This window comes from Pedobacter anseongensis (assembly GCF_037482965.1).
Classification (GTDB): Bacteria; Bacteroidota; Bacteroidia; order Sphingobacteriales; family Sphingobacteriaceae; genus Pedobacter; species Pedobacter anseongensis.
Window position 1 is genome coordinate 1326443 of record NZ_JBBHKB010000001.1, and the last position, 56993, is coordinate 1383435.

Annotated in this window: 60 protein-coding genes (2 of these 60 running past the window's edge); 30 read left to right on the top strand and 30 right to left on the bottom strand. The window is 37.2% G+C overall.

What is annotated here, in order from left to right:
• The 6 genes from WG904_RS05845 to htpG form a co-directional block, all read right to left on the bottom strand.
• A protein-coding gene (locus WG904_RS05845) for a porin family protein (protein WP_339578357.1) crosses the window boundary here: on the bottom strand, positions 1-814 show its 5' portion. Its footprint begins 443 nt before the window's first position; only the first 814 of its 1257 coding nucleotides appear in the window; the start codon lies at positions 812-814; the stop codon falls past the left edge of the window.
• Positions 801-1370: an RNA polymerase sigma factor gene (locus WG904_RS05850; RefSeq protein ID WP_339578358.1), complete on the bottom strand. Its 570-nt coding sequence runs from the start codon at positions 1368-1370 to the stop codon at positions 801-803. Before WG904_RS05850 ends, WG904_RS05845 begins: the two co-directional genes overlap by 14 nt.
• 103 nt (positions 1371-1473) lie before the next feature.
• Positions 1474-2160, bottom strand: a complete 687-nt coding sequence (locus tag WG904_RS05855) for a DUF4397 domain-containing protein (protein WP_339578359.1) — start codon at positions 2158-2160, stop codon at positions 1474-1476.
• A gap of 152 nt (positions 2161-2312) precedes the next feature.
• Positions 2313-5162: an outer membrane beta-barrel protein gene (locus WG904_RS05860; RefSeq protein WP_339578360.1), complete on the bottom strand. Its 2850-nt coding sequence runs from the start codon at positions 5160-5162 to the stop codon at positions 2313-2315.
• Positions 5163-5277: 115 nt separating this feature from the next.
• A complete protein-coding gene (locus tag WG904_RS05865; RefSeq protein ID WP_339578361.1) occupies positions 5278-6498 on the bottom strand; it encodes a metallophosphoesterase in 1221 nt (406 codons plus the stop codon).
• Positions 6499-6544: 46 nt separating this feature from the next.
• Positions 6545-8431, bottom strand: coding sequence for a molecular chaperone HtpG (htpG, locus tag WG904_RS05870; RefSeq protein WP_339578362.1), 1887 nt, complete (start codon positions 8429-8431; stop codon positions 6545-6547).
• Between the two features lie 361 nt (positions 8432-8792).
• Between htpG and WG904_RS05875 the strand changes: the two genes are divergently transcribed.
• Complete coding sequence (locus tag WG904_RS05875) at positions 8793-10022, top strand: M16 family metallopeptidase (protein ID WP_339578363.1); 1230 nt, start codon at positions 8793-8795, stop codon at positions 10020-10022.
• Between the two features lie 147 nt (positions 10023-10169).
• Positions 10170-10727 (top strand): peptide deformylase, encoded by a 558-nt coding sequence (def, locus tag WG904_RS05880; RefSeq protein ID WP_339578364.1) that lies wholly within the window; start codon positions 10170-10172, stop codon positions 10725-10727.
• A gap of 12 nt (positions 10728-10739) precedes the next feature.
• Here def and WG904_RS05885 read toward each other — a convergent pair whose 3' ends face one another.
• From WG904_RS05885 to WG904_RS05895, 3 genes are read right to left on the bottom strand one after another with little or no spacing between them, the layout of a single operon-like run.
• On the bottom strand, positions 10740-11381 hold the full coding sequence (locus WG904_RS05885) for a peptidase associated/transthyretin-like domain-containing protein (RefSeq protein ID WP_339578365.1): 642 nt from the start codon (positions 11379-11381) through the stop codon (positions 10740-10742).
• Between the two features lie 55 nt (positions 11382-11436).
• Positions 11437-11682 carry a NifU family protein gene (locus tag WG904_RS05890; RefSeq protein WP_339578366.1) on the bottom strand — a complete coding sequence of 82 codons (246 nt, stop codon included), beginning with the start codon at positions 11680-11682 and terminating at the stop codon, positions 11437-11439.
• 33 nt (positions 11683-11715) lie between these two features.
• On the bottom strand, positions 11716-12792 hold the full coding sequence (locus WG904_RS05895; protein WP_339578367.1) for an Mrp/NBP35 family ATP-binding protein: 1077 nt from the start codon (positions 12790-12792) through the stop codon (positions 11716-11718).
• Positions 12793-12913: 121 nt separating this feature from the next.
• On the opposite strand from WG904_RS05895, the gene WG904_RS05900 reads away from it, so the two are divergent.
• The 3 genes from WG904_RS05900 to WG904_RS05910 all read left to right on the top strand — a co-directional run bounded on the left by WG904_RS05900 (position 12914) and on the right by WG904_RS05910 (position 16353).
• Positions 12914-15070 carry a transglycosylase domain-containing protein gene (locus tag WG904_RS05900; protein ID WP_339578368.1) on the top strand — a complete coding sequence of 719 codons (2157 nt, stop codon included), beginning with the start codon at positions 12914-12916 and terminating at the stop codon, positions 15068-15070.
• Between the two features lie 26 nt (positions 15071-15096).
• Positions 15097-15633 (top strand): hypoxanthine phosphoribosyltransferase, encoded by a 537-nt coding sequence (gene hpt / locus WG904_RS05905; RefSeq protein ID WP_339578369.1) that lies wholly within the window; start codon positions 15097-15099, stop codon positions 15631-15633.
• Between the two features lie 63 nt (positions 15634-15696).
• Positions 15697-16353, top strand: a complete 657-nt coding sequence (locus WG904_RS05910) for a phosphatidylserine decarboxylase family protein (RefSeq protein WP_339578370.1) — start codon at positions 15697-15699, stop codon at positions 16351-16353.
• Here the strand turns inward: WG904_RS05910 and WG904_RS05915 are convergent, their stop codons facing one another.
• The 10 genes from WG904_RS05915 to WG904_RS05960 form a co-directional block, all read right to left on the bottom strand.
• Positions 16354-17475 carry a mechanosensitive ion channel family protein gene (locus WG904_RS05915; RefSeq protein ID WP_339578371.1) on the bottom strand — a complete coding sequence of 374 codons (1122 nt, stop codon included), beginning with the start codon at positions 17473-17475 and terminating at the stop codon, positions 16354-16356.
• A gap of 5 nt (positions 17476-17480) precedes the next feature.
• Positions 17481-18707: a Glu/Leu/Phe/Val dehydrogenase dimerization domain-containing protein gene (locus WG904_RS05920; RefSeq protein ID WP_339578372.1), complete on the bottom strand. Its 1227-nt coding sequence runs from the start codon at positions 18705-18707 to the stop codon at positions 17481-17483.
• A 259-nt stretch (positions 18708-18966) separates the two neighbouring features.
• Positions 18967-19314: a 50S ribosomal protein L19 gene (gene rplS, locus WG904_RS05925; RefSeq protein ID WP_055133060.1), complete on the bottom strand. Its 348-nt coding sequence runs from the start codon at positions 19312-19314 to the stop codon at positions 18967-18969.
• A 238-nt stretch (positions 19315-19552) separates the two neighbouring features.
• On the bottom strand, positions 19553-20227 hold the full coding sequence (trmD, locus tag WG904_RS05930; RefSeq protein WP_339578373.1) for a tRNA (guanosine(37)-N1)-methyltransferase TrmD: 675 nt from the start codon (positions 20225-20227) through the stop codon (positions 19553-19555).
• A gap of 95 nt (positions 20228-20322) precedes the next feature.
• Positions 20323-20529, bottom strand: coding sequence for a helix-turn-helix transcriptional regulator (locus tag WG904_RS05935; RefSeq protein ID WP_339578374.1), 207 nt, complete (start codon positions 20527-20529; stop codon positions 20323-20325).
• Positions 20526-21395: a hypothetical protein gene (locus WG904_RS05940; protein WP_339578375.1), complete on the bottom strand. Its 870-nt coding sequence runs from the start codon at positions 21393-21395 to the stop codon at positions 20526-20528. The genes WG904_RS05935 and WG904_RS05940 overlap by 4 nt, the downstream gene beginning before the upstream one ends.
• Positions 21385-21828: a hypothetical protein gene (locus WG904_RS05945; RefSeq protein ID WP_339578376.1), complete on the bottom strand. Its 444-nt coding sequence runs from the start codon at positions 21826-21828 to the stop codon at positions 21385-21387. The genes WG904_RS05940 and WG904_RS05945 overlap by 11 nt, the downstream gene beginning before the upstream one ends.
• Positions 21829-21970: 142 nt before the next feature.
• Entirely contained in the window at positions 21971-22600 is a 630-nt protein-coding gene (locus tag WG904_RS05950; RefSeq protein WP_339578377.1) for a hypothetical protein, read from the bottom strand.
• Between the two features lie 105 nt (positions 22601-22705).
• Positions 22706-23230: a ribosome maturation factor RimM gene (rimM, locus tag WG904_RS05955; protein ID WP_339578378.1), complete on the bottom strand. Its 525-nt coding sequence runs from the start codon at positions 23228-23230 to the stop codon at positions 22706-22708.
• A 145-nt stretch (positions 23231-23375) separates the two neighbouring features.
• Positions 23376-24020, bottom strand: a complete 645-nt coding sequence (locus WG904_RS05960; protein WP_339578379.1) for a 30S ribosomal protein S16 — start codon at positions 24018-24020, stop codon at positions 23376-23378.
• A 148-nt stretch (positions 24021-24168) separates the two neighbouring features.
• Here WG904_RS05960 and WG904_RS05965 point away from each other — a divergent pair, with 148 nt between their 5' ends.
• Together WG904_RS05965 and WG904_RS05970 are read left to right on the top strand one after the other, a co-directional pair.
• On the top strand, positions 24169-24702 hold the full coding sequence (locus tag WG904_RS05965) for a 5' nucleotidase, NT5C type (RefSeq protein ID WP_339578380.1): 534 nt from the start codon (positions 24169-24171) through the stop codon (positions 24700-24702).
• A 42-nt stretch (positions 24703-24744) separates the two neighbouring features.
• The gene (locus tag WG904_RS05970; RefSeq protein WP_339578381.1) at positions 24745-25068 is read left to right on the top strand and encodes a heavy metal-binding domain-containing protein; all 324 of its coding nucleotides are present in this window, start codon (positions 24745-24747) and stop codon (positions 25066-25068) included.
• A gap of 89 nt (positions 25069-25157) precedes the next feature.
• Here the strand turns inward: WG904_RS05970 and pfkA are convergent, their stop codons facing one another.
• The 4 genes from pfkA to WG904_RS05990 form a co-directional block, all read right to left on the bottom strand.
• Positions 25158-26141, bottom strand: a complete 984-nt coding sequence (gene pfkA / locus WG904_RS05975; protein WP_339578382.1) for a 6-phosphofructokinase — start codon at positions 26139-26141, stop codon at positions 25158-25160.
• Positions 26138-27835, bottom strand: a complete 1698-nt coding sequence (locus WG904_RS05980; protein WP_339578383.1) for a protein-disulfide reductase DsbD family protein — start codon at positions 27833-27835, stop codon at positions 26138-26140. The genes pfkA and WG904_RS05980 overlap by 4 nt, the downstream gene beginning before the upstream one ends.
• 94 nt (positions 27836-27929) lie before the next feature.
• Positions 27930-28379 carry a protein-disulfide reductase DsbD domain-containing protein gene (locus tag WG904_RS05985; RefSeq protein WP_339578384.1) on the bottom strand — a complete coding sequence of 150 codons (450 nt, stop codon included), beginning with the start codon at positions 28377-28379 and terminating at the stop codon, positions 27930-27932.
• 54 nt (positions 28380-28433) lie between these two features.
• On the bottom strand, positions 28434-29204 hold the full coding sequence (locus tag WG904_RS05990; RefSeq protein WP_339578385.1) for a biotin--[acetyl-CoA-carboxylase] ligase: 771 nt from the start codon (positions 29202-29204) through the stop codon (positions 28434-28436).
• 44 nt (positions 29205-29248) lie between these two features.
• Here WG904_RS05990 and rsfS point away from each other — a divergent pair, with 44 nt between their 5' ends.
• From rsfS to WG904_RS06010, 4 genes are all read left to right on the top strand, one after another.
• Positions 29249-29623, top strand: coding sequence for a ribosome silencing factor (gene rsfS, locus WG904_RS05995; protein ID WP_339578386.1), 375 nt, complete (start codon positions 29249-29251; stop codon positions 29621-29623).
• 25 nt (positions 29624-29648) lie between these two features.
• Positions 29649-31745, top strand: coding sequence for an ATP-dependent zinc metalloprotease FtsH (ftsH, locus tag WG904_RS06000; protein WP_339578387.1), 2097 nt, complete (start codon positions 29649-29651; stop codon positions 31743-31745).
• Positions 31746-31756: 11 nt separating this feature from the next.
• Complete coding sequence (locus WG904_RS06005; RefSeq protein ID WP_339578388.1) at positions 31757-32401, top strand: LutC/YkgG family protein; 645 nt, start codon at positions 31757-31759, stop codon at positions 32399-32401.
• Positions 32402-32475: 74 nt separating this feature from the next.
• Positions 32476-33549, top strand: a complete 1074-nt coding sequence (locus tag WG904_RS06010) for a 3-oxoacyl-ACP synthase III family protein (RefSeq protein ID WP_339578389.1) — start codon at positions 32476-32478, stop codon at positions 33547-33549.
• Here the strand turns inward: WG904_RS06010 and WG904_RS06015 are convergent.
• Positions 33546-35027, bottom strand: coding sequence for a YfgM family protein (locus WG904_RS06015; protein WP_339578390.1), 1482 nt, complete (start codon positions 35025-35027; stop codon positions 33546-33548). The two genes, WG904_RS06010 and WG904_RS06015, sit on opposite strands and share 4 nt — an antisense overlap.
• Positions 35028-35171: 144 nt before the next feature.
• Between WG904_RS06015 and WG904_RS06020 the strand changes: the two genes are divergently transcribed.
• From WG904_RS06020 to WG904_RS06030, 3 genes are all read left to right on the top strand, one after another.
• The gene (locus WG904_RS06020; protein ID WP_339578391.1) at positions 35172-36227 is read left to right on the top strand and encodes a nucleoid-associated protein; all 1056 of its coding nucleotides are present in this window, start codon (positions 35172-35174) and stop codon (positions 36225-36227) included.
• Between the two features lie 63 nt (positions 36228-36290).
• Positions 36291-37820, top strand: a complete 1530-nt coding sequence (locus WG904_RS06025; protein ID WP_339578392.1) for an MFS transporter — start codon at positions 36291-36293, stop codon at positions 37818-37820.
• 70 nt (positions 37821-37890) lie between these two features.
• Positions 37891-38142: a DUF6814 family protein gene (locus tag WG904_RS06030; protein ID WP_339578393.1), complete on the top strand. Its 252-nt coding sequence runs from the start codon at positions 37891-37893 to the stop codon at positions 38140-38142.
• Here the strand turns inward: WG904_RS06030 and WG904_RS06035 are convergent.
• The gene (locus WG904_RS06035; RefSeq protein ID WP_339578394.1) at positions 38139-39326 is read right to left on the bottom strand and encodes a class I SAM-dependent rRNA methyltransferase; all 1188 of its coding nucleotides are present in this window, start codon (positions 39324-39326) and stop codon (positions 38139-38141) included. The genes WG904_RS06030 and WG904_RS06035 overlap by 4 nt on opposite strands.
• Positions 39327-39397: 71 nt before the next feature.
• Here WG904_RS06035 and WG904_RS06040 point away from each other — a divergent pair, with 71 nt between their 5' ends.
• From WG904_RS06040 to WG904_RS06055, 4 genes are all read left to right on the top strand, one after another.
• The gene (locus tag WG904_RS06040) at positions 39398-39733 is read left to right on the top strand and encodes a tRNA-binding protein (protein WP_339578395.1); all 336 of its coding nucleotides are present in this window, start codon (positions 39398-39400) and stop codon (positions 39731-39733) included.
• A 1-nt stretch (position 39734) separates the two neighbouring features.
• The gene (locus WG904_RS06045) at positions 39735-40220 is read left to right on the top strand and encodes a nucleoside deaminase (RefSeq protein ID WP_339578396.1); all 486 of its coding nucleotides are present in this window, start codon (positions 39735-39737) and stop codon (positions 40218-40220) included.
• 69 nt (positions 40221-40289) lie between these two features.
• Positions 40290-40898, top strand: coding sequence for a superoxide dismutase (locus WG904_RS06050; RefSeq protein WP_339578397.1), 609 nt, complete (start codon positions 40290-40292; stop codon positions 40896-40898).
• Between the two features lie 92 nt (positions 40899-40990).
• Positions 40991-41428: a hypothetical protein gene (locus WG904_RS06055; protein ID WP_339578398.1), complete on the top strand. Its 438-nt coding sequence runs from the start codon at positions 40991-40993 to the stop codon at positions 41426-41428.
• Here WG904_RS06055 and WG904_RS06060 read toward each other — a convergent pair.
• Positions 41425-42357, bottom strand: coding sequence for a hydrogen peroxide-inducible genes activator (locus tag WG904_RS06060; RefSeq protein ID WP_339578399.1), 933 nt, complete (start codon positions 42355-42357; stop codon positions 41425-41427). The two genes, WG904_RS06055 and WG904_RS06060, sit on opposite strands and share 4 nt — an antisense overlap.
• 246 nt (positions 42358-42603) lie before the next feature.
• On the opposite strand from WG904_RS06060, the gene WG904_RS06065 reads away from it, so the two are divergent.
• The 5 genes from WG904_RS06065 (at position 42604) to WG904_RS06085 (ending at position 46108) form a co-directional block, all read left to right on the top strand.
• Entirely contained in the window at positions 42604-43596 is a 993-nt protein-coding gene (locus WG904_RS06065) for a hypothetical protein (RefSeq protein WP_339578400.1), read from the top strand.
• A 12-nt stretch (positions 43597-43608) separates the two neighbouring features.
• Entirely contained in the window at positions 43609-44034 is a 426-nt protein-coding gene (locus tag WG904_RS06070; protein ID WP_339578401.1) for a hypothetical protein, read from the top strand.
• A 49-nt stretch (positions 44035-44083) separates the two neighbouring features.
• The gene (locus WG904_RS06075) at positions 44084-44923 is read left to right on the top strand and encodes a DUF6263 family protein (protein ID WP_339578402.1); all 840 of its coding nucleotides are present in this window, start codon (positions 44084-44086) and stop codon (positions 44921-44923) included.
• 124 nt (positions 44924-45047) lie between these two features.
• On the top strand, positions 45048-45611 hold the full coding sequence (locus WG904_RS06080; protein ID WP_339578403.1) for a thiamine pyrophosphokinase: 564 nt from the start codon (positions 45048-45050) through the stop codon (positions 45609-45611).
• A complete protein-coding gene (locus tag WG904_RS06085) occupies positions 45608-46108 on the top strand; it encodes a GNAT family N-acetyltransferase (protein WP_339578404.1) in 501 nt (166 codons plus the stop codon). The genes WG904_RS06080 and WG904_RS06085 overlap by 4 nt, the downstream gene beginning before the upstream one ends.
• On the opposite strand, the gene WG904_RS06090 is transcribed toward WG904_RS06085, so the two are convergent.
• Positions 46091-47407 carry a M20/M25/M40 family metallo-hydrolase gene (locus tag WG904_RS06090; RefSeq protein WP_339578405.1) on the bottom strand — a complete coding sequence of 439 codons (1317 nt, stop codon included), beginning with the start codon at positions 47405-47407 and terminating at the stop codon, positions 46091-46093. The two genes, WG904_RS06085 and WG904_RS06090, sit on opposite strands and share 18 nt — an antisense overlap.
• A 150-nt stretch (positions 47408-47557) precedes the next feature.
• Complete coding sequence (locus tag WG904_RS06095; RefSeq protein WP_339578406.1) at positions 47558-49393, bottom strand: M61 family metallopeptidase; 1836 nt, start codon at positions 49391-49393, stop codon at positions 47558-47560.
• 122 nt (positions 49394-49515) lie between these two features.
• Here WG904_RS06095 and trmB point away from each other — a divergent pair, with 122 nt between their 5' ends.
• The 5 genes from trmB to WG904_RS06120 all read left to right on the top strand — a co-directional run bounded on the left by trmB (position 49516) and on the right by WG904_RS06120 (position 51953).
• Positions 49516-50166 (top strand): tRNA (guanosine(46)-N7)-methyltransferase TrmB, encoded by a 651-nt coding sequence (gene trmB / locus WG904_RS06100; protein ID WP_339578407.1) that lies wholly within the window; start codon positions 49516-49518, stop codon positions 50164-50166.
• On the top strand, positions 50166-50492 hold the full coding sequence (locus WG904_RS06105) for an MGMT family protein (RefSeq protein WP_339578408.1): 327 nt from the start codon (positions 50166-50168) through the stop codon (positions 50490-50492). Before trmB ends, WG904_RS06105 begins: the two co-directional genes overlap by 1 nt.
• 48 nt (positions 50493-50540) lie before the next feature.
• Positions 50541-50885: a carboxymuconolactone decarboxylase family protein gene (locus tag WG904_RS06110; RefSeq protein WP_339578409.1), complete on the top strand. Its 345-nt coding sequence runs from the start codon at positions 50541-50543 to the stop codon at positions 50883-50885.
• A 67-nt stretch (positions 50886-50952) separates the two neighbouring features.
• On the top strand, positions 50953-51324 hold the full coding sequence (locus WG904_RS06115) for a four helix bundle protein (RefSeq protein ID WP_339578410.1): 372 nt from the start codon (positions 50953-50955) through the stop codon (positions 51322-51324).
• A 44-nt stretch (positions 51325-51368) separates the two neighbouring features.
• Positions 51369-51953 (top strand): DNA-3-methyladenine glycosylase I, encoded by a 585-nt coding sequence (locus tag WG904_RS06120; protein WP_339578411.1) that lies wholly within the window; start codon positions 51369-51371, stop codon positions 51951-51953.
• Between the two features lie 255 nt (positions 51954-52208).
• Here the strand turns inward: WG904_RS06120 and WG904_RS06125 are convergent, their stop codons facing one another.
• Positions 52209-52874, bottom strand: a complete 666-nt coding sequence (locus tag WG904_RS06125) for a hypothetical protein (protein ID WP_339578412.1) — start codon at positions 52872-52874, stop codon at positions 52209-52211.
• Positions 52875-53074: 200 nt separating this feature from the next.
• Here WG904_RS06125 and polA point away from each other — a divergent pair, with 200 nt between their 5' ends.
• The gene (gene polA / locus WG904_RS06130) at positions 53075-55876 is read left to right on the top strand and encodes a DNA polymerase I (protein ID WP_339578413.1); all 2802 of its coding nucleotides are present in this window, start codon (positions 53075-53077) and stop codon (positions 55874-55876) included.
• Between the two features lie 11 nt (positions 55877-55887).
• Positions 55888-56421: a toxin-antitoxin system YwqK family antitoxin gene (locus WG904_RS06135; protein ID WP_339578414.1), complete on the top strand. Its 534-nt coding sequence runs from the start codon at positions 55888-55890 to the stop codon at positions 56419-56421.
• A gap of 16 nt (positions 56422-56437) precedes the next feature.
• On the opposite strand, the gene WG904_RS06140 is transcribed toward WG904_RS06135, so the two are convergent.
• Positions 56438-56993 carry the 3' portion of a metal-dependent hydrolase gene (locus tag WG904_RS06140; RefSeq protein ID WP_339578415.1) on the bottom strand. The gene runs 122 nt beyond the window's last position, so only the last 556 of its 678 coding nucleotides appear in the window; the start codon falls outside the window, past its right edge; the stop codon is at positions 56438-56440.

Genomic DNA, 56993 nt, shown 5'->3' on the forward strand with positions numbered 1-56993 from the left:
CCTCATTGATCATCTCTAAACTTTTGGTGTTTCCTAAAAGGATGGAAGAAGAACCGATTCTTGTAGGCAGGTTTTTGCTTGCATTCATCTTACTATAAGCAATTCCTGAACTTAGCGATAAACGATTAGATAAATTGTAAGTCATGCTCACACCATAACCGATGTTTAATTCTTGGGTATTTCCAATAGAAGGAGCCAACATTAATCCCCAATCCCATTTTTGCTTTTTATTTATAGCTAATTTATCAATTTTACCCTCACCCTTTTTCGTCTCATTCGCTAAATATTCAATAATGTCTGTCTTAACTTTTTCATCAACTTTGGCAATAACCTGCTCCGTATCGGGTTGTGGACTTACCACTGTAGGCAGTGCTGTTGTAGTGGAAGAAGGCGTGTTATTGATAGCAACTTGTGCAGTTGGCTCAGTTGTTTGTTGCGCAAAAATAACCTTGTTTTGCGGATCTTCCCTCGCCAATTGCGCGTTCGCTAGTGATTTCGGTTCAACTGCAAGAGCATCTTCATTCGAAGGTTGTTTTTCTAACGATGAATTATCGTTTTCGACCTTTTGTTTGGTTAGTTGCTCGTTCTGCGGGCGATTTGTGCTAAACCAAATAAGGCTAAAACAAATCGCTAAAATAGCCGCAGCGCCACTCAGGCGAGTTAGCCAAAAGATAGGACGTTTTTTAGTTTCTACTCTTTGATTAAATTTTTCCCACGCGCCTTTTTGGTAAACCTCTTCATGAGTTTTTAGGCTCTGCTTGATGTGAGCAATGAGCTCCTCATCTTTTTTGTGCTTATGTTCAGTAGGTTGCATAATTATTTATTAATGTTTTTGAGTAAAGCATTCTCAGTTTGTTTTTTGCTCGTGTTAGGTATACCCTGCTAGAACTTTCTGGGATGTTTAACGTCTTTGCAATTTCATCGTGAGAGAAACCTTCAATCTCGTATAAATTAAATATCAATTTTTGTATTTCTGGTAGCGCATCAAGTAGTTTAAGAATGTCTTTCACATTTAATGCTGCTATTATATTTATTTCTGTTAATGGTTCTTGTTCTTCTACTATTTCATCAAGTGATATCAAATTGCGTTTAGTACGTAAAAAATCTATCGCCGTACGCGATGCTATTTTCGAAATCCAGGCTTTAAACGCCTTTTGATGTTCTTCCTTGTTCTTTGGAAAATTAAACTGGTTAACGGCATTAAATATTTTTATAAACGCATCATTTACAAGTTCTTCCGCATCATCCCTATCATTTACATAACGTAAAACAACAGCCATTAAATAGCCATAAAATGATTTATAGATCATTTCCTTGCTCTTGTTGTCGTTACGTAGGCAGCCTACAACAGTATCCTCAAAATTGAGCATTCTTTAGGTAGGCCTTTTGGTTCTTTTCAATCATATAAAATGATTTCGGTTTCGGTTAAAAAAATAAAAGCCAAAAAGCTTGTGTTTTGGCTTTTGGCAGCCACTATTTGTGTGTATAAATAGCAACGCCTAATTTTGTCTCATCAGTAGCAGCTTTAAGTCCTTTTACATAAATAGTGTAAATTTTCTGATCTTCAATCTTGATGTCAGGAAGGCTTAAAACGATGTTTCCTGTTTTATGCTCTCTTATGTTAAATGTAACTTTATCGCCAGTTTCTACCAATATGGCATTCGAATAATCTTTAAAAGCGATGTTTGTAATTAAGGCCGGGTCGTTCTCTACCGATAAGGTGAGGGGGTCTGAATCAGGACTTAAGTTAGCAAAACGTACCGAGGCCTTACCTTTAACAGGTTTTGTTAAATTATCGGGCAAGAGCATAAATTTAATGTCGGCAAATTTATCGATGATAAAAAGCGTGTATCCAAACTGAGGCTCCAATATAAAAAGTTCTGATTTTAAAGGAACATTCGAGTCTTTCTGGGTAATGGTCATCCTTCTGCTACCCGAATAAGCATTTAAATAATCTATTTTGCTTCCAAAGGTGAAATTTGTTCCACTCGGTGTTACTTTGGTGTTATCAACGTAGATGTCGAGATTCGCTGTACTTGGTGAAGCATTTACAATGCTTAAGCCTGAAACATCAAATACAGGATCAACCTCTCTCTTTTTGCAAGAGAACAAGACTACGGTACATATGAAAGCGACAATAATATTTATTGATCGGTTCATGGTTAATTTTCGGGTATAATTAAAAAACAAATGGCTAATGTTTAGTCAACACATTTACTTAATACGAGTTAATGTGTCTAAACGCTACAGTTTTTAGAAATAAATATAATAAAAATACTAATTATTTTTTCAACATACTAATCGTAACGTACTCAATAAGAGGTATCGGCATCTACACGGAAAGCTTTTCCACCAAATTGAGAGAGATTATAAGTTAGCGCAACCGTAACTACACGGGTAACCTGATTGCTGCGACTATCGATAATCGAATTCCCAGAAATCATGCGCGACAAATTATTTCCTTGGTTTAGTAAGTCGTTCGCATTAACGCTTAAATTTAAGGCCTGGTTTTTCAGAAAAACCTTAGTTAAACTGGTGTTTACAATAAAAGGATTAACATTGGCTAACGAATACCCACTATTAATTCGCTTTGTGGCATTAACAACAAAGTAATAGCTTTTTTTTACGGTTAATCTCGAAGAGAAATTCATGTCTAAACTTTTTACATTTCCAATGCTATTCGTATTAAATTCTGCATTGCTTTTAGTAAAGCTGTAATTTATATTCGAGCTTAATATCAACTTCTTAAGTCGAAGCGAGTTGGTAACATTACCACGAAAAGTATGGGTATTAAAAAGGGTAGCGCCATTAATCTGGCCAAGATTTAGATAATAAATTTCGTTTATGGAGCCCGTATTTAGTAAATTTGTGTTGGAACTAAAAGTGTAATTTGCACTGGCAGACATGGAAAACAATTTCAAGTTCATGCTTCCCCGAAATTGTTGCGATAAGTTAAAACCCTTATTAAATCGTTTGATAGTATTCACAAATAGCGCTCTATTCGAAACTCCAAATGAACCTCCGTACGAAATCGAATATTTGTTTTTTTTGAACGGAAGATTTAAGGTATAATTCCCACTCCCATTATAATTGCCATTCGTGTTCTCATATCTGGTTTCTTGCTTTAAACTATTTAAAGTGTCGGGCACTAAAATTACGTTACTTACAATTTCATTTTGAGTGGTCGAAAAATTTAGTACAGACATCATCGACACTCCCGATTTTGAATTTACATAGTTAAAGTTTGAAGAGATTCTATGATTAAAGAAAGGCTTTAGATTTGGGTTTCCAATGATCACATTTTGTAAATTTTGGCTATTGCGAATGGGTTGCATCTGATTAATCGACGGCGCATTGTTATTGCCGGTGTAGCTTAATGAAATTGTTTTTCCTTTCGATATGGTTTTACTAAGATTAAGGTTCGGAGCGTAGTTGAGGTTATTATTTTTTATTTTTTGGTTGAGGTTGATGTAGTGATTTTGCATTAAACTTGGTCGTGCATTTATACCAAAGTTGTAGCGTATTTTCTTATTGCTGTAGTTATAATTTACACCTAAAGATTGATTAATGAATAAGGAGGTATATTTTGTGCTAAGCGAATCGATGTATTTAGGCAGATGAGTTGTATTGTTAAGCACAAATGTAGCCACATCACTATTGGTATTGCCTACAGAAATGATATAACTAATGTTTAAATTTTGCTTTGCTAAAGAATCTTTTGGCTTTTTTAACCCAATACCAAAAGTAAATGCTAGACCCACATTTTGATTATTGTTTTCCGAAACTAAGTTCCTATTTAACAATGAATCCTTTTTTAAGATCTGCGTGTCTTTATCGTAATAAAGCGTATTTGTACTTATGGTTTGATTTGAAGTATTTCCACTTGTTGAAACGCCCAAATTAGCAGAAAAACTATTGTTTTTATTCTTCAAAATCTTTGAAAAGCTTACATCTCCATTTATTTTAGGGGAATTGCTCTTCGATTGATTGCTATTTTTTAGATCTTGCCTAATTACGCCCGACTGATTGGTAAAGAAAGAATTATCGCTATTACTTCCATTATATGCGGCCCCAAACGTACCACTCACAAATACTTTCTTGTTGTTATAGTTAAAATCAGTATTTAAATTATGACCCTTATTTTTGTTCTGACCATCGCTTTGCGATTTTGTATAAAAGGTGCCAATTGGATTTAAGGTTTCTATCGCTTGTTCACTTTTAAACGCCACATTGTTGCCCATAAAATTGTAGTTAATTCCCAAATTCCCATTCTTGCCTATTTTATCGCGATGGCTGGTCGAAATTTGAATGTTTTCGCTTGTGCCTGCTCCATTATTTGAGGTTGTGTATCCTAAATTTCCGCTGCTCTGCTTATTATCATTCCACAAATTGCCATTTAACCTACTTCCTATCTGATCATTCGTGCCGCCATTGATCTTTGCATTGCCAAATTTCCCTTTGTTCATCCCAGGTTTGGTAACGATATTTAACATTTTAGTAGGCTCACCTATTTTTAGTCCTGTAAAATTTGCTTCATCACCGTAATCATCAATAACTTGAACTTTTGATACGATGCCTGCTGGAAGTTTGCCAATGAAATCTTTAATGTCGTTGGTAAAAAAATCTTTTCCGTTAATGCGCAATTTTACCATGTCCTTGCCCATGGTTTTCACATTATATTCATCATCTATCTCCATGCCAGGGAATTGCTTAATTAAATCGGCTACATTATCACCTTCTAACACTTGAAAGGCTGCTGCATTATACTCTATTGTATCTTGCATAATGCGGATGGGATTAGGTTTTCCCTTAATTTCTACCGTTTTTAGCATGTTTGCCGCATATTTTAGCTCAATGTCGGCTATTTCTAAGTGTTTATCTTTGCCGAATGTATAGGTGTGACTATAACTTTGATAAGCCATAGCGCTAATACTTAATGAAAAAGTTTCTGATTTAATTTTCGAAAAACTGAAATAACCTTCAGTATTGGTTGTAGTGCGTAGGGTATCGGACCCTGCAATTAAGATAATAGTAGCACTACTAATTCCGGTTTTAGTAGAGTCGATAACCAAACCGCTTACTCGCTTGTTGCTTTGTGCAAAACCCATTAATCCCTGGCATAGCAATATAGTAAGCAGAAAAATAGGATATCGCTTTTTCAAAGGTTTAGTGTGTTTGGTTTTACAAACTTAACTTTTAGTTCGTTCTCGTTGATGTTTTTGACATAATTTAACTAAAAATAAATTCTCTAAATCACCATCGGATAACGAAAATTTTTTATCCCTTTTTTAATTCGATTACGGTAATTTCTGGCCATATGCCTATCCTGCCCGAGAAACCGATAAAACCAAAGCCTCGATTCACATTTAAGAAGCGTTTATTTTCTTCCTTAATGCCGGCCCAGTGTGCATATCTATATTTAACCGGACTCCATTTTATTCCCAATGCCTCTATGCCGAACTGCATGCCGTGGGTATGGCCTGCTAAGGTTAAATTAATTTTTGAAGGATGGTTTTTTACCTGTGCTTCCCAGTGTGATGGATCGTGAGAAAGCAAAACCTTGAAATCATCTGTATTGGTGCCTTTTAATGCTTTTTCTAAATCTCCTCTTTCGCCAAAGCCCAATCCCCAATTCTCAATTCCAGCAAGAACAATTTTTTGACCATCTTTCTCCAAGAGAACATGTTCATCTAATAATAACCGAAAGCCCAATTCTGCATGGTATTTTTTTAAGTGCTGAAGATTGCCTTTTTTAACCAAATCGTTTGGCCATTTCACGTAATCGCCATAGTCATGATTTCCTAAAACAGAAAATTGTCCGTAAGGGGCCTTAATTTGAGAAAAATGATTAATCCACGGTTTAATTTCTTCTGCTTTGTTGTTCACTAAATCGCCAGTAAACACAAACAAATCTGAATGTTGCGCATTGATTAAATCTATACCTTTTTGCACCGCATTTGGATCGGTAAAACTGCCGGCATGAACGTCTGAAATTTGCGTAAGTGTAAATCCATCAAACGCCTCAGGCAAATCTTTAAAGTATAAAGTATGTTTAATTACCCGATATGCATATTTCCCCTTGGTTATCCCATAAATAAATAGTAAAACCGAACTTATAAATACAACAGCGGCAAAACTAATCCAATAAGGGTTTCGTACGGGCGATAAAAAATCATGTTTAACTACCAAATTAAAAAGACCGTATCCACCTCTAAATACATCATTTACAAATAGTAAAAGGGCAAAGAAGATTTCGCTTACAAAGAGCACTAGAAAGAAGTGTGTAGCGACTTTGAAAAATTGATCCATTCCTCGGCTTTGCATCCCTTGGATAGCATAAAGAAGACTTGCTAAACTGAGAGTTATAACCGACCAAAAAACAAGTGGTACATAGGGTTGAGGAGCGATGGTTCTCAAACCTATTAAAACATACCAACTTAATAAAAAGAAGAGTAGTGCAAATATGCTGATTGGAAAGATAGAAAATCTTCTTTTCATGTATGTATGTTGAACCTCGCAGGTTGCCAACCTGCGAGGTTTAAAATTAAATTAACTCAACACTCCTGCTCACAAAAGCGGTTAATTCGGCTCCAGTTAACATTCCTTGCGAAAGCAACGCTAAGTCTACAGCTTGCTTTGCTAATTTACTTTGCTCTTCCTCGTTGGTAGATTGAAGAATTTTGCTCACCAACTTGTGATTTCCGTTAATAGCCACTTTATAGCTATCCGGCATGTTGCCATAAAAACTCATTCCCCCCCCCATTTTAGCCATGTCTTTCATGCGGCGCATAAATTCATCCATGGTAACTGTTACAGGCGAATCGTCAGGGTTTAAACCTACAACCTCTACACTAAAATTAGGTTTAACAATTGCTTTTTCGAAGATTGATTTTACGGTTGCCGATTGTTCTTCACTTAAAACCGATTCAAGTATTTCATCTTTTTCGATCAACTGATTAGCAACACTAGCATCTACACGTTTTAATTGTGTTTTTTCTAGTTTTTGCTCCAGGCTACTTACAAAATGGCTATCAATTGGTGTATTCATCACCAACACATCATACCCTTTTCTCTCGGCCGATTGGATAAATCCATCTTGTTTATCTGGATCGGTGGTATATAAATAAACCACATTACCGTTTTTATCGGTTTGAACTGGAGCAACTTTTTCTTTGTATTCTTCAAAAGTAAAGTTTTCGCCTTTGGTATTAGTTAATAATGCAAAATCTTTTCCTTTATCGTAAAATTTCTCTTCGCTAATCATTCCGTATTTCACGAATAAACCTATATTGCTCCATTTTTCTTCGTAACCCTTACGATCTTTAGTAAAGAGCTCGCCCAATTTATCAGCTACTTTTTTAGTGATGTAGCTATTTATTTTCTTCACATTGCTATCGGCCTGCAAAAAGCTTCGCGAAACGTTTAAAGGAATATCTGGAGAATCGATTACACCGTGTAAAAGCATTAAAAATTCAGGGACAATATCTTTTACCTCGTCGGTAATAAACACTTGGCGACTAAATAATTTAATTTTATTGCGTTGCAGATCAAAATCATCTTTAACCTTAGGGAAATAAAGTACACCTGTTAGGTTAAAAGGATAATCAACATTTAAGTGTATCCAAAACAGAGGATCTTCCGAAAATGGATATAATTGCTTGTAAAAATCTAGATAATCTTCGTCCGACAAATCGGCAGGCGCTTTGGTCCAGATCGGATGTGTGGTATTAATTATATTTGGTACTTGAACCGAAGTATATTTTGCTTTACCTTCTTCATCTACACCGTCTTCTTCTTGTGTAGTTTTAGTGCCAAATTTAATAGGAACAGGTAAGAATTTCGCGTATTTATCTAATATCTGCTGTAGTTTATTTTCGCTTAAAAACTCTTCTGATTCAGCATTAATGTGTAAGATAATGCTCGTGCCCCGAGTAGTTCTATCGCCATCTGAAATCTCGAATGAGGTACTTCCATCGCAAGTCCACTTTGCTGCTGTAGCCCCTTCTAGGTAAGATAATGTTTGGATTTCTACCAAATCGGCAACCATAAATGCCGAATAGAAGCCTAATCCGAATTTGCCGATAATCTCATTAGCGTCTTTTGCATCTTTAAACTTTTCAACAAATTCACTTGCGCCAGAAAACGCAACTTGATTAATGTATTTCTTGATTTCTTCGGCTGTCATTCCCAATCCATTATCGCTAATGGTAATGGTTTTTGCTGTGGTGTCTAAACTTACCTCTACCAAAGGCTCGCCAAGCTCGCCATTATATTGCCCCAATGCTGCCAAGCGTTTAATTTTTTGAACTGCATCAACTGCATTAGAAACTAATTCCCTTAAAAAGATCTCATTATCCGAATACAGGAATTTCTTGATGATTGGAAAAATGTTTTCTGTGTGTATGGAAATACTTCCTTTTTCTGTTTTCATATTTGAGGTATAATTTTTTGATTACACCTATCCTTATCAATGGCTGTTCCAAAACCGATAATAGGTCAAAATGACAGGTATAGAAACAATATTCATCTATCTTTTTGCATTGTTGTATTTTTTAGTGCAGTAGTGCTAAGACTAAATAAAGAGGCCTTTTTTTGAAGCGGGTTTAGCGAATACAACGCCCATTTTGTAGGTGATTTTAAAACCCATAATTTTTTTTATGTTATTTGCAGCGGCTAGTTTTATTGCATTGGTAGGAAGTAGACCAAAAAAAGAAAAAGTAATCAGCGTTTTTCAATTGCAATATCCAGATACGGAAAAACTTTAAACCAAATTACATTATCTTTGCAGCTTAATGGAATATAACGTTCATACCTTACGTAACGGCATTCGTATCTTACATGTACCTTCTGCTTCGGCCATTTCTCATGCCTGCATTTTAATAAATAGTGGTTCGAGGGATGAAGATGATGCACAAATGGGACTAGCCCATTTTATTGAGCACCTTATTTTTAAGCGTACCGAAAAGCGCAGCACCAATCAAATTTTAAACCGCCTAGAAAGTGTAGGGGCCGACTTAAACGCATATACCACTAAAGAATATACCTGTATACATGCGTCGTTTTTGCAGCCTTACGTAGATCGTACGCTTGAATTATTTAACGATATTGTTTTTCATTCGGTATTTCCGCTTGATGAATTGGATAAAGAAAAAGGAGTGATCTTAGATGAGATTGCTTCTTATTTAGATCAACCTGAAGAGGCAATAAACGACGATTTTGAGGACATGTTATTTGCCCACCATGCATTGGGCAGAAATATTTTAGGGACGCCTGAAACGGTGATGGGTTTAAATCAAGAAAACATCAAACAGTTCCTTAAGCATAACTACCGAACTGATGAGATTGTTGTAGCCGTTCTTGGTAATTATTCTTTGAATAAACTCATCAAAATTGGCGAGAAATATTTTGGAGAGGTTCCTGAAAATTCTTCCATATCTAAAAGAATTGCCCCTATTAAAAATGCGCCGCAACACCTTTGCGTTGGCAAACAGATTATGCAGGCGCATAGCATGTTAGGTACACAGGCCTATTCGCTTCATCATCCTTATAAAGCTGGATTGTTGCTGCTAAATAACATTTTAGGGGGTAATGGTATGAGTTCGGTGCTTAACCTTCAAATTCGCGAGAAATACGGAATAGCTTATACTATTGAGTCTAATTATAGTCCGCTAAGTGATACAGGCATTTTTGCCCTTTATTTTGGAACCGACAGGGAGAAAATAGATCGGGCCACCACTCTTATTTTTAAAGAATTCAAGAAAATTCGTTCCTCAAAAATGAATGAGGTGCAGTTGCAGAAGGCAAAAAATAAGTTTATAGGGCAGATTGCGCTTGGCGAAGAAAACCGCATTGGCCTCATCATCTCAATGGCTAAAAGCTTGATAGACTATCAAAAAATAGATGATTTAGAGACGGTGTTTAAAAAAATTCGTGCGGTGAGCGCTGATGATATGGATGCTATAGCAAACGAAGTACTTGACGAAAAAAATCTTAGTTCATTAACGTTCTGCCCAACAGCGTAACGATTCGGACGGCCTATTTCCCATTTCCTGTTCCCTATTTCCTAATAATTTGTATTTTTGTAGAATGACCATCAAAAGTTGGCATATGAATAGTAGATTATCAAACTTTTGATAGCCATCAAGCCATTCAAATAATTTATATACCTGATGAAACTACCTATAGTAGCCTATGGCGACCCTGTTTTAAAGAAAGTTTGTGTTGATATAGAGGAAACATATCCTGATTTACAACAGCTTATTAGCAATATGTTCGAAACCATGAACAATGCAAATGGTGTAGGTTTGGCAGCGCCACAAGTTGGCTTACCTATTCGCTTATTTATTGTAGATACAAAGGCCGAGGAGGACGAGGAGATTTTTAAAAAAGTATTCATCAACGCACAAATTTTAGAAGAAACTGGCGAACCCTGGGCATTTAACGAAGGCTGTTTAAGCATTCCTGAAATTAGAGAAGATATCATGCGCAAGCCTACTATCTTAATCCGTTATTACGATCAAAACTGGAAGCTTCACGAAGAGAAAGTGAGCGGGTTTGCTGCTCGAGTAATTCAACATGAGTACGATCATATAGAGGGCAAATTATTTACAGATAAGTTAAGCTTATTGCGTAAACAATTATTAAAATCAAGATTAGATGCTATTTCTAAAGGAAATGTGAAAACCGACTATAAAATGCGTTTTCCGAAACAGAATAAAAAACGATAAATAATTTGCTAATTATTTATCAGCTTCCCTACTCTTATCACCGTTAAAGATTTGTTGCATCAATTTACCCCAAGCAAAAGGGTTTAGAAATGGATTAGTCTGACGCATGTTTACATTCTGCATGCGATCAAAATTATAACGATAGTTACTATTGCTAATCTCTGAAGCATTTCGCGGCAGCGATAAAATCATAGCTTGAATGCTCTTAGGAGATAGGTTTTTCTTCGCAATCGCCATGTCATCATCCGCTACCTTCATCGATAAAAACTCTTTATTAAATTCTTCTATAGTGGCCCAAGGATAAATACGTACTGCTTTAAGGTACACCGTTTCGGGTTTTAATCGCACCATCTCCGTGTATTTATAGTCGGTTATTTCATTTGGTAAAACCACCACATGATTGTTAAAACCTATGGCGCTGAAAATAAGTGAATCGCCAGGGTTAACAATAATGGAAAAATAGCCTTGATAATTGGCGGCGTGTTTTTGATTTTTATTGCTAACGTTAGTAATAGTTACGTACGGTACCACCGAATTGCTGTCAGTATCGGTGATAATTCCCGAGAACTGCACTAATTTGCTGCTTCTTTTTGCATCTTGGGCAAAAATAGTAGTTGCAACAACTAGCAATATGATGGTTAAACAATACTTCATTTTACAAAAATAGCGGTAAATGCTTAAAGCATTCGTTAAATTGTGTTAAATAAACCTATTCCTGCTCGGCCAAATCTATAGCAACAACCCCAGTAATCTCGGGAACAGCTTTCATAATGGCTTGTTCTATTCCTGCTTTCATCGTCATAAAGCTCATTTTGCAAGAACCACAGTTTCCTAATAATCTTAATTTAACGGTAAAGTCTGGGGTAATCTCTTCTATCGCAACATTTCCACCATCGGCTATTAAATATGGCCTAATGGTTTCTAACGCTTGCTCTACTCGTTCTGTTAAATTCATTTTTCTCTATTAAAGTATAAAAATAGTAAATTTTTAGCAATTAGCTGATTGTACGTTATTTATTGAGATTTGCTGGGCAATTTTTCCAGCAATATCATTAAATGCAGCATTTAAAACACTACTGGTATCCATTGCAATCGGCATGCCATTGTCTCCCGCATCAGTAATAGCTTGTATTAATGGTATTTCTCCTAAAAAAGGTACTCTAAATTTCTCTGCCAACTCTCTTCCTCCGTTTTTACCAAAAATATAGTATTTGTTTTCTGGGAGCTCTGCTGGTGTAAAATACGACATGTTCTCGACCACACCCAAAATAGGAATACTCATACCGGGCATTCTGAACATATTTAAGCCTTTTTTGGTATCGGCTAAAGCAACTTGTTGAGGTGTAGTTACAATTACGGCGCCAGCAATGGGGAAACTCTGACTTATGGTAATGTGAATATCTCCGGTACCTGGAGGCAAATCTACAATCAGGTAATCTAGCTCGCCCCAATCGGCATCGTTAAATAACTGTTTAATGGCATTTGACGCCATTGGTCCACGCCATGGCACAGCTTGCTCTGGATCTGCAAAAAAACCTAATGAAAGCAATTTTATTCCATGTTTTTCGATAGGCAAGATTAATGTTTTGCCATTTTCAGTTTCTCTTGCGTTAGGTTTTGCACCCACTAAGCCAAACATAATTGGAATGGATGGCCCATAAATATCGGCATCGATTAAACCCACTTTAGCACCATTAGCAGCTAGTGTTACGGCTAGATTGCTCGAAACGGTGGATTTACCAACACCACCTTTGCCCGAAGAAATTAGAATGATATTTTTAATTGCATTTAGTTGTGTGGTATCGTTCGGTTTGGTTACCCTCGAAGTAATGTTAATGCTTATCTGTGCATCGGCCGTTACAAAATGTTTAATCGCATTGGTACACGCGTTCTTCAGCATTTCTTTCATCGGACATGCAGGCGTAGTTAATTCTAAAGTAAATGAAACGTGATGATCTTCGATCTTAACATCCTTAATCATGTTTAAAGTAACCAAATCTTTTTTCAAATCTGGATCTTCTACATTGCTCAAGGCAGCTAAAACCTGCTCGTTGGTAATTATCATTCTTCAAAATTAACAAAACATAACTATAATAAATTTTCTATCGACCTTTTTATTGTAATTTTAACACGTTTTAAACATTTGCACTGGGCCTTTGTTTAAACATTAATTTCTAAATTAGTTTATGCAGTTACCAAAAATAAATGTCCCGAAGAAATATTATAAGATTGGCGCTTGGGTTGTAGGTGTTTTTTTCTTGTTACTTATTTCTTTAGGCGCTATTGCTTATAGTAAACGGGAAGCGCTGTTAAAAAAAATGATGGCAAAGGCAATTGTTAAAGCAAAGAAAGATTATGGATTAACTGTTAGGGTTGGCAAGGCGGGTTTTAGTGGTTTAAGTACAGTGAGCATGGAGCGTATTTCGGTGGTTCCAAAAGACCGGGATACATTAACATCCATACACGATTTATCCATAGGCATAAAGCTATTTCCATTGCTATTTGGGAATGTGAAACTTTCGGAGATTAAATTAAACGATGGAAAGTTTAATGTGGTAATTCGAGATACCTTAAGCAACCTCGATTTCATTCTTAAACGGAAAAGGAAAGATAGCAGCACTACAAAAAGTAAGGTCGATTTAAGCGAGATAGCAGATAACCTATTAAACGAAGTGCTGTATAAAATCCCTGATGATATGGAGATTAAAAACTTCATGATGCAGTTAAATGATAACGATACCTCATCGTTAAAATTTTTAACCTCGTTGGCTACTATCGAGAATGGAAAATTGCACGCTACTATTTTGGTGAACGATACCGAAGCCAAATGGCAAGTAGCAGGCATGTTAAAGCCAGCGCGAAAACAGTTGGATGTAACACTTTTTGCGGCAGATCATAAAAAGGTCGAATTACCGCGCTATCTTCAGCAGAAGCTACACACCAAACTTAGTTTTGATACAGTAAGAACGGAGATGAAGGATGCAGAATTTAGTGGAGACGACTTTAAGATTTCTGGCTCATGGTCGGTTAAAAATTTAATGATTAATCAGGCTCGAATTGCGGCTAACGATATTGTTGTAACCAATGCTAAAATTGATGCCGATGTGCTCGTTGGGCCTAATTATCTTTGTTTGGATAGCACATCGAGTATCTTTTTAAAGAATGCTGTGGTGCATCCCTACATTAAGTACACCCTATCTCCTAACAAAATTTACCAGCTTAAGTTAAATGCTGAAGAGCAAAACGCACAAGATCTTTTGGAGGCTTTTCCGCAGGGATTATTCGAATCACTAGATGGAATGCAGGTGAGTGGCAAATTAAAATATAACCTCGATTTTTATTTAGATACATCGATACCCGATAGCGTAAAATTTAATTCTAATTTAACTCCCAATAACTTTAAGATTTTAAAATGGGGAAAAACGGATCTACAAAAGATTAATCACGACTTTATCTATACGCCTTACGAATATGGAAAACCCATGCGCGACATTTTGATAGGCCCGTCGAACCCGAATTTTACCCCTTTAGCAGCTATTTCGTTTAATTTCAGAAATGCATTGCTTACTTCAGAAGACCCATCGTTTTTTAGGCACCATGGTTTTGTAGAAGAGTCGTTCAGAAAATCCATTGCAGTTAACTTTAAAGAAAAACGTTTTAAGCGAGGAGGAAGTACTATTTCTATGCAACTAGTAAAAAATGTTTTCTTAAGCAGAAATAAGACGATTTCTCGCAAAGCAGAAGAAATTTTAATTGTATGGATGATTGAAAATAATCGGTTAATTAGTAAGGAACGCATGTTAGAAGTGTATTTTAACATCATCGAAATGGGGCCAAATGTATATGGAATCGGCGAGGCCGCTCGCTATTATTTCGGGAAACCACCTTATGAATTAAGTGTTGGAGAAGGTATTTTCTTAGCCAATATTGTGCCTCGACCAAAGGCTGCACTTTATAAATTTATGAGCGACGGCAGTTTAAAGCCCTATCTTTTGCCTTACTTTAATTTTATAGGAAATACTATGGCTCGAAGAGGATTAACTTCTGCAGACACTACAGGGTATGGATTCTATAACGTTCGTTTAAGAGAAGGCTTAAGGCAGTTTTTACTTCCCGATTCGGTGGTTATTGATACGGCTGCACTTGAGGTAGATGAAGAGGTGCCGATCATTCCGCCAGCTGTTCAACAAGACAAGGGGAAGAGTGTTTTTGACCGACTATTTCCATCAAAAAAAGATTCGGTTACCCGTCCCGCAGTTAAAGTAGACACAACCAAAACGAAAAAACAAATAAGGCAAGAGCGTAGAGCAGAGCGACGAAAAGAAAAAGGGGATAGTGATTAGCGATTCAAAAGGGTAAACAAAACATCATGAACAAAATCCAAGTAGACGGCAAAGATTTCGAGATTTTCTTAGAAAACGAAACCATCAGTAAAAGAACTCGGTTAATCGGCGTTCAGCTAAATGTAGATTACGAAAACCGTTGCCCGATACTGATAGGCGTTTTAAACGGAAGTTTTGTTTTTATGGCCGATTTGCTAAAGGAAATCGATATTGCTTGCGAAATTGGTTTTATTCGTGTGGCAACCTATGCAGGTACCGCAAGTACAGAAACTATAAAGGAAGCTTTTGGCCTTCCCAACGACTTAAAAGATCGAGATGTAATTATTGTTGAAGATATTGTAGACACGGGATTTACCTTGAGTTATATCTTAGAAAAGGTAAAAGCACAAAATCCTGCATCCGTTCAGGTGTGCAGCTTATTGTTTAAGCCTGCGTCCTTAAAATCGCCTATTCCAGAATTGATTTATGTAGGCTTCGAAATCCCAAACGAGTTTGTGGTAGGTTATGGCTTAGATTATAATGATCTAGGCCGAAATTTAAAGGATATTTACCGAGCTGTTTAATTTAATTCAGTAAAAAAGTGACATTTTTTTCCCAATTTTGCAGCAACTAAAATTTAATATTCAATGACGATACATAAAGAAGGATATACTACCATTGCCGTATCTGTGTTATTTATTTTTATAATCAATGCCTCTGTAGAGTATTGGTATGGTGATAGTGCGTGGCTGCGTTGGTTCGTTTATATTTTATCTTTTGCACTATTTGTTACCGTTTTACAGTTTTTTAGAAATCCGGGGCGGGTTTTTACCAATGGCAATAATTTGGTGATTTGCCCTGCTGATGGAAAAGTGGTGGTAATTGAAGAAACCGAAGAGGGAGAGTATTTTAAGGATAAACGGTTACAAGTTTCAATCTTTATGTCGCCCATTAATGTACACATTAACCGTAATCCAATTTCTGGGGTTGTGAAGTTTTTTAAATATCACCCAGGAAAATATTTAGCAGCTTGGAATCCGAAATCGAGTACCGAGAACGAACGTACGACTACAGTGGTTGAGCACAAAAATGGCACACCTATTTTATTCCGTCAGATTGCAGGGGCGCTTGCCCGTAGAATTGTATGGTATATTAAAGAAGGCGATGAAGTGGTTCAAACCGAACAATTTGGGTTCATTAAATTTGGCTCTAGAGTAGACATTTTCTTGCCAATTGGAACCGATGTAAAGTTAGTTCTTGGCGAAGTGGTTAAAGGTGGGGTTACAGTGCTTGCCGAGCTTTAACTACGTACTTTTCTTTTCCAATCCCACTGTTCGCTGAGTTGGGTAAGCAAATTCCGATTCATATTGATTTACCAGATCAATAATTTTGAAGTTAACTTCTTCCTTTATTTTTAAATACTCGTTATAGTCAATATTCTCCACAAGATACAGAACCTGAATGGTCAAAGCCGAATCGGCAAAACTGTCGAAGGTAACGGTACTGTCTGAGGTGTGTGGGTGGGCCGTTAGAAAATTATTAATTTCTGCGATAACCTGCTTAAGAACTTCTGCTTTTGTTTCATAAGTAATGCTGATATTAAATTTAACCCGTCGATAATTTCTACGGGTTAAATTTTCTAAAACCCCGTCGATCATGGCTCTATTTGGAATGATAATAGTGGTTTTGTCGGTACTTCTTAAAACCGTGCTTCTAAAACCAACCTTTTCTATGGTTCCTTCAACACCATCAACTTTTACCAAATCGCCCACGGAGAAAGGCTTGTCGATGAAAATGGTAAACGAAGCGATTAAGTTTTCTAGACTTTCTTTTGCCGCCAATGCAATGGCGATACCACCAATTCCAAGGCCTGTAATTAAGCTTAATGCATTTACTTCAAATACATAGCCCAATAGTACAAAAAAGCCGATAAAATAAACTACAAACTTAAAAAGTTCTTTCAAAAAGGGCACCAGTTGATCATCTGCCTTATTCTCAGATTTTGCCGCTCTGTACATAAATACATAGGCTACAAAGTCGATGATGCGTAGAAAAACCCAAAATACCGAAAGGATGATTAAAAATAAGAACACCTTGTCGAGTAATTCGCCCAAGGTAAAGCCTTCAACTATTTTTGCTTTCGTATAGTGAAAAATAATTACTTCAAGCGGATGCTCTAGTTGGTTAATGGCGAGGTAGAGTGAAGAAACACTAATGAAAAACTCTATGGGTTTTAACAATAGCGCTACAAAAGTTTCTATACGCACTTCGTCGGCAAATTTTTTGAACAGTTTAAAGAGCAGCCGACTTAAAAAACGAGAGACAATGCGTTTAAATAATAAACCCAACAAAATAATACCGCCAAACATAAAATATGCCTGTAAGGTATTGCCCCAAAAAGTCTGTTCAAAAAATTGAATGTCCATCTAACTTAAACCAATTGTTTTAACGCAATTTCAAATGCTGTTCTCGATAAATTTGTTCTTTTGTTCGAAACGTTATATACTGCTTTTAACGCACTGTTAATTATTTCTGAAGCATCAGAAAATATAGCGTCATCGCTCATCTCTACATTACGTTGCATCAAATAAGCAAATACTCTCGCCATGCCGCAATTAGCAATAAAATCGGGTATTACAGCTACGTTGTTATCGGCATGCTCCATTATGCTGCCAAAGAAAATTTCTTTATCTGCAAAGGGTACATTTGCTCCACAAGCAATTACTTCTAGTCCAGCACTAATCATTTTATCTACTTCTTGTTGCTGAACCAGCCTGGATGATGCTGCGGGTACAAAGATTTCGGCACCAACTGTCCAGATTTTTTCATTTGCTTCCTCAAAAGAAATTAAATCATCAGAAATTAAAGTGTTATTTACTCTATCATTAAATAATGTTGTAATTTCTCTTTCTGAAAAACCTTCCGGTTTAATTAATCCGCCAACACGGTCGATAACACCTACTATTTTAACACCGTTTTGTGCTAAATAATACCCAGCGGCGGCAGCTACATTTCCCCAACCTTGGATAATTGCTTTTTTGCCTTCGAGTGCTCCTCCCCAGATTTGATAATAATGTTTTATCGATTCTGCAACTCCATAGCCAGTAATCATATCGGCAACTTTGTATTTTCTTTTAATATCGGGGGTATATTCTAAATCTTCCAAAACTTTAGAAACGCCATAACGCAATTGTCCGATTTGGTGAATGCGTTCATTTTCTCGAGCTTGGTAGTGGCCGTTGATTACGCCCTCTTGCGGATGCCATAAGCCATAGCCCTCTGTGATTGGAATAACCTCATGAATTTCGTCAATATTTAAGTCGCCCCCTGTTCCATAATAGCTTTTTAATAATGGCATTACGGCTTTGTACCACCTTTCTAGCACTTCTTTTTTGCGAGGATCGGCCGGGTCAAAGTTGATGCCCGATTTTGCGCCACCAATTGGCGGGCCCGAAACGGTGAATTTTACTTCCATTGTTTTGGCTAGCGATTCTACTTCGCGTTTATCAAGGCCTTTACGCATACGTGTACCTCCGCCAGCGGCACCACCTCGTAAGGAATTAATTACTACCCATCCTTCGGCCTCCGATTCTTTGTCTTTCCACTCGAAAACAATTTCTGGTTGTTTTTCCTCGTACTTTTTTAACAGTTCTTTCATGTAATTCATGTGTTTTAGCAGCAATACACTTAAGCGTTACGCTACATTTATATTTGGTGTGGCAAAGATATAAACAAAAAAACCCCGACGTAATGTCGAGGTTATATTTTTTTCATCTATGTAAACTTATTTTTTATCGGTGATGAAGCTGTCATGATTTATTTTTCACCGGTGTTTATTTTATTTGGTGGTGAAGCGCTTGCAAGCTCGTGTCATTTCAATGTGTGATTTTGAAAATCATGACGGTTATAAAGAAATATTATTTTCTTAAAGATTTGATACGAGCAGCTTTACCGGTTAATTCACGTAAATAGAACAATTTAGCTCTACGCACTTTACCGTGGCTGTTAACTTCAACTTTATCGATATTTGGAGAATTAATTGGGAAGATACGTTCTACACCAACACCATTACTCATTTTACGAACAGTAAACGTTTCGTTTGCGCCAGCACTGTTACGTTGAATAACAACACCTTGGTAAATTTGAATACGTTCTTTATTACCTTCGCGAATTTTATAGTGAACACTCACTGTATCTCCTGATTTGAAAGAAGGAAACTCATTTTTCGCAATTACTTGCTCTTCTACAAATTTTACTAAATCCATGATTTTAAGCTATTAAGCCGATTTTTTGTTGTTTAAAATCGGACTGCAATATTAGGAATTTTATTTTAAAAATAAAAGGGATTAGAGAAAATAATTTATTTTTTAACAAGAGGGGGTTTTTCCACATTGCTCCTTCGGAGTTTGATTGCACCGATTAAGTGATTTCACAGATTTTTACGCGATGCCAATTAACTTTCAATTAATAATTAGTGAACAAAATGAACCAATGGCTAATGAATTATCGAAGTAAGTCGGGTCTCCGCTCTTGCGTGCGTTTTAAAGCCTCTTCGTGCCGCCATTCGTTTATCTTAGCCTCATGCCCGCTCAGCAGTACATCGGGCACCTTGTGTCCGTTCCAGTCGGCCGGACGTGTATAATTAGGTGCATCTAACAATTCGCCCTGAAAACTATCTGAAAGTGCCGAAGTCTCATCACTCAGTACACCTGGGATTAACCGAACAACCGCATCAACCAAAACCGCCGCGGGCAACTCTCCTCCCGAAAGTACATAATCGCCAATGGAAATTTCTCGAGTTACAAAAATATCGCGGATCCGTTGGTCAATTCCTTTATAATGACCACATAAAATGATGATGTTTTTCAGCGTTGACAGTTGATTGGCGATCGTTTGATTTAAGGTTTCGCTATCGGGACTCATAAAAATAATGTCGTCGTATTCCCGTTCGCTTTTAAGCTTTTCTATGCATGCTGCAAATGGGGGGATAGACATAATCATGCCACTGCCGCCTCCATAGGGATAATCGTCTACACTTTTTTGTTTATTTGTGGCGTAATCTCTCAGGTTATGAACCACGATTTCGGCAATTCCTTTTTTCTGTGCACGTTGTAAAATAGAGTGGGCAAAAGGACTGGTTAATAGGTCTGGTAAAACGGAGATGATATCGAAACGCATGGAGCAAAGATAAGTCTTTAGTCTGAAGTCTTTAGTCCTCAGGCTAATTATCTTGTAGGGGAAAGACTCAAGACTTCGGACTAAAGGCTGATGACTTAATTAAAATCCATTTCCTCTAATTCAAAAATTTCTTCTACCGGTTTGTCGAATATCTTGGCGATTTTTAAAGCGAGCACAGTTGAAGGGACATACTTTCCAGATTCGATGGTGTTTATCGTTTGTCGAGATACTTGGATTAAATCGGCGAGTTCAGCTTGTGTTATATTTTTGATGGCACGTTGTACCCTTAAATTGTTTTTCATGATCCAAATTCTCCTTCAAATGTATTTAATATTAGGTTATTCTTATAATTAACATACTCCATTCTGACTACAAAAAATAAAAGCAGCGAAAAGTTGGCAATGGCTAAGGCAGTAAGGAAATTTAACGAATAGGTGAATAGGGTTGCAATTAATAATAGGCTATAATTAAAGTAAACAGCCAATTGCAAGCTTTCTAATCGCTGCATATTAACCATTTCATCTTCATTTTTGTACTTCGAAAATACCCATAATAGTAACCCAGTAATAAAGCTTAAATAGAATAGTTGGTAATATTTTCCTTCTTCTTGTTCTGAAATGTTAGCAGTGACAAACAGCACTATAGCAAGGAAAGTGATTATAATACCCAATTTCTTTGTGGGCCAATTGGGTAAAAGAAATGGCCGATCAATTAGATAAACATCTTTTTTAATGTATTTCAGATAGTTGAAACGCGCAATGAAGATAAGTAGGGGCGTGAAAATATTCAACTCTAAATAATATTGGTTTAAAAAATAGATTTCAGTTAAAAATGCTGTTATGCAGAATAACAAGATATAGACAATATAATACGATAAAACCCCCCAATATAGCGAGTTGAGTCTTATTTTAGAATTTAATTCATCTTCTTTTTTGTTTTTTGAAAAAGCAATTAAAAGCAGGCCAATTATCACTAAGAAAATTGCTAATTCATTAGTGAAGTTTTCAAATGCTTTTTCAAAGATGTAGTCTTTCTCGCGAATTCGGAATCCAAAACCTGTAATTTCAAAGTTGTTGAACACGCAAAAGTAGCCCAAAATAAAACCCGGTATGGCTAAGATGTAACCAATAATGGAACACCACTTCGGAAACAAATATTTAGTTTTCATTTTTATCTCCTCTCTTCAACATATATAAGCTATAATTAAACTTAATGATAAAGACTAGCAAAACAGTAAACATGTTGTACACCATAAAGGCCAAATACATCGTGCCATAGATTAACCAATTTGCAAAAAATAATATTCCATATGAAATAAGAACCGCCCATTGCCAACTTTTTAATCTTAAAAAGGAAATGTATTCATCTTCATTTTTTTCCTTGGCAAAGCTGATTAGTAGTAGTCCAATCAATACGAAGCTAAATAGAATCTCGTCCAGGCCACTTGCATCCGCCCAATCGTATCCCTTTATAAGTTGAAATTCTACTTTTGGAAAGGAGATATCGAAAATGGTAATCAAGAGGTGTAGACCGGCAGCGATCAGAAAAATTATCCATCCAAGTACCTTGTACTTATTTGGCAGTAGTAAAGAGTTTTTCATTTTGTCAAGTAATATTTACCAAATGTAAAACAAAGTTTACATTAATGTCAAATAAAATTTACAAAAAGCATAGAATACTTTACAATTAATTAAAAATCAGGCGATTATTTTTTCAAGTAGATGTATGCTCTTCAATTTTCCCTCAAACCGTCCACTGATCGTGAACAATGGCCACCAAGAAATATTCCCCGTTTCGTTTTTCGAAAACCAGGCGCAAGCTTGTCCAATCCATTCCTTTTAACTTTTGGTCGAACCCGCTGAAGTGAAAGTCGATAAAGTGACTCTTTGGATAAATTTCTTTTAAATTATTAGTAGAATTACCTTGCTTAATTACCTCATCAAAACCTATTGCTTCGGCATTTACATAGTCGGCATTGTATACAAACTTCTTAAGATAGGCTTTAACGGTAAGTTTAATTGGATTTCCCGTGCCATCATAGCTTCCCCAGGTGAGGATCCATTTTTTATCGATGGCATTTATGAACTCGTCTGGAGAGAGTTTTTTGCTTCTTGCAGAATCGATATATCCATAAGGAGAAAACAATACCCCATCCTCAGAAAAATATTTTCTTAACTCTTCAAAATTATTCTCCTTTAAAGAAATTAAAACTTGCTGGCCCACTGCTTTTAGGGAGTCTTTTTCAACAAATTCATCCGCTTTTGGGGCAGCTTGTGTAGCCTTAGTATCGCTCTCTACGGCTTTTTCTTGCTTGTTATTTCCGCAACCCGTGATGATAAACGCTGCAAATATTAAAAGGAATATATTCTTCATAGCTATAGAACGATTAAAATTTAGAAATGTTTGATGCCCAAAAATTTTTTACCATCTTAGAAATTTTAGAAGCTAAGTTGGGGTATTTAATTGGAAAACATTAAGTTAACCCAAATATATGTCAACCAGGCCCTCCGGCAAATCTACCACAAGTGTTTTCTCCTCTTCATCAATCTCTACAATCATATCTTCATTTAAAGGGAACAATATTTCTTTCTCTTTATAAAGTACTGTGGCAACAAATTGTTGAGGATATTCATGGATTGCAATAATTTTTCCCAATTCGCCATGAGTTTCATCCGAAACGATAAATCCTTCTAAATCATTATAGGTAAAATCATCTTCATCGCGCTCTGGCATTTTAGCTAAAGGCATATAGATTTTCTTTTTAACTAACGCCTGAGCTTTATCGATGTGGTCTAAATCGTCGAAATAAAACAGGCCCGTATGGTTTGGGTATAACTTGTAGGAAGACACGAAGAAAGGAACCATTTTGCCATTCATATCCGCAAAAAGCACATCAAGATCTAAATCTTCATATGCCTCGAATTCGAAGAACAACTGAACTTCGCCTTTTAAGCCTTTTGTTTTGGTGATGTAACCGATATAAAATGATTCTTCCTTTAACATGTTTGAAATTTAGATTCTAATTTCCTTGTCCGATGAGACTTTACAATTTGCTATACCTATCGGATGACGACAAAATCGGACGCCGACGAGTAAAAAAAATAGCGCTCCGAAAATCGAAAGCGCTATTTTATAGAATTAAAAAAGCTTATGCTTTATCTTCTTCTTTTGTTTCTTCTTCAGTTGAAGCCTCAGCAACAGGAGCTTCTTCTGCTACAGGTGCTTCTTCAGCAACAGCAACAGTTTCTTCTACAGCTGGAGTTTCTTCAGCTACTGTTTCAACAGCAGGAACTTCTTCAGCAACTACTTCTTCTTCAACAACCTCTTCTTCTACGGGTGCATTTTTCAATGCAATAGCAGCAGCACGGTCTGCGTTTTTCTTAGCTTCTGCGGCTAAAGCAGCTTTTTTAGCTTCACCTTTAGTTGCATTTAAGCTGTCTTTTTTACCTTCGATCTGGCCGCCTTTGTTTTCTAACCAAGCTGCAAATTTAGCATCTGCTTGCTCTGTAGTTAAAGCACCTTTTTTAACACCACCTTCTAAGTGTTTTTTGTATAAAACACCTTTGTAAGAAAGGATAGCACGAGCGGTATCTGTAGGTTGTGCACCTTTATTTACCCAGTCTAACGTTTTTTCGAAGTTAATTTCGATGGTGGCTGGATTGGTGTTTGGGTTATAAGAACCTAAACGCTCAATAAATTTACCATCTCTTGGAGAGCGAGAATCTGCTACTACCACGTGGAAAAAAGGTTTTCCCTTTTTACCGAATCTTTGCAATCTGATTTTAGTTGCCATTTTCTTTTAAGTTTATGTATTCAACATAGTTCCCGGAGCTTCGTGCTTGCGGGGATGCAAAAGTAAGTAAAATCCTAATAATAAGCAAACTGGAGTAATTTTAAATTCAATTAACTTAACTCTAATCTCAAAGTTCGATATTTGATGCATGAAAATAGCCATAGACATGGATGAGGTGCTAGCCGATCCAATACACAAATTCATTCAATTATATAACCGAGATTACGGTGTTTCGCTAGATCTAAAAATCGATGCGGGTAACGAAATTTACCACCATGTGCCCGAGCATATCAATATGAAATGGTTCGATTATATCAACGAAAAGGGTTTTTTTAGGGATTTACCAGTTATCGATGGCGCCGTAGAAGCTATTCAAAAACTACAGGAACAACATGAAGTGTATATTGTATCAGCCGCCATGGAATTCCCTAATTCTTTAGAAGATAAATATCATTGGTTGGCCGATCATTTTCCATTCATCAGCTGGAAAAATATTATTTTCTGTGGCGAAAAAATTGTGAATACCGATGTGATGATAGACGATAGAGCCAAAAATTTTATCGATTTTAAGGGCAGAACCTTATTGTTTACCTCTCCACATAATCTGTTGCTCACCAATTACGAACGGGTTAATAACTGGAAAGAAGTGCTAGAGAAACTAGTTTCCCAAGCCCCTCTGTAACAAATTAATCCTTAAAACATCGAATTATAAAACTTAATAACTATGTTAATTACAACCACAAACACCGTAGAAGGCAAGCGAATTGTTAAATACATTGGCTTGGTTACTGGCGAAACCATTATTGGCGCCAATATTTTTAAAGATTTATTTGCAGGTATCCGCGATATCGTAGGCGGAAGATCAGGTTCTTATGAACAGGTTCTACGTGAAGGAAAGAATACCGCTATAAGCGAAATGCAACAATATGCCGCTTCGATGGGTGCAAATGCCGTAATCGGCGTAGATTTAGATTACGAAACCGTAGGTAACGGTGGCAGCATGCTTATGGTAACGGCCAGTGGAACGGCGGTAGTGTTAGAAGATTAATTAGTTCATTGGTCATTAGTTCACTTGTTCATTGGGTTAGCTCAACGTTTTGCAAAATGAACCAATGAGCTAATGAACCAATTTTGTCGCTAAAGCGACAGAATTTCCACCAACCTTAGCCAGGCCGGACTAATCGCTTGCGCATCGATATGCTTAATGGCTTGGGAAAAGGGTGTGAAAACGATTTCGCGGTTAACTTGGCCTACCATTACATCGGTTTTACCTTCTAAAAGCCCTTCTACAGCTGCAACGCCAAAACGGCTTGCCAATACTCGGTCCATACAACTTGGTTTTCCGCCTCTTTGTATGTGCCCTAATACCGAAATGCGAATATCAGACTTGGGGAATCTTTCTTTTAAGGCTTCACCTACAACATAAGCTCCTCCAGCCTCATCGCCCTCGGCAACAATAATAATTTTCGACGCTTTATCTTTACGGCCGTTGTTGATCCGAGTAATTAAATCCTCAACGCCCATCTTCGCTTCAGGAATCATAATGGCTTCTGCGCCAACACCAATTCCACTTCGCAAGGCAATTAATCCTGAATCTCGGCCCATAACTTCTACTAAAAAAAGACGGTCGTGCGACTCGGCAGTATCTCTTATTTTATCCACTGCGTTTACCACCGTGTTAATTGCGGTATCGTAACCTATGGTAAAATCGGTGCCGGCTAAATCATTATCTATGGTTCCTGGTAATCCGATAACCGGGAAATTAAATTCTCTAGAGAATAAATCCGCACCCGTAAAGGTTCCATCACCACCAATTACAATTAAGGCATCGATATGGTTATCAAGCAAATTTTTATATGCCAATTTCCGACCTTCTAAAGTGCGAAAAGCATCACACCGAGCGGTTTTTAAAATGGTACCTCCCCGTTGTATGATATTCGCTACCGATTTTCCTTCCATTGGAATAAAGTCGCCTTGTATTAGGCCTTCATAACCTCTTAAAATTCCGGTAACTTTTAAATTGTAATATAAACTTGCTCGTACTACCGCTCTAATTGCGGCATTCATGCCCGGCGAATCGCCACCAGAAGTTAATACGCCTATATTTTTTATTGAACTCATTTAGACGATGTAAATTTATCTATGCCACTCTGCAAATAGCTGGCATATTCTTTTTCATTAAAGATGGCACCTTGTGGGGGAACCAAAGGGGTTAAATTATGGTCTACTAAAACATAATAAGGCTGGGCGTTTGCGCCGTATTTATTAGCCTGAAAATCTAAATTCCACCGTCCTAGATTATCCGTGTCGTGTCTTAGAATTTTCGAATAATGAACTTTATTTGCTGGTACTGTTAGTTCTTTCTCGTCAGCATAAAGTTGGATTAATACGTAATCTTGCTTAATAAGTTTTCCCACTGAGGGTTTAACCCAAACCTCATCTTCCATTTTCCTGCAATTTACACAAGTATGCCCTGTAAAATCAAGCATAATTGGTTTCCCAACACTTTTCGCATAGGCAACTCCTTCGTCAAGATCGAAAAAAGCGTTAAAGCCACGAGGTGGTTTTAATTTATCATCATACTTTACTTTTTTAGGGAACTCGAGTGATGCCTGTGAAACAGCGGTAGACTCTCCGCTATTCAAAATAAAATCTTGTGTATTCATAGGTGGTGCCAAACCGCTTAATACACTTACTGGCGCTCCCCATAGGCCTGGAACCATATATAGTGCGAAAGCGAAAGAGAGCATAGCAAACAGCAAACGAGGCACACTTATGAAGGCTAACGGACTATCGTGCGAAAATTTAAGTTTACCTAGTAAATAAAAGCCCATAAGGGTAAATATCACAATCCACAGCACCAAAAATATTTCTCTATCAAACCACTCCCAATGCCAAACTAGATCGGCCGAAGACAAGAATTTTAACGCCAAAGCCAGTTCCAAGAAACCTAAACATACTTTTACGCTGTTTAACCAACCCCCAGATTTTGGCATACTGTTTAAAAAGCCAGGAAATATAGCGGATAAGGTAAAAGGCAGGGCTAAGGCCAATGCAAAACCGAACATGCCGATAGCTGGCGCTAAAATATCTCCTTTAGAACTCGCCTGTACTAATAACGTTCCAATAATTGGGCCCGTACATGAAAAGGAAACTAATGCCAGCGAAGCCGCCATGAAAAATATACCACCCAAGCCCTTACTGGTATCTGCCTTACTATCTATTTTATTTACGAAAGAACTCGGTAGGGTAATTTCGAAAGCGCCAAAAAATGAAATCGCAAATACGACCAATAAGAGAAAAAACAGGATATTAAATGTGCCGCTACTACTCAACTCATTCAATTTTGATGAGCCAAAAAGTAAGGTGATTAATAAGCCAACGGCAACATAAATTACTATAATCGAAAGACCATAGATAATAGCCTGACCAATTCCCTTTTGTTTACTGCCAGCCCTTTTTGTGAAATAACTTACCGTTAAAGGCACCATCGGAAAAATACACGGCATTAGAAAAGCTAAAAATCCACCCAAAAGCCCTTCGATAAAGGTTTGCCATAAGGTTTTATTTACTTGAGCAGTTGGAGATTTCGTTGTTGTTTTTGCGGCCGAGGCAGTCGAGTCTTTTTTAAGGGTATCGGCATTTGCCAATTTTGCATTTGCAATACTATCTTCCGCAGACCCTACTGTAATAAACTCTAAATCATCTGGCACAGCAGCAATTGTGTCTGTTTGTGTTTTTAAAGCGAAAGTTTTTTCTGTAGTAAGACTAACTAATATGCTTGCCAAGAAAATGAAAAAGATAATACGTTTCATTAGATTCTCTTTACTTAAAGGGCGTGAAATTAAGGATTATTTTTTACAAAAAACCCCGATATAAAATCGGGGCTTCTAAAAGATAATGGGGTTTTTATTTTATGGGAACAGAAAACTCAACCTCAGTAGGTGGTAAACATTTAGAATCATTACATACGCCAAACTCTACTTTTCCTTTAACAACCTTCGCTCCTTTGTTTAGCTTAACTTTTTGCTGAAAAACAACTTCATCCGCAAAATAAGATACCGTAGCGTTAAATACTTTCTCAAATTTGCTAATCGGTTTAGGCTCAATTGTTTTTCCAATAAGACTGTACTCTTTCGATGGAGCAAAGGTGAAAACCGTCTTAGTTGGGCCTCCTGGCTTCGTAGTTTGTGAGTAGATGTGCCAGCCATCTTCTAATGTTGCTTTAACGTAAATTGTAGCCTCGGTTGGACTGGTTTTTTTTGCAAAATAAGCCCAGCTAACGGGATCTTCTAGTTGTGCAAAAGCACCAAGGCTTGTGAAAAATAATAAACTTAAAATTAATGTAATTCGTTTCATTTTATGTGGTTTTTGTTTTTTAGGTATATATTAGTTAGAGTGGTATACTTACAATTAGTTTAAAAAAGTAATCTCTTTAAAGTTAAATTCTTGTGTACTGCTTTGTATTTCCATTAGCAATAACCCGCTATCTGCTACTCCTTTTATTGTTCCTTCAAAAACTTCGCCATCTTTTTGGTAGCGAGCTTTTTTATTTAGTTGATAAAGCTTATCAACGTAATTTTTTCTCAAATCTGTATGTTTGCCTCTACGAAGTTGCAAATATAAACTTTCTAACGCACTGCAAATCTCTGCCAATAACACCATTAAATTAACATCTTTTTGTAAAATTTGAAATAAGGACGTGGCTTTGTCTGTCAGTTCGAGGGCAAAATGTTGCTGATTTACATTAATTCCTATTCCAATAATGGCTGTTTTTATGTCATTACCCATAATGCTATTTTCGATTAACACCCCTCCAATTTTCTGATTACGAAAATAAATATCGTTAGGCCACTTTATAGTTAACCCCTCTCCTAAAAATCGTGTTAAAACATCATTTATAGCTAAGCTAACCACTATATTCAATAAAAATTGCTGGTTTAAGGGCAAAAACCCAGGCCTTAATAATACACTAAATGTAAGGTTCTTGCCAGGCTCGGCTTTCCATACATTGTTTTGTTGACCGCGGCCAGCATACTGCTCGTCTGCCATAATTACAGTTCCCTCTGGCAATGGCTCGGAATTTGACACTAAACTTTTTAAGAAGTTATTGGTAGAATCGACAGCTGATAACTTAATAAGATTTTGACCAACAAATAATGTTGAAAAAGTGTTATTTTGCAAGTGTTGAATTTATTTTGTTGATAAACCAAAATTAAAAATTTTTAATGGTAAAAAAGAAAACCGCAAACCTTTCTACCTACCTCTCAGAAATAGCCGTACATGGCATTCAAGAAAAAAAGGGAAACGATATTGTTCGTTTAGACTTGAGAAACCTAAATAGTTCTGTTTCTGATTATTTTATTGTTTGTAATGCCGATTCGACCACACAAGTAAAAGCGATTGCCGATAGTGTGGAAGATGAAATCTATAAATTAACACAAACCAACCCTTGGCGCAAAGAAGGTTTAGAAAATGCCGAATGGATTATTCTCGATTATTTCGATATCGTAGTACACATTTTTAGAACTGAAAAACGTGACTTTTACGGTATTGAAGATTTATGGGGCGATGCAGAAACCACTACATATAAAAGCGCCTAATCCTTAAACACACAATTTGAAGAACATGGAAGAAAATAAAAATACCAAACCAAAACAAATAAAGCGAATTCCAAACATTCCAAAAAAACCTCAAAAAGGGTCAAAATTTAATATTTTTTGGGTATATGCAGCAATTATAGTAGGACTACTAGTGCTAAATTTTATGTTTAGCAATAAAACAGCAACTGAAATCGACCAAACTACCTTTGTGAACGACATGTTGCTTCCTGGAAATGTTGAGCAAATTGTTGCCTATAAATCTGAAGACATTGCTATTGCAGAGATTTATATCAAAAAGGATAAAATGAACGATCCTAGGTATAAAAAATATATTTCTAAAAGCACTTTTAATTCTTCTGGTAAGGGGCCGTTAGTTACGCTTAACCTTTCTAGTATCGATTCGTTTAAGAAGGAAATTAAAGATGCTCAAGACGCTGCAAAAATTGCAAATCCAATTGGCGTAAAAGTGGAAACTAGATCGAGCCCATGGCTAAGTGGGTTTATAAGTATCGTATTACCTTTATTGTTATTTGCAGGCCTTTGGATCTTTATGATGCGTAGAATGGGCGGCGGCGGAGGTGGCGGTGGCGGCCAAATCTTTAGTATTGGTAAATCTAAAGCCACCTTGTTCGATAAAGAAAGCCAAGTAAACATTACATTTAATGATGTTGCAGGCCTTGAAGAAGCCAAGCAAGAGGTAATGGAAATCGTAGATTTTCTCAAAAACCCTAAAAAATATACCAATTTAGGTGGTAAAATTCCTAAAGGCGCATTACTCGTAGGTTCGCCAGGAACAGGGAAAACCCTGTTGGCCAAAGCGGTTGCCGGCGAAGCACAAGTGCCTTTCTTCTCTTTATCGGGTTCTGATTTTGTTGAGATGTTTGTGGGAGTTGGTGCATCACGTGTTCGTGATTTGTTTAAGCAAGCTAAGGATAAAGCACCTTGTATTATTTTTATCGATGAGGTTGATGCCATTGGCCGCGCCCGCGGTAAAAATAGCATGATGGGAGGTAACGATGAACGTGAAAACACACTTAATCAGTTATTAGTCGAAATGGATGGTTTTGGTACCGATTCGGGAATTATCATCTTGGCCGCTACCAATAGACCAGATGTTTTAGACTCTGCACTGATGCGACCTGGGCGTTTCGACAGACAAATATCAATCGATAAGCCCGATTTAAATGGACGCGAGCAAATTTTTAAAGTACACTTAAAGCCAATTAAAACGGCTGCAGAAGTTGATGCTAAAAAATTATCAGCGCAAACACCAGGTTTTGCTGGTGCAGAAATTGCCAATGTATGTAATGAAGCAGCCTTAATTGCGGCTCGTCGCAACAAAGAAAGTGTAGATATGCAAGACTTCCAAGATGCAATAGATCGTGTAATTGGTGGTTTAGAAAAGAAAAATAAAATTATTTCACCAGAAGAAAAAAAGATCGTAGCTTATCACGAAGCAGGCCATGCTATAGCAGGTTGGTTTTTAGAGCATGCCGACCCGTTGGTAAAGGTATCGATCGTTCCACGTGGTGTAGCAGCTTTAGGTTATGCACAATATTTGCCTAAAGAACAATTCTTATACACTACCGAGCAATTAACCGACGGGATGTGCATGACGATGGGTGGGCGTGTAGCCGAAGATTTGGTTTTCGGGAAAATATCTACCGGTGCACAAAACGATTTAGAGCGTATCACCAAATTATCGTATGCTATGGTTACCATTTATGGAATGAATAGCAATATTGGTAATGTTTCCTTCCACGACCCTCAAAATGAGTACAATTTTAATAAGCCTTATTCAGAAAAAACATCGGAAATGATCGATCATGAGGTGAGACTTTTAATTGCAGATGTTTACGTTAGAACAAAACAACTTTTAACCGAGAAACGCGATGGCTTAGAGAAATTAGCTCAAAAACTAATCGAAAAGGAAATTCTTTTCCAAGCCGATTTGGAAGAAATTTTGGGTAAACGTCCGTTCGATAATCGTACTACTTACGATGAGTTTGTAAATGGCACAGGCGATCAAGCTCCTGCCGCACAGGGATTAATTCACGATGGCGTAGGCACAACTACTGATCCAAGTACCCCTATAGCAAACACTGAAGAAGAAGGGAAATAGAGGACATTCTAATGAAAGAGAATATTTCTTCGAAAGAATTGATGCTAAAAAAGATAAGGAAAGCCTTGCTCGAAAAGCGAGACAATCCTTATCCTAATTTAGAAGAAAGCCCCCTTTATAAGCCCAATGAAGAAGAACTCGAAATTCTATTTGCTGAGCAGTTATCAGCAGTTTCTGGTAATTTTATTTTCTGTGAAAATGGTGTCGATTTTATCGAAAACATTTTAGAACTGGCCGATAGATTTAATTGGCGAAAAATATATTGCTGGGAACCCGAGCTTCAAGAATTATTAGCACATTACGAATTTCCTTTTTATCAAACCGATAAAGATTTTGAGCAGGCTGAAGTTGGGATTACCCTCTGTGAAGCCTTAGTGGCTCGCAACGGCTCTGTAATGGTAAGTAACCAGCAGGGGGCTGGGCGAAGATTGAGTATCTTCCCACATCATCATATCGTTATAGCACGTACTGGCCAATTGGTGTTGGACTTAAAAGATGCTTTTCAATTGCTAAAAAATAAGTACGGCACACAAATTCCATCGATGATTAGTAATATCACGGGCCCGAGCCGAACTGCAGATATTGAAAAAACATTAGTACTAGGTGCCCATGGTCCTAAAGAACTTTTTGTTTTTTTAATAGATGATTTCAATTAATTATTTTTAATTTCGATAAAATATAATAATTTTATACTAAATACCAATTTAGTATACGGTACATAATTGTTAATATGAACAACATTTATTCGATAATAACCGGCACTGGAAGCTATATTCCAGATAATATAATTGGGGGCGACCATTTTCTGGAAGCTTCTTTTTTTGATAATGGCGTTAAGCTCGATAAAGAAAATACTGAAATCATCCATAAGTTTAGTGAGATTACCGAAATTGTTGAGCGCCGGTATGCCGATGCCGATGTAGTGAATAGCGATATTGCCACTATAGCTGCGCAAAAGGCGATTGATGATGCTGGGATTGATAAAGAAACCTTAGACCACATTATACTTTGCCACAACTTTGGAGATGTAAAGACGGGCTCGAATCGGATGGATATGTTGCCCGCTCTTGCGGCTAAAGTAAAACAAGCTTTGGCTATTCAAAACCCCGATTGTGTAGCCTACGATATTATTTTTGGATGCCCAGGCTGGGTTCAGGGTGCTATACAGGCCGATTACCTAATCCGTAGTGGTGATGCAAAAAAGGTACTGGTGATTGGTTCGGAAACACTTTCACGGATTATTGACCCCCATGATCGGGATAGCATGATTTTTTCTGATGGCGCTGGAGCAGTAATTTTCGAAGCTAAAGAATCGGCAGAACCCATTGGTGTTTTGGCTCATAAAACGCAAACTTTTGCGGTAGATTACGGTTCGTTATTGGTAATGGGTGCAAGTAACAATCCTGACGAACGGAATGGCAATACCTATTTAAAGATGAACGGCCGTAAACTATACGAATTTGCGGTAATTAATGTGCCACAGGTGGTTAAAAAAGCAATTGATAAGGCTGGAATTTCACTTGATAAAATTGGAATTGTATTTATTCACCAAGCAAACGGTAAAATGGACAATGCCATAATGAAGCGATTGTTCAAATTATATAATTTAGATAGCGTTCCCGAAAATTTAGTACCAATGACAATTTCTTGGCTTGGTAATAGCTCGGTAGCAACGATACCCACCTTGTTAGATTTAGTTCGTAAAGATGGTGTGAAAGGATATAAAATTGGTGTGGGTGAGTACGGAGTATTTGCTTCAGTTGGAGCTGGGATGCATATTAATGCATTTGTTTACAAATTTTAGGGAATTCTCTTCAGCCCTTGCTTAGCCTCGTTCTCAATTCCCGTCTCGTAATCGTGATCTCTTAAATTAATAGCAAGGGTATAAGCAGATTTAGCTTTGGCATAATTTTTCCTTTTCTCATATATTTCGCCCATCAATACTGCCGCTTTGGCGGCATAATACTGCTTTAAGCTTTTACCATAAGTAATGGTATGCTGATAGTGCGTAAGCGCCGTGTCTTTTTTGCCTAAATCGTCATTAATGCGCCCCAGTCTATATTGATATTCAGCTTTATCTTTTAGTGCGCTAAATGAATCTATATTTACGGCAGCTAAGGAGTGATTAGCTTGGCTTAAATAACCTCCATCAAAGAATAAGCGAGCAGTAAGTAATGTTTTATTTGGAGAAGAAGCATTGGCTTCGTTAACCGCTTGTTTATCCCTTTCCTGAAAGGTGTATCCAATAGTTTTAGTTCTATTTATATACGCATTATAGCCCGTTTCATCGCCTTTTAAAAGTGCTATCCACGCCAAGTGCAGATACGTATCTTTTATGTAGCTTACTCCTTTGGTGTTTTGTAAAAATCGATCGAAATAGGTGGCGGCGCTGTAATCTAATTTGTTTAAGCGCGTTATGCCCATGAGGTAATCGAGGTAAGGGAAGGGTTGATAATTTGAGCCTGAGGGCTTGTTATTTAATATGGTGATGGCTTCATCATTATGTCCATTTTTTGCTGCGGCATAAGCTTGTAGATACGTTTTTAACAAACTATCTTCCGCAAATCGTGCGGTGTATTTCATTGTTTTGGCGTAGGCGGTTGGACTGTGAACGATATCATTTAACACATTCATATAATTATACACCACGTCTTCGAAAAAAGGTTCATATGCAGATTTTGGCAGATTTTCGGCTAGTTTATCAAGCATGGCTAATCCAGTTTGTACATTTCCTTTAATACCGAAAGCGGCTAATGTGTTTTTTAAAAAGCCATCTGGAAGCGATCCCATTACTACCTGAATCAAGCCTAGACCTTTTGCATTTAAATGAAAAGCTGGAAATTTTTGTGCATTTTCTTCAAGCAGATTATTGGCTTTATTTAGCTCTCTTGATGCAGTGAAATACGATCCATATCGCGATCTTATGGTGGCCCATTGCAAATTTATCTCTGCCAGTGCGTAGCGCTTATAAGGAGAGTTGTCTTCATCCTCACTGATTTGGTCAATTCGCTTGTTTTTGTTGCCTTCTAAACGATCAAACTCAGTTTTGCTATCCGTAGCCAAAAGATAAAAATAATCTACATAATTTTCAAGTAGCGGAACAATTGCATTATTGGGGTGTAGTTTTTTTTCGTTTGCAATTAGCACTCTCGCAGTGCCGAGTTTTAACTCGAATATATTTTGGTAGGCTTTCAAACAATTGGCATTAAAATCGAAATTGGCAGCTACAGTAAGGGGGAGCTGTATAAGAAGGAGTAGAAAGAGTTTTTTACGTAGCTGCATGTAGAAAATACTATTGTGTTTACAAATAACGCAAAAAATAGAGGAATGTTTAGATTCTATCTATACAAGTGCTCTTTCGAATATAATAATTTCACCAAGCCATTGCTAAAAGCTACTTTTGCAACCCAACATTAAGCATACCGTATGATTACTTTTTCAGAGGCCACTTTAGCCGAACTTTCTATTCATCGAATTGGCAATAAACTACAAGATGAGTTTTACGTGCTTTCCGATAATTCGATGCATATAAAGGATGAAATGCTAAATAAACTTTTGTTGCAATATTTTCTTTCTCCATACGAAAAAGTGAATGAAATTTATCGCCTTGCACATCCAAATAATGATTTAAATTTAAACGAAGTCTATCATTTTGCAGCGGCTATATTTTCAAATGGCGAAGTTTTTCATGAAAACAGCAAGAAATTAGCGACGTATTTATATGAGATTTCGAACCATCCAAAAATAAAATCAGGAGAGCTTTATGTTGTCTTTTTTGAAAATGTTCAGATTGAGGGCGATTTACACGACGCTATCGGCATTTTTAAATCTGAAACGAAAGAAAGTTATTTAAAGGTTTTTCCTGAGCAAGGTGGATTTGGCTTAAGCTATGAACAGGAAGCGATTAACATTAGCAAACTTGATAAAGGGTGCTTAATTTTTAATACCGATGCTGCCGAAGGGTATAAAGTTGCCGTAATCGACCAAACCAATAAAAACGTTGATGCGGTCTATTGGAAAGACGAATTTTTAAAACTTAAAATCAGAAATGACAATTATAATCAAACACAAAATGTTTTAGGCGTATACAAAAGCTTTGTTACGCAAAAGTTGGATGAGGATTTTGAAATCTCTAAAACCGATAAAATAGATTTATTGAACCGGTCTATGAAATATTTTAAGGAGAAAGATAGTTTTGATATGGATGAATTTTCGAACGAGGTAATAGCGAATAAAGAAGGGATAGAATCGTTTAAAAGCTATAAGAAAAGTTACGAAGAGGAGTTCGATACGTCGATATCCGATACTTTTGACATTTCTGATGCTGCGGTAAAAAAGCAAGCCAAAGCGTTCAAAAGCATTTTGAAGCTTGATAAAAACTTCCATATCTACATCCATGGCAATAAGGAATTGATTGAAAAGGGGTTTGATGATGATAAATCGATGAATTATTATAAAGTGTATTTTAGAGACGAGCAATAACTTTATTTAGCCTTTTTCTTCCCGATTTGTATTTTAATTTTTAAACCATTAGTTTTAAGAATTATGAACGACTCGACCAAACCAAATAGCATCTTTAAAGTAATTGGAGCATCATCATTAGGAACCTTAATTGAATGGTACGATTTTTACATTTTTGGTAGCCTAGCCAGTATCATAGGCGCTCAACTTTTTCCGGCCGATTCTGGCGCCTCAGCATTAATTAATACCTTGGCCATCTTTGCAGCAGGTTTTATTGTTCGTCCATTTGGGGCATTGGTTTTTGGCCGTTTAGGGGATCTAATCGGAAGAAAATATACTTTTCTTTTAACCTTGGTGTTAATGGGTGGCTCAACCTTTTTAATCGGGCTAATCCCATCCTATTCGAGTATTGGCTATGCCGCACCTATTTTGGTGCTTATCTTGCGGTTAATACAAGGGCTAGCTTTAGGAGGAGAGTATGGTGGAGCGGCAACCTATGTTGCCGAGCATGCGCCAAAAGGAAAGCGGGGTTTTTTTACGAGCTGGATTCAAACTACGGCTACTTTAGGGCTATTTTTATCGCTGGGAATTATTGTTCTTGCAAAAAACATAATTGGTGCCGAGGCTTTTGCCGATTGGGGCTGGAGAATTCCATTTTTGCTTTCTATCTTATTGGTCGGCGTATCGATTTATATTCGGCTAAAAATGCACGAATCACCGATGTTCACTAAGCTTAAAAGCGAAGGTAAAGTGTCTAAAAATCCTTTGAAGGAGAGCTTTAGTAAGAAGGGTAATTTTAAAATGGTTTTATTGGCTCTTTTTGGAGCTACAATGGGGCAGGGTGTGATTTGGTACACAGGTCAGTTTTATGCGCAATCGTTTATAGAGAACACCTGTAAAGTAGATTTTAATGATTCGCGATATATTCTGCTATGGGCAATAGCATTTGCCACACCTTTTTTTGTGGTTTTTGGCTCGTGGAGTGATAAAGTGGGTCGTAAATGGATTATGCTTACGGGGATGTTATTGGGAATTATTTTTTATCGGCCAATTTATCAACTGTTTCTCGATAAAACAGACGTAAGTAGTATTGAAGTGGGTAAGATTAAGTCTTCAGAACCCCCGGTGGTTACAAAAATCGGCATCCATGATGGAGTAGATAGTTTAGTGAACACAGCCAGTCGAGTTAGTTTGCTTGATGGGTCTTCTTTTGTAAAACTTGATGTTGATACCGTGTATGCTGATGTAAACAAGGGAATAGGTCGTGCCCCTACTTTGTACAAAGACAAGAAATTAAGCACACCTGTATTTTGGATTTTTGTAGGTCTTGTTTTTTTCCAAATTTTATTGGTAACCATGGTCTATGGTCCAATCGCAGCCTTCTTAGTAGAGTTATTCCCTACAAAAATTAGATATACATCGATGTCATTGCCTTATCACGTTGGAAATGGAGTATTTGGTGGATTAGTACCATTCATAGCCACCCTAATTGCAAGTTTTGCTGGCTCTACGCCACTTTCGGGTTTATGGTATCCAATAGGTATTGCATCATTAAGCTTTATAATAGGGGCAGTATACCTGTCGAATAAAACGGACGAAAACGTTAACGATTAATTACGTTTGACAAATTTTTGGCACAATGCCGTTAAGTTGTCGATGTAATACACAAGTAATAGTATAGAAAATGAACGCATTAAAAAGAGCATTAGGTATCGTTTGGATTATTCTTGGTCCGACAGCCATTGTATTTATGTTTATCCAAGCTTGGGATAAGGTGAGCAAAGCGCCTGTTGGTATTACTCAAACCAATACAGCTTTACAATGGGGCATTATTTTGTTGATCTTTATTCCGATTGCTATTGGACTTGTTATTTTTGGTCGCTATGCACTTTCAGGCGAATATGAGAAACTACCAGAAAGCTCGGAAGAGATTTAAACTACCCTTACTAATAAGCCCTTTAAATATTCACCCTCTGGAAATGATAGCCGAACAGGGTGGTCTTCTGGTTGCGAAAATTGTTTGATTACTTGCACCTCTTTTCCTGCATCGAGAGCGGCCCAAGCAATAATTTGCTTAAAGGTTTCGATATCTACGGCGCCAGAGCACGAAAATGTTGCGAGTAGCCCACCACTTTCGAGCAACAACAATCCCAAACGATTTAAATCTTTATACGCACGAGCTGCGCGATCTAATGCCGAACGAGAAGGAGCATATTTTGGGGGGTCGAGCACAATAATGTCGAATTTTTTTCCTTCATCCTTAAAAATTCGCAATTGCTTATTTACGTCGGATTGGATAGTGGTGTGATTTTTTAATTCGAATTTATTGAATTCAATATTTTGTTTCAAGGTCGCTATCGCCAATGCTGAACTATCTACACAGGTTACCTCTTTCGCTCCATTTTTAAAGGCATTTAGGCTAAATCCACCACTGTAACTAAAACAATCCAACACATTTTTTCCAGGTGCATACTCGGCCAAAATTCTTCGGTTATCGCGTTGATCACAATAAAAACCAGACTTCTGCCCTTCGGCAATATTAATCTTATAATTAATGCCATTTTCCTTTACCGCAATAAATGCTGGGGGTGCTTCACCCCACAATAAACCATTTTCGGCAGAGATACCTTCGTGGGTTCTGGCAGTAGCATCACTTCGGTCAAAAATACCCTTTGGCTTTAAAGCTTTGCATAAAACATCGATTATAATAGCTTTAGCACTTTCTATCCCCGTACTCAAAATCTGAACAGAAAGAAAATCGTCATATTTATCTACTATTAAACCTGGTAGAAAATCTGCCTCACTAAAAATTAAACGATAGGTATTTGTTTCCTTGTTTGATAATAGATGAGCTCTTGAGTTAATTGCGGCATTAATTTTCTCACTATACCAATCTTCATTTATGTCTATATTTTCATCCCACTCTAATAAACGGATAGCCACACGAGATTGATCATTGAAATAGCCATAAGCTAAAAAATCGTTACTCGCGCTTACAACTTTAACTACATCGCCATTGGCAGGTGCACCTTTAATTTTCTCTAAGGCGCCTGAAAATACCCAAGGGTGATGCTGTAAAACTGCTTTTTCTTTTCCTTTTTTGAGCTTAATCTCTATCATAGGGCAAAGGTAACAAAAAGTTCAATCTCACATCTTGGAGAGAAATTGTATTTTTGCATAAAATGTTACGAATGGAAGAGATTACCTGGAGTGATTTTGAGAAAGTAGAAATTCGAGTAGGAACGATACTGGAGGTCCTTAATTTTCCCGAAGCTAGGAAGCCAGCATATAAAGTAAGTGTAGACTTTGGTGAATTTGGAATAAAAAAAAGTAGCGCACAAATTACAAGGCATTATGGTAGAGAAGAGTTAATAGGCCGACAAATAGCCGGAGTAATTAATTTTCCTAAAAAGCAAATTGGGAATTTCATGAGCGAATTTTTAGTTACGGGTTTTGCAGATGAAAACGGTGACATTGTGTTAACAACCATTGACAGGAAAGTGCCAAATGGCAGTAAATTGATTTAAAATGAGCTATTATAATTTCGAAGGAAACAAAAATTCAAATGAAGAAGATGAGCATTTTATGCGATTTGCTTTAAATGAAGCACAAAAAGCATTGGCACTGCAAGAAATACCGATAGGAGCTATTGTTGTTAGTAATGGAAAAGTAGTTGGGCGAGGGCATAATTTAACCGAGCAATTAAATGATGTAACCGCCCATGCAGAAATGCAGGCTTTTACAGCAGCCTCGCAAACAATGGGAGGTAAGTATTTAAAAAACTGTACACTTTATGTAACCATAGAACCCTGTGTAATGTGCGCAGGAGCAAGTTATTGGACACAGATAAGCCGTGTCGTTTATGGCGCAAAAGAAGAAAAGAGAGGTTTTACAAAAGTTGGTGAAAACATATTACATCCTAAAACGTTACTTAAAGGTGGGGTGTTAGCCGATGAATGCGGAGCGCTAATGACAAGCTTCTTTAAAGACAAGCGCAAAGAATTTGACAAATAATCGTAAAAAACCTAAGCTTTGTGCCTTATATTTGTAAATTAACATTTTAAAACTTAAATACTAATAATTATGGCTTTTGAATTACCTGCGTTATCATACGCTACAGACGCATTAGAACCACATATTGATAAATTAACCATGGAAATTCACCATGGAAAACATCACCAAGCATATGTTACAAATTTGAACAAAGCTTTGGAGGGCAAACCAGAAGCAACAGCTGATATAAACGATATAATCAAGAATATTTCAAAATATCCTATGGCTGTACGTAACAACGGTGGCGGTCATTTTAATCACTCGTTATTCTGGACAGTTTTAGGTCCGAATAAAGGTGGTGAGCCAACTGGCGATTTAGCCAAAGCAATTAACGATGCTTTCGGCTCGTTTGCTGATTTTAAAACAAAAATCCAAGATGCTGGCGCTACACGTTTTGGATCTGGATGGGCTTGGTTATCCGTTGGTGCTGATAAAAAGCTAGTTATTTCATCAACTCCTAATCAGGATAATCCATTAATGGATATTGCTGAAGTGAAGGGCACTCCAATTTTTGGCGTTGACGTTTGGGAACATGCTTATTATTTAAAATATCAAAACATGCGTCCAGCCTACTTAGCTGCGATTTGGAATGTTGTAAATTGGGATGTAGTTGCAGAACGATATAAAAAAGCTTTGTAAAATTTAAATTCAAAAAAGTCGCGATTTTATGTCGCGGCTTTTTTTGTGATAATTCTTAGCTTTGTTTAGCGTTTAAAATAAAAAATAATTTAATGAAAAGATTAATTTTCACAATAGTGTTGATTTTTGGGGTGTTTTTTTCCTGTTTTGCGCAAAAACAACCCACTGCAGAAGAATTGGCAAAGAAAAACGTTGATGAACTTCAAAAACGGTTGAAATTAAGTCCAACTCAAAAAAATGTAATTAATAATTATGCCTTTTTTATCGCTAAGGAGCAAATAGCGCTCTATAAAAAGCAAATGGCCACCGGGGTAGAGAATGAGGAGCTTACTAAATACTATAGGCTGCAAAACGAAACCAACAAGAACATTAGAAACGTATTAAAGCCAGATCAAGCTGCTGAGTATGATAAAATTCTAGAAGAACGCTTGAGCGGGATCGACCCAACAAAAAAGAAAAAGAAGCTTAAAAAAGGTGAGGAAGAAGAGAAGGTGGTTGGCATTGAAGGCTTAAAAATGGGGAATAATTAAATCCCTATTACATCTTTCTTCTTTCGCTGTTTCATTGCCTTTGGTATGAGTGCTAATATCTCATCCATTAGCGCGTTTAGCATCCTTTTCTTAATGAAATTCTTATGGGTAACTAGGCTAATTTCTCGTACGGGTTCTGGAGATTTAAAATAGCGTATTTTGTTTAATTGCTTGCTGTTTAGCTCTTTAATTGCAAGCTCAGGCAATAAGGTTGCGCCATCATTTACATCAACCATTCTAACAAGCGTTTCTACACTACCAGTATTATAGGTTAGGGATTGCAAACGGTTATTTTTTGTGGAACGGCAGATATTTAAAACTTGAGTTCGCATACAGTGACCTTCATTTAATAGCCAAATGTTTTCGTCGGCTAAATCTTCTGCATCTATTGTTTTCTTTTTATATAGCTTACTATTCTTGCTAATATAACTTACAAAATTCTCGTAATATAGAGGTGTTTCAACTATAGCTTGGTCTACCAAAGGGGTAGCTAATATGCCGCAGTCTATTACGCCAGTTTTTAAATGATGGATGATGTCTTCGGTGGTGTATTCCCAGATTAGTAGCTTTAGATCTGGATATCTGCCGAGCATAGCGGCAATCACTTCAGGAAGTAGATAAGGGGCTATAGTGGGAATAATTCCAATTTTTAGCTCGCCCACTATATTCTGTTGTTGACTGTTGATGAGCTCTTTTATTTTCATGTTTTCTTGTAGAACCAATCGGGCTTGAGCAATAATCTGTGCTCCAATTTCTGTGGGTACCACGGGCTGTTTACTACGGTCAAATATTTTTACATTCAAAAATTCCTCTAATTTTTGAATCTGCATACTTAATGTAGGTTGGGTAATAAAGCATTTATCGGCAGCGATAATGAAGCTTCTATAGGTGTCTACGGCAACAACATATTCGAGTTGAACGAGTGTCATATAGTTGAAATTGATAATTTATCACAAATATATCAATTCTAACTATGTTAATGATCAAAGTTGGAAGTAAAAACAAGCTCAAGCAATAAATTGGTATAGGATTTGAATACGCCATTGGGTTAGATATTAGTGGAAGTAAATAATTGAATGTGAATTTTTTATCATAACTTTGTCTAGTGTGCAGTTAAATAACGGCAAAAATTATATATTTTAGATTTAAATTAATAGCAATATACATTTCGTTTTATGAATAAGGTAAATAGAATCAATAGTTTTGTTAAAATTAGCATCCTGTGTTTATTAGGGATTGTTTTTCTATTTCCAAAAACGACTAAAGCTCAAAATATTTTCGAAATGGGTTTGAGAGCTAAAATGGATTCACTGATTGCCGAAAAAGGTCCTGTTAATATGGGAGACATGGTTTTACTGCCGAATAATGCTGTCCAAAGTTTGATGACTCCTTCAGGTTGGGGCGGTGGTAATTCTACCTATCTTTTTGGGGTAATTGGAGGGGTTTATCCTGCGATGTATACGGATCCAAATGTTGGGGATTTAGTTGCAGCATTTGGTATTAGTGGAGGGAATCCAAAAAAATATGTAAACGCCTCTTTAAGCGTAAATATTTCAAGAGTAGATAACTTTAAAGATTTTTCAGTAAATTTAATTTTAAGTCGGCAGATACTTAAAGGGAGCAGTATTTCTGTGGGGGCTCTGTCTATGTTTGCTGATCCAGCTGTTTCTGATGCGCCGAATGCTTCCTATTATATTGCACTTAGTCATGCCGCCCAAAGTGTTAGGTCAAGAACGCCAGGGTACGCTGGTTTATCCTACACTATTGGTTATGGGGTTGGCCGTTTTTTATATAAAAGTCCGCAAGACATTGCCCATGGAAAAGGCAAGTATGGAACAGGGTTTTTTGCCAATGTATCTTATGAGGTCTTGCGTCAAATTAACTTAAATGCAGAATGGGGCGGGATGAATTTAGGTTTCTCCAGCGGTGTTAGGCCTTTAAAGGGTTCGGCCTTAACCTTTGGTTTTGGCGTATATAATTTAACAAGTTATTCGGGAGATCGTATTCAATATATTGGCTCATTAAGTTTACCTATCGCATTAGGAAAACGAATAGAAAATAGAAAAGATAGGTTAGATAGAATAGAAAGAGAAAAAAGAAATAAAAGAGATGAAAAGACACCATCTAACTTTAGAGGTGGCGAGAATGGATTAATTATTAGAAATTAAAATACGGAAAATATGAAAAAGCTACTATTAATATTGCTTACCGTTGGGGCAATGATGAGTACTAAGAGAGCAAAAGCTCAAGATGCTACAGGCAATGCATCAAATAATGGAACACCTGTGCCAGTAGCAACCCCTCAAGTAAGCCCGGCATCTGTGGGAGTGAACGCGGTTAATGCACCCGCTTTAACCGTACCAACAGCTCCGCCAGTAGTAACCCTTCCTGCTCCAATTGTGGCCGCAACGCCAACACTTAGTGCACCAGGTGTTTTACCGGCTGTTCCAGCGGCGCCAGCTCCACCGCCAGCTCCAGCGCCAGGAACCCCACCTCCGGCATCAAGCTTTACAACAACACTTAACCTACCCGTTGTGCCAATTCTACCTCCAATACCCCCAATACCTGCAATGCCTGATATCAGGGTTCCAATTGGCTCTAATTAATTACACGGATAACATGCCAACCATATCATCTACGATATAGAAACCATTCATGAAGAAGAAGAGATACAACTTTAAGGCAGTTTTAGTGCTGGTCCTTACTTTAATTAATTTTGCTGCGACAGCACAAGAAGGGCACCGTGTGTTTGTATTTAAACCCGGGGAAGAATATCAAACGGAAATCTTAACCAATTCTAAAGCGGTAGTTCAACGCGGAAAACAGACATTAAACGTAAATACCGTTTCGTCTGTAACGAAGTTATTTACAACTACACTAGCGAATGAGCGAGGATATACCTTTAACGTAAAAATTAAATCAATGCGAAATGATATTGATGCAATGGGTAAAAAGTTAGTCCAAAGCTCTGATATCAAAAGTGATTCTACTTCTGTTATTTTAAAAGCGTTAGATTTTATGTTGAATAAACCTATTGATGTTCAAATTAATAAATATGGAATTATTCAATCCTTTACCGACTATAAGGCCGAAATGGCTTCAGATACTTTAGTTGCATTTGCAGGCTTACAACCTGAAGCATTTGAAAGAGGTACATTGTTGAGTTTAGTTGCAGATTTTACATATAACCCAGGCATAAAAAAGAATTTCTCTTGGGGAGACTCGATCGAAATTGATAAGCAACGGTTGATCACTAAATTTTGGGTTGAAGATATCAGTGAAAAGACTTCTATTATTAAATTTACTAGTAATATCACTACTAAGCTGCTTAATAGTAATCAGAATGGAACCTATGTAATTGATAATGCAACGGGTATTATACAAGAAAAAATATTGTATACCATTTCTACCGGTTATCAAATATCTGCAGGGGGCATTGTTTACGCTGTTTCAAGATCTACAAGCGTTTCTGAAAAAACAAAACGAGTCAAATAGCGAGATTTAAATTTTTGCTATATAACTGAACCTATGAAACATCATTTCATAGGTTTTTTTGTGGCCTTTAGCGGTTTCAAATTTACTCCTATTTAAATTTACAAAAGTTATATTATATTCGCACATGTCGTCACATCATATTGTAAGAGAAAAACAGGAACCAGCCTTATATATTCATTATTTAGGTAGTTTTGATGAAGAATATTTGGGTCAATTATTGGAATGGAGTCCAACCATCTTAGTTGCAGCAAGTGAATATGAAAAGGCACTTTCGTTGGGAATTAAAATTGATGTTGTAATTGGACTTGAAGATGGATTACAAATTCAAGAAAACACTAAGTTTATATATGCAGGGGTAGAAAATCTCCCAACTGCAGTTAAATATCTTATTTCAGAGCGCTACCCAGAAGTGAACATCATCAGTACTGAAAATAGATTTGATGATTTAGTTGACTTTTTAGTGGACATAAATATTGTTCTTTTTACAGAAAGAGAGAAAAGCTATGCCGTTAAATCAGGATTTAGTGTATGGAAGCCTAAAGGAACGATCTTCCATATCGATATTATCTCTTATTTCGAAACTAGTAATTTAAAACCTGAAGACAATGGCGATTTTGTGGTGATGAATGATGGATTTGTTACCTTTTCTTTTAGTACTGAATATTTGTTTTTGAGTGAATTATTATGATCCTTTTAAGAAGAGCGAAAGAAGAAGATATTGCTATTATTAGCGATCTGGCTGAACAAATTTGGCCTCAAACCTATAGCGCATACATTAGCGAAGAACAATTGCGGTTTATGCTAGATAAAATGTATAACCGTGGCGAATTATTGGGTCAATTAAAAAGTGGGCATATTTTTATTCTTGCTTCAGAGAATGGGAAAGATGTTGGTTTTGCTGGCTTTTCGGTAATCGATATCGAAAATAACGGATATAAATTGCATAAGCTATATGTTTTGCCAGAAATGCACGGCAAGGGTATTGGGAAAATTTTAATTAATGAAGTAGTTGGTTTTGCTACTCGCGAAGGCGGGAAAACACTTCAACTAAATGTTAACCGAAACAATAACGCCAAAGATTTTTACCTAAAGGCAGGCTTCAAAATAAAAGAAACCGTAGACCTTGATATTGGCAACGGTTTCTTTATGAATGATTATGTAATGGAATTATCTATTGGTAGCTAATTTTGGGATACGTGTAGGTGTATCTATGCCTTTAATGATACTCACTGCACTTTTCGCTATTGCTTTAATAGTAGATAAAATATTCTCTACATCAAGCGTTTTATATTCGTCAGAAACTTGATGATAATGTTTGTCGATATCAATCATATCGGTACTAATGGTGTGTGCAGGAACACCTAAAGCGGCTAAGGTGGCATTATCACTACGATAGAACAGGTTTTGCGCAGGGTAAGGATCTGGGTGGAAAGTAAATTCTGTTCCTTCTAGATTTTTTTGTAAGATCTTTCCAAAATCTGATTTTTCATAGCCCGTAATCCATGCAGTGTTTTTCCCAAACTTACTATCCTTTCCAATCATCTCGATGTTAAACATGGCAACTACATCATCGGGGTTTAACTGCTGAGAAAAATATCGTGCTCCAAAACCACCCACTTCTTCAGCCGTAAAAGCAACAAAAATTAAGGTTCTTTCATTGTTATTTAACGCTTTATAATATTTAGCCAAAGCAATCATTGCAGAGGTGCCGGAAGCATCGTCATCAGCGCCATTCATAATGCTATCTCCGTCTTTTGGCTTTACAATACCCATATGATCATAATGCCCAGAGAATAAAACGATTTCTTTTGCTTTCGACTTCCCGGGAATAATACCTGCCACATTAAACAACGGCATTTTTACAGCCGTATTTTTTAACGCTACTTTGTAGCTTTTTGCGTTTTCTTTACCCAATACAAAAACTAAGGCCGATGGTTTCTCTGGAGTTAACACATCAACCATTGATGCTCTTGCTGGCATCGCTTTTCTAGTTTTGAATTCAGCTGCAAATTTTGCGTCCACAAGAACGAGTTGTGTTTTACCATTGGCACTTCTCGACAATGCACCAACCTGCGAAGCAAAGGTTTTTGATGTGTCCAATTTAATCCACGCCTCACTAGCGGTCTGATCAAAGCTAATTTGTTCGCTGTTATTGCTAGTTACAAGAATGTTTTGTGGATCTATAGTTTGTCCGTCGATAACTACCTGCGCCGAAGCAGGTGTTAGCTGGTATTTATAGAAGGTTTGGCGATAACCTTTGGCTCCAGCAAGTGGTTTTAAGCCAATCTGTTTAAACTCACCTTCAATAAAAGTTGCTGCTTTATCTATTCCGGGAGTGAATGTTCTTCTGCCCTGAAACTCATCGCTACTTAAGGTCTTTATCAAGTGGTCTACATATTCTTTGCTGATAATTTTATTAATGTCTTGCGCAAAGGCGATAGAAGCAGTAAGGAACAAGGCTAGGGTGTAAATTGATTTTTTCATCTGTTTAAATTTATTAATAATGTTATCTTATTTTTAATGGTATTAATGAGCTCGTAAACTCGGTTTGTTTTTTTGGTGGTGATGAAGCTACCTGATTTATTCATCCCACTGAGTGGTTTGAAAAATCATCGTGGTTTCATTATTATATATTTATTTTTTTACTTGTGTAGACAGCCAACTATCTCTAAATGCTTGCATTGCTGGTGTTAAAACTCCCCCAGTTTTCTCGATGGCAACCACTTCTAACATTGGGTTTTCACTAAAGGTAAGTGTTGTTTTCTTTTCATCACCATAATAACTGTAGGTAATCGGAATGCTATCGCCAGGTTTATGTGTATCGGTTACCGTGTTTAAGGCTTCTTGGTCTTTAATTTCGATACCATCTGCGGTTAATAAAATAGCTCCATAATCTAATCCGGCTATATATGCAGGACTGCCAATCGTAGTTTGTCCGATAGCTGCTTTGTTATTTTCGAAGGTTAACTTGCCTAAACCTGTATATGCTTTATCCGGACTCGCCTTGCGCAATACAAAACCTGCATTGAGCAGTAATTTTTGGTAGTTATTTTTTTCGGTTCCCAAGACATATTTTTTAAAGAAATCGGCTGCAAAAGATGGGTCTTTGGTTAATACTCCTAATGTTTTTTCTAAATCAGGAATAGTGTACGCAATTTCTGGTTTGCCATAAGCTTTCCACAAGGCGCGCATATAATCATCGAGCGTAAGCTTAAATTCGGTTCTTAAACGAAGGTCTAAGGCTAGGGCCACTGAAGCTCCGTAGGTATAATAAGTAGTAAAAACATTGCTTTTGTTTGTTTGGTCTATAGCAACCCCCGCATCAGCAAACACAGCATAGCGACTGGCTTGTATTGGGGAAAAATATTTTGCTCCGGGCAAATTTAGAACGGTATTAAGAATGCCTCCAAAAATCTGAGAAGCATTGTCTGTAGACCTAAAGCCGGCACGAGTTAATAATAAATTCCCGTAATATTGTGTAAATCCTTCAGCAAACCATAGCTCATCACTTACGTTTGAGTGCTCAAAATTAAAGGGTTCTATTGTTTTTGGCCGTAAACGTTCGACATTCCAGATGTGGAAAAATTCGTGTGAGAAAGTGCCTAGCGCGGCAGATTCATTACCCCCAACTTGTGGAAGACGATGTACAATTATGGTAGAATTACGGTGTTCCATGCCATCGCCAGCATAATCAGGGTAGGTATCGTATAGAAAGTAATAATTTCCGTAATCGAAGCGAGGTAATTCGCCCCAAACAGCTACATGCTCGTCGACCATTCTTTTTAACATAATTGCATAATTATCGATGGTTTTTTGATCGTCTTTTGAATGGGATACGATATGTATGGTTTGTAATTTTCCATCTGGATTTTTAACTTGCCAACTGGCGGTGCGATAAGCCGCCAATTCAATAGGGCTATCCATGAAATATTGAAAATTTGGCGCATAATACACTCCATTTGATAAGGGTTTAAGCTGTGTGGCAACTTTCCAATTCTGTTTATCGTTATAGTTAAATTTTACGGTTCGCGGTCTATTATCCATCCCTATCGGAAAAGCAAAAGTTGCTGGGATATTCATGTGTGCATGGGTTTCGTCGAAGCCTGCATACGTACCATCTATCCAATTTCCAAATAAAGTATAAGTGATTTTTATCGCACTTCCGGGAGTAACTGCACGAATGAGATATTGGTCGCCTGCAGGTTGATTAACAGGTATTCTTTTACCATTCAAGTCGAATGCTTTAAGATTGTAAATGTTTTTGCCAAACTCATGGGTGGCATAACGCCCTGGCGATGAGCGACTCATTCTAACCTTCAAAGGTCCTTCGGGTAAGTTAGGCACATACATGGCGACTTCTGCTTCGTGATGAAGTGCATTTGGGAAGCTTAATTCATAGCTAATTTCTTGCTGAGCGTGTGCAGAAAATGATGCAATGGATAGACCAATTGCAAATAACGTTTTCTTCATCGTTGGTTTTTTGCTTTCGTTAGGTAAATTTTTTGCTTGAAGTTAATGCTTAGCAACGAAAAAACTAAATTATATAAAGATTATTACGAAACTGTACATTTGTATTCGCTAAAATATAAAAAGTGGGCAAAGATAAATTAAGAAAATTCTTCGAAATAGACACCTTTCCTAATGTATACCAATTGCATTTGGGCAAGGTTATGAAGGGGAAATGGGCAAAAGATCATTTTAAAAATAACCACCCAGTTGTATTAGAACTTGCCTGTGGTAAAGGGGAATATGCTGTAAACCTAGCTAAATTGTTTCCAGAAAAAAACTTTATAGGTATCGATTTAAAAGGAAATCGAATTTGGCGAGGCGCACGTACTGGAGTTGATGAGGGGATTGCAAATTTGGCCTTTTTGAGGATTCAGATCGAAGATATTTTAGAATATTTTGAAGAAGGAGAAATCGACGAAATTTGGATTACGTTTGCCGATCCTCAACCACAATTAAGCAGAGAGAAAAAGCGCTTAACATTTCCTGGATTTTTATCAAAATATAAACTATTGTTAGTTAATGGAGGTAGGGTAAATTTGAAAACAGATAATGATGGACTGTATGCTTATACGTGCGAGAAAGTAGAAGAGCTGGGATTGGTTGTGCATAAAAACACATCCGATTTATATAGATCTGAATTAGCCGACGAAGTATTGTCGATTAAGACACATTATGAGCGAATTTATTTAAAGCACGATAAAAATATCAACTATATTCAATTTTCTTTTACCTAATGGAAGCCTCATTTTACGAACAGGTTTTTGAAATTGCGCGATTAATCCCAAAAGGGAGAGTAAGTTCGTATGGAGCGATTGCTAAAGCCTTGGGTGCTGGTGGTTCGGCAAGGATGGTGGGCTACGCTATGAGTAATGCGGGTATTGCGCATCCCAAAGTACCAGCACATCGGGTGGTAAATAGCAGTGGTTTACTTACGGGAAAATTTCATTTTTCTCCGCCAGAATTGATGCAACAATTATTAGAACAGGAAGGGATAAAAGTAGAGAACGATAAAATTAAAGAGTTTAAAAAAATATTTTGGAATCCGCTTGAGGAGCTTTAGTCTGGAGGCGTTAGTCATCGGTCTTGAGTCTATTTATCATATATAAAAATGGGAAAACTAGTAGAAGAATTTAACAGCTATCGTACAAAAATGAACGATAGAATAATGGAAACATCAAACACCAACATCAAAAGGTTTTTTGCATTAGATACCACCACCTATGCAGATGGGGCATTAGATGTAAAAACAAAAGAAATGCTTGGTTTAGTGGCCTCGATGGTTTTACGTTGTGATGATTGTATCAAATACCATTTGGAAAAGTGCCATAATGAGGGCGTTAATTCGGCTGAAATGAATGAAATTTTTATGATTGCTAACTTAGTTGGCGGTTCTATTGTAATTCCACATTACCGCAGAGCGGTTGAGTTTTGGGATGAACTTGCTAGTCTTTAGTTTAGAGGCGAGAGTTTGGAGTTGGGAGTGAATTTTGTAAGTTCCTTTCTAGTGCCTATATTTATTAATGGGAACACTGCAGGACTTACTTGCCTACCAGAAAGCTTTTGCCCTATCAATGGAGATATTTGTTCTATCTAAAAGATTTCCTAGCGAAGAGCGATATAGTTTAACGGATCAAATTAGAAGATCTTCGAGAAGTGTATGTGCAAATTTGGCCGAAGCGTATAGAAAGAGAAGATATCCAAATCATTTTATTAGTAAGTTATCAGACTCTGATATGGAAAATGGTGAAACCCAAACTTGGCTTGCATTTGCGCTTTCATGTCAATACCTTTCTAAGGAAGAGTATGATAGACTAAATGAGCAAGCAGAGCAAGTAGCTAAGTTATTAGTTTACATGATGAATAATGCTGAAAAATTTCTCACTAAGATTTAGTTAATTTCCAAACCCAAAAAACTTAAAACTCCCAACTTAAATTCATGCAAGTTCCCAACTCCCAACTCCCAACTCCTAACTCGAAACGGTGCCACTGGTGTGGATCAGACGAACTCTACATAAAATATCACGACGAAGAATGGGGTAAACCTGTTTATGACGATAAGGTTTTATTCGAGTTTATGATTTTAGAAGGTGCTCAGGCTGGTTTAAGTTGGATTACCATCTTACGTAGAAGAGAGGGTTATCGAAAGGCTTTTAAAGATTTCGATGTGAAAAAAGTTGCAGCTTTAACGGCTGATGATGTAGAGCGATTAATGCTTGATGAGGGGATTATCCGTAATCGATTAAAAATTAACTCTGCCATTAAGAATGCGCAATTGTTTATCGCTATTCAGCAGGAGTATGGTTCTTTTTCGGATTTTATATGGGGATTTATTCCGAATGGAAAGCCAATTGTAAACGATTTTAAAGCCGGAGGTATTCCTGCCCGGACAGAAATATCAGATGCGATTGCGAAAGATATGAAGAAAAGAGGGTTCAAATTTTTTGGTACAACCATTTGTTATGCCTTTATGCAAGCTACTGGGATGGTAAATGATCATATTATTGGGTGTGTGGCAAGATGAATGCGCAAAGCTTTTCTCTGAGGTCTCCGTGGATATGCTCTGAGCACCCTGTGTTAAATTAAGCTTTTTTACCACGAAGAAAAGGAGCTTGTACAGAGAACGCCGAGTTTTACATAGACAATTGCTAATCATTACCACCAAGGGCGCTAAGTACGCTAAGGAGGGCATCTACAGTTTTGGCAACCTTTGCCGTAAAAAAACTTACTCAAAGAAATGCAAAAGAAAATCTCTCTGTGGCCTCTGTGTTAAAAAACTCTAATGCTTACCTGAATTATAGGCTTTAACAAAGGCGATTAAATTAAGGTCTGTAAAATTTTCACTTCCTTTAATGCGTTCAGCAAGATCTTCATCATTGCTCAATTTCTGCAATAAAATCGTTTTCGTGGCGCTTGTGTTTTCTAAGACGACTTCCTGCATGGGTCCAGACCCAGGCTTCTCAATAAAATAAAATACCTTGCCATTAGTTGGGTTAGTTGTCGTTTCGGCTTCCCTTCTTCCGCCGCCGCCAATACTTATGCCGCCACCTAATCCGCCGCCAAAGCCTCCAGTACCCATTCCTACTCCAAAAGTTGGCCTTACTTTTACTCTTGCCTGCTGCGGTTGCTCAGTTACTTTTTTATCGCCAAACGAATATAAATTTACAATGCCAGTCTCCACAACCTTAAAAAACCGGGTTTCTAATTTCTTTTTAACTAAAATAGGTTTACTTTCATAGGTTTCTCCATTCCAAACAAACGACAGAATATCTTTGGCTTGGTACTGAACAATGGTTTCATCTTCTTGCTGTAGGGCTACCGTACTATAATTTGTACCTTTAATTATCCCACGAACAAAATTTCCTTCGCTAATAAGTACGGCATCTTGTGCAAATAGTGTGGTGCTAAGAAGTAAAAAAAAGAAGAATAATTTAATCGAGTTCATTGCAACAAATAACGTAAATTTTCTTCCTATTTGTATGTAAAAGGAAAATAAGCTATTAACTTTACATTCTACCGAATATACATTTGTGTACTCTTTTAGATCAGTAATCATTTTATGAAACCATCAAGATTTTACCAATCACAAACACTAATGAATAAAATTATGATAGCTTCATTACCATTGAAAACAAATTTATACCTATGAAAAAACTTTTCCTTTTAGATGGAATGGCGCTTATTTACAGAGCGCATTTTGCATTAAGTAAAAACCCTCGTTTTACATCAAGTGGGGTAAACACTTCCGCAGTTATGGGTTTTGCAAATACCCTGCTGGAGGTTCTTAAGAAGGAAAAACCTAGCCACATTGCAGTGGTATTTGATACCGATGCACCGACTGAGCGCCATACCGATTTCGAAGCCTATAAAGCACATAGAGAAGCCATGCCCGAAGATTTATCAGCCGCTTTACCGTATGTATTCCGTCTCATAGAAGGGTTTAACATTCCCGTAATTACAGTTGATGGCTACGAAGCAGATGATATTATTGGGACATTGGCTAAGGAAGGAGAGAAAGCAGGGTTTACGGTGTATTGTATGACCCCTGATAAAGATTTTGCACAATTGGTGTCTAACAATATTTTCATTTATAAACCTGCCCGCATGGGCAATGAAATGGAAATTTTAGGAGTTAAAGAAGTATTGGCTAAATGGGAGATCGAAAGGGTAGAGCAGGTGATCGATATTTTAGGTCTTTGGGGCGATGCCGTCGATAACATTCCAGGTATTCCGGGCATAGGAGAAAAGACAGCTAAATTATTGATTAAGCAATATGGCAGCATGGAGAACATCATCGCCAATGCACACGAATTAAAAGGAAAACAACGGGAGAACATCGAAAATTTTGCTCAACAAGGGCTAGTTTCTAAAAAATTGGCCACCATTATTTTGGATGTACCTATTGCTTTTGATGAGACATCCTTATTGCTCGAAGAACCTAACAGGGAAGTATTAGAGCCCTTGTTTGCTGAACTCGAATTTAGAACCATAGGTAAACGTGTTTTTGGCGATAATTTTAGTGTAAATGACGCAAAAACTAACCCCAATCCGCAACAAGATTTATTTGGAAATAATGTGCCAGCCAAAGAAGTTGCCAATGCACAACCCTCGTTGTTCGACACACCAATTGATGCAAAAAACATATCAAATACCCCTCACGAATACTTTTTAGTTGCTACCGCCGATGAAAGATCATCGTTAATTGCCAACTTGTTAGCCCAAGAACGCATTTCTTTTGATACAGAAACAACCGGAACCGACGCCAATCTTGCCGATTTGGTTGGACTGTCGTTCTCTATTAAGGTAGGCGAAGGATATTACATCCCTCTCCCAGAAGATAGAGCTATTACTCAAGCAATCTTAGAAGAGTTTAGGCCCGTATTTGAGTCAGAAAACATCGTTAAAATAGGTCAGAATATTAAATACGACATGCTGGTGCTTAAATGGTACGATATTCAAGTAAAAGGAAGGTTGTTCGACACCATGTTGGCGCACTATTTAATTGATCCCGATACACGTCATAACATGGATGTTTTATCGGAGAATTATTTGGGTTATACACCAATTTCGATTACTACATTAATCGGGCCCAAAGGCAAAAACCAAGGTACCATGAGAGACGTACCCGTAGAAACGGTGGTCGATTATGCTGCTGAAGATGCAGATGTTACCTTACAATTGGCTACTATTTTCGAACCTATGCTTGGTGAACGAAATGCTACAAAACTGGCCGAGGATATCGAAAACCCACTTATTTATGTGTTAGCGGATATCGAAAAAGAAGGTGTTCGAATAGATATGGATACACTAAATGCGTATTCGCTCGAACTGCAATACGAAATTGCAAAAGCCGAGGCTAGTGTTTATGAAAAAGCAGGGTTAAAGTTCAATTTAGCTTCACCAAAACAATTAGGGGAGGTGCTTTTTGATCATTTAAAATTGGATCCAAAGGCAAAGAAAACAAAAACAGGTCAATATCAAACCGGCGAAGATGTACTTACCTATTTAGCAGCTAAAAACGACATTGTAAAGGATATTTTAGATTTTAGGCAAATGCAGAAATTGAAATCAACCTATGTTGATGCTTTACCGCTCTTGGTTAATCCGAAAACGGGAAGGGTGCATACCAGCTTTAATCAGGCCGTTGCCGCCACCGGACGGTTAAGTTCAAATAATCCAAATTTACAGAATATTCCAATCCGTACCGAAAGAGGAAGAGAAGTAAGAAAAGCATTTATTCCACGAGATGAGGATCATGTATTGTTATCCGCCGATTATTCCCAAATAGAATTACGCATCATTGCCGAAATAAGCAAGGAAGAAAATATGCTAGAGGCATTTAATAAGGGGATTGATATTCACACAGCAACAGCTGCTAAGGTATATGGTATAACGATCGAAGAAGTAGATTCTACCCAAAGAAGAAATGCCAAAGCGGTAAATTTTGGAATTATCTATGGTCAGTCGGCCTTCGGATTATCACAAAACTTAAACATTCCGAGAAAAGAAGCAGCAGAAATTATTGAGCAATATTTCACGCAATATCCAGGCATTAAGCGTTATATGAGCGACACCATGAATTTTGCCAGAGAGAATGGATTTGTAGAAACCATTATGGGCCGTAGGCGTTATTTGAGAGATATTAACTCGGCGAACATGACGGTGAGGGGTTTTGCAGAACGAAATGCAATTAATGCGCCCATACAGGGCTCAGCGGCCGATTTAATTAAAATTGCAATGATTAACATCCACAAAGATATGATAGCTCAAAAATTAAACTCAAAAATGACGATGCAAGTACACGATGAGTTAGTTTTCGACGTTTTAAAAACAGAAGTCGACCAAATGAAAGCCATTATCACCCACCGGATGAAAACGGCAATTAAAACGGAAGTGCCAATTGAAATAGAGATTGGGGAAGGAAATAATTGGTTGGCCGCACATTAATTTCACCGGATATGTACAAGGCATTATTCTTTTTGCTCTTTGGTTGCGGAAGCATTGCTTTTGCACAACAAGTAGACAACTACAGGCAAGATACAACTACCTTGTATCAACGGGCAAAGGGTTTTTCTAACGACCCTGTCCGCGCTAAATGGCGGCAAGAAGTAAGGAAAGAGGGCGACCTATTCGTGCTTAATTTGTTCGATCGGAAAGATGTTTTACAAGAACGAATTTCGTTTGCAGATAAAAATTTATTGGAGCGAAAGGGCCCCTATGTACTTTATCAAAACGCAATTATAAAAGAAGAAGGCCATTACGATAAAGGTTATAAGGTTGGAGAATGGAAGCGTTATTATCCTAGCAAAAAGCTTTCTGAAATCATAAGCTATACTTGGGACAAAATTAGCTCTAGAAAGCTTTTTTATAAAGACGGTAAACTGGCTTTAGATGAGGTGTATAGTAGAAGTGGAAATCTAGAATCTGGAAAATACTACGACGAGCAGGGAAAACCGGCTGGGCTTGATTATGTGATGAAGGTGTTGAATTAATCAATATGACGACCTATTACAACATTATCGTTTCTCCAATTGCTGGTAAGAGCAATTGCCTTTGAGCCCTCTTAAAACTTTCGACCGCCACTTTAGAATCGATTTCGATTACTGGAAAAGTATCATAATGCACACCAATAATCTTACTGCAATTGATGTAAGCTGCTGCAATTACAGCATCATCTATATCCATTGTGTAATTGCCGCCAATCGGTAAAATGGCATAGTCTAATTTGTATAGGTCTGCCAACAACTTCATCTCCAAGGTAAGGCCAGTATCGCCAGCAAAATAGATCTGCTTGCCGTCGAGTTCTAAAACAAAACCTGCAGGATTACCGCCATAGCTACCATCGGGTAAACCTGCAGAATGCGTGGCCCACACCATGCGCACGGTTCCAAAATCGAACGTATGTTTTCCAAAATTCATTGGATGTACATTTTCTATCCCTTGCTTTGTTACCCATCCAATTACTTCTGGAATAGCAATCACAGTAGCCTTGGTTTGTTTTGCAAGGCTAATTAAATCGCCCACATGATCACCGTGACCATGACTAACCAGAATAAAGTCTGCT

Coding starts and splice junctions, on each gene's coding strand:
- WG904_RS05850 (WP_339578358.1), bottom strand. CDS start 1,370: ATGCTCAATTTTGAGGATACTGTTGTAGGCTGCCTACGTAACGACAAC.
- WG904_RS05855 (WP_339578359.1), bottom strand. CDS start 2,160: ATGAACCGATCAATAAATATTATTGTCGCTTTCATATGTACCGTAGTC.
- WG904_RS05865 (WP_339578361.1), bottom strand. CDS start 6,498: ATGAAAAGAAGATTTTCTATCTTTCCAATCAGCATATTTGCACTACTC.
- htpG (WP_339578362.1), bottom strand. CDS start 8,431: ATGAAAACAGAAAAAGGAAGTATTTCCATACACACAGAAAACATTTTT.
- WG904_RS05875 (WP_339578363.1), top strand. CDS start 8,793: ATGGAATATAACGTTCATACCTTACGTAACGGCATTCGTATCTTACAT.
- def (WP_339578364.1), top strand. CDS start 10,170: ATGAAACTACCTATAGTAGCCTATGGCGACCCTGTTTTAAAGAAAGTT.
- WG904_RS05885 (WP_339578365.1), bottom strand. CDS start 11,381: ATGAAGTATTGTTTAACCATCATATTGCTAGTTGTTGCAACTACTATT.
- WG904_RS05890 (WP_339578366.1), bottom strand. CDS start 11,682: ATGAATTTAACAGAACGAGTAGAGCAAGCGTTAGAAACCATTAGGCCA.
- WG904_RS05895 (WP_339578367.1), bottom strand. CDS start 12,792: ATGATAATTACCAACGAGCAGGTTTTAGCTGCCTTGAGCAATGTAGAA.
- WG904_RS05900 (WP_339578368.1), top strand. CDS start 12,914: ATGCAGTTACCAAAAATAAATGTCCCGAAGAAATATTATAAGATTGGC.
- hpt (WP_339578369.1), top strand. CDS start 15,097: ATGAACAAAATCCAAGTAGACGGCAAAGATTTCGAGATTTTCTTAGAA.
- WG904_RS05910 (WP_339578370.1), top strand. CDS start 15,697: ATGACGATACATAAAGAAGGATATACTACCATTGCCGTATCTGTGTTA.
- WG904_RS05915 (WP_339578371.1), bottom strand. CDS start 17,475: ATGGACATTCAATTTTTTGAACAGACTTTTTGGGGCAATACCTTACAG.
- WG904_RS05920 (WP_339578372.1), bottom strand. CDS start 18,707: ATGAAAGAACTGTTAAAAAAGTACGAGGAAAAACAACCAGAAATTGTT.
- rplS (WP_055133060.1), bottom strand. CDS start 19,314: ATGGATTTAGTAAAATTTGTAGAAGAGCAAGTAATTGCGAAAAATGAG.
- trmD (WP_339578373.1), bottom strand. CDS start 20,227: ATGCGTTTCGATATCATCTCCGTTTTACCAGACCTATTAACCAGTCCT.
- WG904_RS05935 (WP_339578374.1), bottom strand. CDS start 20,529: ATGAAAAACAATTTAAGGGTACAACGTGCCATCAAAAATATAACACAA.
- WG904_RS05940 (WP_339578375.1), bottom strand. CDS start 21,395: ATGAAAACTAAATATTTGTTTCCGAAGTGGTGTTCCATTATTGGTTAC.
- WG904_RS05945 (WP_339578376.1), bottom strand. CDS start 21,828: ATGAAAAACTCTTTACTACTGCCAAATAAGTACAAGGTACTTGGATGG.
- WG904_RS05950 (WP_339578377.1), bottom strand. CDS start 22,600: ATGAAGAATATATTCCTTTTAATATTTGCAGCGTTTATCATCACGGGT.
- rimM (WP_339578378.1), bottom strand. CDS start 23,230: ATGTTAAAGGAAGAATCATTTTATATCGGTTACATCACCAAAACAAAA.
- WG904_RS05960 (WP_339578379.1), bottom strand. CDS start 24,020: ATGGCAACTAAAATCAGATTGCAAAGATTCGGTAAAAAGGGAAAACCT.
- WG904_RS05965 (WP_339578380.1), top strand. CDS start 24,169: ATGAAAATAGCCATAGACATGGATGAGGTGCTAGCCGATCCAATACAC.
- WG904_RS05970 (WP_339578381.1), top strand. CDS start 24,745: ATGTTAATTACAACCACAAACACCGTAGAAGGCAAGCGAATTGTTAAA.
- pfkA (WP_339578382.1), bottom strand. CDS start 26,141: ATGAGTTCAATAAAAAATATAGGCGTATTAACTTCTGGTGGCGATTCG.
- WG904_RS05980 (WP_339578383.1), bottom strand. CDS start 27,835: ATGAAACGTATTATCTTTTTCATTTTCTTGGCAAGCATATTAGTTAGT.
- WG904_RS05985 (WP_339578384.1), bottom strand. CDS start 28,379: ATGAAACGAATTACATTAATTTTAAGTTTATTATTTTTCACAAGCCTT.
- rsfS (WP_339578386.1), top strand. CDS start 29,249: ATGGTAAAAAAGAAAACCGCAAACCTTTCTACCTACCTCTCAGAAATA.
- ftsH (WP_339578387.1), top strand. CDS start 29,649: ATGGAAGAAAATAAAAATACCAAACCAAAACAAATAAAGCGAATTCCA.
- WG904_RS06005 (WP_339578388.1), top strand. CDS start 31,757: ATGAAAGAGAATATTTCTTCGAAAGAATTGATGCTAAAAAAGATAAGG.
- WG904_RS06010 (WP_339578389.1), top strand. CDS start 32,476: ATGAACAACATTTATTCGATAATAACCGGCACTGGAAGCTATATTCCA.
- WG904_RS06015 (WP_339578390.1), bottom strand. CDS start 35,027: ATGCAGCTACGTAAAAAACTCTTTCTACTCCTTCTTATACAGCTCCCC.
- WG904_RS06020 (WP_339578391.1), top strand. CDS start 35,172: ATGATTACTTTTTCAGAGGCCACTTTAGCCGAACTTTCTATTCATCGA.
- WG904_RS06025 (WP_339578392.1), top strand. CDS start 36,291: ATGAACGACTCGACCAAACCAAATAGCATCTTTAAAGTAATTGGAGCA.
- WG904_RS06030 (WP_339578393.1), top strand. CDS start 37,891: ATGAACGCATTAAAAAGAGCATTAGGTATCGTTTGGATTATTCTTGGT.
- WG904_RS06035 (WP_339578394.1), bottom strand. CDS start 39,326: ATGATAGAGATTAAGCTCAAAAAAGGAAAAGAAAAAGCAGTTTTACAG.
- WG904_RS06040 (WP_339578395.1), top strand. CDS start 39,398: ATGGAAGAGATTACCTGGAGTGATTTTGAGAAAGTAGAAATTCGAGTA.
- WG904_RS06045 (WP_339578396.1), top strand. CDS start 39,735: ATGAGCTATTATAATTTCGAAGGAAACAAAAATTCAAATGAAGAAGAT.
- WG904_RS06050 (WP_339578397.1), top strand. CDS start 40,290: ATGGCTTTTGAATTACCTGCGTTATCATACGCTACAGACGCATTAGAA.
- WG904_RS06055 (WP_339578398.1), top strand. CDS start 40,991: ATGAAAAGATTAATTTTCACAATAGTGTTGATTTTTGGGGTGTTTTTT.
- WG904_RS06060 (WP_339578399.1), bottom strand. CDS start 42,357: ATGACACTCGTTCAACTCGAATATGTTGTTGCCGTAGACACCTATAGA.
- WG904_RS06065 (WP_339578400.1), top strand. CDS start 42,604: ATGAATAAGGTAAATAGAATCAATAGTTTTGTTAAAATTAGCATCCTG.
- WG904_RS06070 (WP_339578401.1), top strand. CDS start 43,609: ATGAAAAAGCTACTATTAATATTGCTTACCGTTGGGGCAATGATGAGT.
- WG904_RS06075 (WP_339578402.1), top strand. CDS start 44,084: ATGAAGAAGAAGAGATACAACTTTAAGGCAGTTTTAGTGCTGGTCCTT.
- WG904_RS06080 (WP_339578403.1), top strand. CDS start 45,048: ATGTCGTCACATCATATTGTAAGAGAAAAACAGGAACCAGCCTTATAT.
- WG904_RS06085 (WP_339578404.1), top strand. CDS start 45,608: ATGATCCTTTTAAGAAGAGCGAAAGAAGAAGATATTGCTATTATTAGC.
- WG904_RS06090 (WP_339578405.1), bottom strand. CDS start 47,407: ATGAAAAAATCAATTTACACCCTAGCCTTGTTCCTTACTGCTTCTATC.
- WG904_RS06095 (WP_339578406.1), bottom strand. CDS start 49,393: ATGAAGAAAACGTTATTTGCAATTGGTCTATCCATTGCATCATTTTCT.
- WG904_RS06105 (WP_339578408.1), top strand. CDS start 50,166: ATGGAAGCCTCATTTTACGAACAGGTTTTTGAAATTGCGCGATTAATC.
- WG904_RS06110 (WP_339578409.1), top strand. CDS start 50,541: ATGGGAAAACTAGTAGAAGAATTTAACAGCTATCGTACAAAAATGAAC.
- WG904_RS06115 (WP_339578410.1), top strand. CDS start 50,953: ATGGGAACACTGCAGGACTTACTTGCCTACCAGAAAGCTTTTGCCCTA.
- WG904_RS06120 (WP_339578411.1), top strand. CDS start 51,369: ATGCAAGTTCCCAACTCCCAACTCCCAACTCCTAACTCGAAACGGTGC.
- WG904_RS06125 (WP_339578412.1), bottom strand. CDS start 52,874: ATGAACTCGATTAAATTATTCTTCTTTTTTTTACTTCTTAGCACCACA.
- polA (WP_339578413.1), top strand. CDS start 53,075: ATGAAAAAACTTTTCCTTTTAGATGGAATGGCGCTTATTTACAGAGCG.
- WG904_RS06135 (WP_339578414.1), top strand. CDS start 55,888: ATGTACAAGGCATTATTCTTTTTGCTCTTTGGTTGCGGAAGCATTGCT.